This window comes from Lysinibacillus sp. CTST325, assembly GCF_054665055.1.
Window position 1 is genome coordinate 517,454 of record NZ_BAAFHO010000002.1, and the last position, 56,905, is coordinate 574,358.

The 56,905-nt window shown below is 34.6% G+C and carries 68 protein-coding genes and 3 pseudogenes (2 of these 71 cut by a window edge); 23 read left to right on the top strand and 48 right to left on the bottom strand.

Features of this window, described 5'->3' with window-relative positions; genetic code table 11:
* From ACYQ73_RS07995 to ACYQ73_RS08005, 3 genes are all read left to right on the top strand, one after another.
* A protein-coding gene (locus ACYQ73_RS07995) for an ATP-binding protein (protein WP_460011992.1) crosses the window boundary here: on the top strand, positions 1–1,911 show its 3' portion. 282 nt of this gene lie to the left of the window's left edge; only the last 1,911 of its 2,193 coding nucleotides appear in the window; the start codon falls outside the window, past its left edge; the stop codon is at positions 1,909–1,911.
* The gene (locus tag ACYQ73_RS08000; RefSeq protein ID WP_460011993.1) at positions 1,904–2,527 is read left to right on the top strand and encodes a response regulator; all 624 of its coding nucleotides are present in this window, start codon (positions 1,904–1,906) and stop codon (positions 2,525–2,527) included. Before ACYQ73_RS07995 ends, ACYQ73_RS08000 begins: the two co-directional genes overlap by 8 nt.
* 219 nt (positions 2,528–2,746) lie before the next feature.
* Entirely contained in the window at positions 2,747–2,947 is a 201-nt protein-coding gene (locus ACYQ73_RS08005) for a cold-shock protein (protein WP_053592785.1), read from the top strand.
* A 68-nt stretch (positions 2,948–3,015) separates the two neighbouring features.
* On the opposite strand, the gene ACYQ73_RS08010 is transcribed toward ACYQ73_RS08005, so the two are convergent.
* Positions 3,016–3,447 (bottom strand): hypothetical protein, encoded by a 432-nt coding sequence (locus tag ACYQ73_RS08010; RefSeq protein ID WP_460011994.1) that lies wholly within the window; start codon positions 3,445–3,447, stop codon positions 3,016–3,018.
* Positions 3,448–3,458: 11 nt separating this feature from the next.
* On the bottom strand, positions 3,459–4,628 hold the full coding sequence (ccsB, locus tag ACYQ73_RS08015) for a c-type cytochrome biogenesis protein CcsB (protein ID WP_460011995.1): 1,170 nt from the start codon (positions 4,626–4,628) through the stop codon (positions 3,459–3,461).
* Between the two features lie 335 nt (positions 4,629–4,963).
* Between ccsB and ACYQ73_RS08020 the strand changes: the two genes are divergently transcribed.
* Positions 4,964–5,701 (top strand): class I SAM-dependent methyltransferase, encoded by a 738-nt coding sequence (locus ACYQ73_RS08020; protein ID WP_460011996.1) that lies wholly within the window; start codon positions 4,964–4,966, stop codon positions 5,699–5,701.
* Between the two features lie 56 nt (positions 5,702–5,757).
* On the opposite strand, the gene ACYQ73_RS08025 is transcribed toward ACYQ73_RS08020, so the two are convergent.
* Positions 5,758–6,153, bottom strand: coding sequence for a GNAT family N-acetyltransferase (locus ACYQ73_RS08025; protein ID WP_460012316.1), 396 nt, complete (start codon positions 6,151–6,153; stop codon positions 5,758–5,760).
* 89 nt (positions 6,154–6,242) lie between these two features.
* Complete coding sequence (locus ACYQ73_RS08030) at positions 6,243–6,737, bottom strand: GNAT family N-acetyltransferase (protein WP_460011997.1); 495 nt, start codon at positions 6,735–6,737, stop codon at positions 6,243–6,245.
* 541 nt (positions 6,738–7,278) lie between these two features.
* Between ACYQ73_RS08030 and ACYQ73_RS08035 the strand changes: the two genes are divergently transcribed.
* A complete protein-coding gene (locus tag ACYQ73_RS08035; protein ID WP_460011998.1) occupies positions 7,279–7,833 on the top strand; it encodes a GNAT family N-acetyltransferase in 555 nt (184 codons plus the stop codon).
* 81 nt (positions 7,834–7,914) lie between these two features.
* On the opposite strand, the gene ACYQ73_RS08040 is transcribed toward ACYQ73_RS08035, so the two are convergent.
* Together ACYQ73_RS08040 and ACYQ73_RS08045 are read right to left on the bottom strand one after the other, a co-directional pair.
* A complete protein-coding gene (locus ACYQ73_RS08040; protein WP_460011999.1) occupies positions 7,915–8,469 on the bottom strand; it encodes a histidine phosphatase family protein in 555 nt (184 codons plus the stop codon).
* Positions 8,470–8,480: 11 nt separating this feature from the next.
* Entirely contained in the window at positions 8,481–9,107 is a 627-nt protein-coding gene (locus ACYQ73_RS08045) for a hypothetical protein (protein ID WP_460012000.1), read from the bottom strand.
* Between the two features lie 557 nt (positions 9,108–9,664).
* Between ACYQ73_RS08045 and ACYQ73_RS08050 the strand changes: the two genes are divergently transcribed.
* Positions 9,665–9,805, top strand: a complete 141-nt coding sequence (locus tag ACYQ73_RS08050; protein ID WP_198516187.1) for an aspartyl-phosphate phosphatase Spo0E family protein — start codon at positions 9,665–9,667, stop codon at positions 9,803–9,805.
* Between the two features lie 130 nt (positions 9,806–9,935).
* Positions 9,936–10,400 (top strand): hypothetical protein, encoded by a 465-nt coding sequence (locus tag ACYQ73_RS08055; protein WP_460012001.1) that lies wholly within the window; start codon positions 9,936–9,938, stop codon positions 10,398–10,400.
* A 181-nt stretch (positions 10,401–10,581) separates the two neighbouring features.
* Here ACYQ73_RS08055 and thrS read toward each other — a convergent pair whose 3' ends face one another.
* The 10 genes and pseudogenes from thrS to ACYQ73_RS08105 all read right to left on the bottom strand — a co-directional run bounded on the left by thrS (position 10,582) and on the right by ACYQ73_RS08105 (position 18,406).
* Positions 10,582–12,510, bottom strand: coding sequence for a threonine--tRNA ligase (gene thrS / locus ACYQ73_RS08060; protein WP_460012002.1), 1,929 nt, complete (start codon positions 12,508–12,510; stop codon positions 10,582–10,584).
* A gap of 442 nt (positions 12,511–12,952) precedes the next feature.
* Positions 12,953–13,312 carry a hypothetical protein gene (locus tag ACYQ73_RS08065; protein WP_460012003.1) on the bottom strand — a complete coding sequence of 120 codons (360 nt, stop codon included), beginning with the start codon at positions 13,310–13,312 and terminating at the stop codon, positions 12,953–12,955.
* 121 nt (positions 13,313–13,433) lie between these two features.
* Positions 13,434–14,218: pseudogene (locus ACYQ73_RS08070) on the bottom strand (lipid II flippase Amj family protein).
* Between the two features lie 61 nt (positions 14,219–14,279).
* Positions 14,280–14,900: a hypothetical protein gene (locus ACYQ73_RS08075; RefSeq protein ID WP_460012004.1), complete on the bottom strand. Its 621-nt coding sequence runs from the start codon at positions 14,898–14,900 to the stop codon at positions 14,280–14,282.
* A 122-nt stretch (positions 14,901–15,022) separates the two neighbouring features.
* A complete protein-coding gene (locus ACYQ73_RS08080; protein ID WP_460012005.1) occupies positions 15,023–15,532 on the bottom strand; it encodes a hypothetical protein in 510 nt (169 codons plus the stop codon).
* Between the two features lie 455 nt (positions 15,533–15,987).
* Entirely contained in the window at positions 15,988–16,452 is a 465-nt protein-coding gene (locus ACYQ73_RS08085) for a hypothetical protein (protein ID WP_460012006.1), read from the bottom strand.
* A 131-nt stretch (positions 16,453–16,583) separates the two neighbouring features.
* A complete protein-coding gene (locus ACYQ73_RS08090; protein WP_460012007.1) occupies positions 16,584–17,066 on the bottom strand; it encodes a GNAT family N-acetyltransferase in 483 nt (160 codons plus the stop codon).
* An 11-nt stretch (positions 17,067–17,077) separates the two neighbouring features.
* Positions 17,078–17,425: a DUF3147 family protein gene (locus ACYQ73_RS08095; protein WP_460012008.1), complete on the bottom strand. Its 348-nt coding sequence runs from the start codon at positions 17,423–17,425 to the stop codon at positions 17,078–17,080.
* Complete coding sequence (locus ACYQ73_RS08100; protein WP_460012009.1) at positions 17,425–17,823, bottom strand: MarR family winged helix-turn-helix transcriptional regulator; 399 nt, start codon at positions 17,821–17,823, stop codon at positions 17,425–17,427. The genes ACYQ73_RS08095 and ACYQ73_RS08100 overlap by 1 nt, the downstream gene beginning before the upstream one ends.
* A 334-nt stretch (positions 17,824–18,157) precedes the next feature.
* Positions 18,158–18,406 (bottom strand): hypothetical protein, encoded by a 249-nt coding sequence (locus ACYQ73_RS08105; protein WP_460012010.1) that lies wholly within the window; start codon positions 18,404–18,406, stop codon positions 18,158–18,160.
* A 172-nt stretch (positions 18,407–18,578) separates the two neighbouring features.
* On the opposite strand from ACYQ73_RS08105, the gene ACYQ73_RS08110 reads away from it, so the two are divergent.
* Positions 18,579–18,875 (top strand): hypothetical protein, encoded by a 297-nt coding sequence (locus ACYQ73_RS08110; protein ID WP_460012011.1) that lies wholly within the window; start codon positions 18,579–18,581, stop codon positions 18,873–18,875.
* A gap of 113 nt (positions 18,876–18,988) precedes the next feature.
* Here the strand turns inward: ACYQ73_RS08110 and ACYQ73_RS08115 are convergent, their stop codons facing one another.
* On the bottom strand, positions 18,989–19,624 hold the full coding sequence (locus tag ACYQ73_RS08115) for a class I SAM-dependent methyltransferase (RefSeq protein ID WP_460012012.1): 636 nt from the start codon (positions 19,622–19,624) through the stop codon (positions 18,989–18,991).
* A gap of 66 nt (positions 19,625–19,690) precedes the next feature.
* Positions 19,691–21,484: a S9 family peptidase gene (locus ACYQ73_RS08120; RefSeq protein ID WP_460012013.1), complete on the bottom strand. Its 1,794-nt coding sequence runs from the start codon at positions 21,482–21,484 to the stop codon at positions 19,691–19,693.
* A 451-nt stretch (positions 21,485–21,935) separates the two neighbouring features.
* Here ACYQ73_RS08120 and ACYQ73_RS08125 point away from each other — a divergent pair, with 451 nt between their 5' ends.
* Positions 21,936–22,586, top strand: a complete 651-nt coding sequence (locus ACYQ73_RS08125; protein ID WP_460012014.1) for a FusB/FusC family EF-G-binding protein — start codon at positions 21,936–21,938, stop codon at positions 22,584–22,586.
* Positions 22,587–22,710: 124 nt separating this feature from the next.
* Here the strand turns inward: ACYQ73_RS08125 and ACYQ73_RS08130 are convergent, their stop codons facing one another.
* Positions 22,711–23,982, bottom strand: a complete 1,272-nt coding sequence (locus ACYQ73_RS08130; RefSeq protein WP_460012015.1) for an oligosaccharide repeat unit polymerase — start codon at positions 23,980–23,982, stop codon at positions 22,711–22,713.
* A 299-nt stretch (positions 23,983–24,281) separates the two neighbouring features.
* Positions 24,282–24,782 (bottom strand): hypothetical protein, encoded by a 501-nt coding sequence (locus tag ACYQ73_RS08135; RefSeq protein ID WP_460012016.1) that lies wholly within the window; start codon positions 24,780–24,782, stop codon positions 24,282–24,284.
* 757 nt (positions 24,783–25,539) lie between these two features.
* Here ACYQ73_RS08135 and ACYQ73_RS08140 point away from each other — a divergent pair.
* Complete coding sequence (locus ACYQ73_RS08140) at positions 25,540–27,252, top strand: flagellin N-terminal helical domain-containing protein (RefSeq protein ID WP_460012017.1); 1,713 nt, start codon at positions 25,540–25,542, stop codon at positions 27,250–27,252.
* A gap of 934 nt (positions 27,253–28,186) precedes the next feature.
* Positions 28,187–29,038, top strand: coding sequence for an FRG domain-containing protein (locus ACYQ73_RS08145; protein ID WP_460012018.1), 852 nt, complete (start codon positions 28,187–28,189; stop codon positions 29,036–29,038).
* Between the two features lie 61 nt (positions 29,039–29,099).
* Here ACYQ73_RS08145 and ACYQ73_RS08150 read toward each other — a convergent pair whose 3' ends face one another.
* From ACYQ73_RS08150 to ACYQ73_RS08160, 3 genes are all read right to left on the bottom strand, one after another.
* Positions 29,100–29,246 carry a hypothetical protein gene (locus tag ACYQ73_RS08150; RefSeq protein ID WP_460012019.1) on the bottom strand — a complete coding sequence of 49 codons (147 nt, stop codon included), beginning with the start codon at positions 29,244–29,246 and terminating at the stop codon, positions 29,100–29,102.
* 164 nt (positions 29,247–29,410) lie between these two features.
* The gene (locus ACYQ73_RS08155) at positions 29,411–30,100 is read right to left on the bottom strand and encodes a hypothetical protein (protein WP_460012020.1); all 690 of its coding nucleotides are present in this window, start codon (positions 30,098–30,100) and stop codon (positions 29,411–29,413) included.
* A gap of 163 nt (positions 30,101–30,263) precedes the next feature.
* The gene (locus ACYQ73_RS08160) at positions 30,264–30,434 is read right to left on the bottom strand and encodes a hypothetical protein (protein ID WP_460012021.1); all 171 of its coding nucleotides are present in this window, start codon (positions 30,432–30,434) and stop codon (positions 30,264–30,266) included.
* 642 nt (positions 30,435–31,076) lie between these two features.
* On the opposite strand from ACYQ73_RS08160, the gene ACYQ73_RS08165 reads away from it, so the two are divergent.
* Positions 31,077–31,280, top strand: a complete 204-nt coding sequence (locus ACYQ73_RS08165; protein WP_054550329.1) for a helix-turn-helix transcriptional regulator — start codon at positions 31,077–31,079, stop codon at positions 31,278–31,280.
* Positions 31,280–31,579, top strand: coding sequence for a hypothetical protein (locus ACYQ73_RS08170; RefSeq protein WP_445477380.1), 300 nt, complete (start codon positions 31,280–31,282; stop codon positions 31,577–31,579). Before ACYQ73_RS08165 ends, ACYQ73_RS08170 begins: the two co-directional genes overlap by 1 nt.
* A 50-nt stretch (positions 31,580–31,629) precedes the next feature.
* On the opposite strand, the gene ACYQ73_RS08175 is transcribed toward ACYQ73_RS08170, so the two are convergent.
* Positions 31,630–32,049 (bottom strand): hypothetical protein, encoded by a 420-nt coding sequence (locus ACYQ73_RS08175; protein WP_460012022.1) that lies wholly within the window; start codon positions 32,047–32,049, stop codon positions 31,630–31,632.
* A 977-nt stretch (positions 32,050–33,026) separates the two neighbouring features.
* Here ACYQ73_RS08175 and ACYQ73_RS08180 point away from each other — a divergent pair.
* The 3 genes from ACYQ73_RS08180 (at position 33,027) to ACYQ73_RS08190 (ending at position 35,398) form a co-directional block, all read left to right on the top strand.
* Positions 33,027–33,149 carry a YjcZ family sporulation protein gene (locus ACYQ73_RS08180; RefSeq protein WP_460012023.1) on the top strand — a complete coding sequence of 41 codons (123 nt, stop codon included), beginning with the start codon at positions 33,027–33,029 and terminating at the stop codon, positions 33,147–33,149.
* A 1,647-nt stretch (positions 33,150–34,796) separates the two neighbouring features.
* Positions 34,797–35,000 carry a DUF4177 domain-containing protein gene (locus ACYQ73_RS08185; RefSeq protein ID WP_460012024.1) on the top strand — a complete coding sequence of 68 codons (204 nt, stop codon included), beginning with the start codon at positions 34,797–34,799 and terminating at the stop codon, positions 34,998–35,000.
* A 191-nt stretch (positions 35,001–35,191) separates the two neighbouring features.
* Entirely contained in the window at positions 35,192–35,398 is a 207-nt protein-coding gene (locus ACYQ73_RS08190) for a hypothetical protein (RefSeq protein WP_143999067.1), read from the top strand.
* A 229-nt stretch (positions 35,399–35,627) separates the two neighbouring features.
* On the opposite strand, the gene ACYQ73_RS08195 is transcribed toward ACYQ73_RS08190, so the two are convergent.
* Positions 35,628–35,810, bottom strand: a complete 183-nt coding sequence (locus ACYQ73_RS08195; RefSeq protein WP_460012025.1) for a RusA family crossover junction endodeoxyribonuclease — start codon at positions 35,808–35,810, stop codon at positions 35,628–35,630.
* On the opposite strand from ACYQ73_RS08195, the gene ACYQ73_RS08200 reads away from it, so the two are divergent.
* Together ACYQ73_RS08200 and ACYQ73_RS08205 are read left to right on the top strand one after the other, a co-directional pair.
* A complete protein-coding gene (locus tag ACYQ73_RS08200) occupies positions 35,802–36,116 on the top strand; it encodes a hypothetical protein (RefSeq protein WP_460012329.1) in 315 nt (104 codons plus the stop codon). The two genes, ACYQ73_RS08195 and ACYQ73_RS08200, sit on opposite strands and share 9 nt — an antisense overlap.
* 20 nt (positions 36,117–36,136) lie before the next feature.
* Positions 36,137–36,673: a site-specific integrase gene (locus ACYQ73_RS08205; RefSeq protein ID WP_460012026.1), complete on the top strand. Its 537-nt coding sequence runs from the start codon at positions 36,137–36,139 to the stop codon at positions 36,671–36,673.
* A 157-nt stretch (positions 36,674–36,830) separates the two neighbouring features.
* Here the strand turns inward: ACYQ73_RS08205 and ACYQ73_RS08210 are convergent, their stop codons facing one another.
* The 13 genes and pseudogenes from ACYQ73_RS08210 to ACYQ73_RS08270 all read right to left on the bottom strand — a co-directional run bounded on the left by ACYQ73_RS08210 (position 36,831) and on the right by ACYQ73_RS08270 (position 48,479).
* On the bottom strand, positions 36,831–37,427 hold the full coding sequence (locus ACYQ73_RS08210) for a YpjP family protein (RefSeq protein ID WP_460012027.1): 597 nt from the start codon (positions 37,425–37,427) through the stop codon (positions 36,831–36,833).
* 797 nt (positions 37,428–38,224) lie between these two features.
* A complete protein-coding gene (locus ACYQ73_RS08215; RefSeq protein ID WP_460012317.1) occupies positions 38,225–38,719 on the bottom strand; it encodes a DUF3267 domain-containing protein in 495 nt (164 codons plus the stop codon).
* A 314-nt stretch (positions 38,720–39,033) separates the two neighbouring features.
* Positions 39,034–39,693 carry an AroM family protein gene (locus ACYQ73_RS08220; protein ID WP_460012028.1) on the bottom strand — a complete coding sequence of 220 codons (660 nt, stop codon included), beginning with the start codon at positions 39,691–39,693 and terminating at the stop codon, positions 39,034–39,036.
* A 793-nt stretch (positions 39,694–40,486) separates the two neighbouring features.
* A pseudogene (locus tag ACYQ73_RS08225) lies at positions 40,487–41,248 on the bottom strand (ANT(4')-I family aminoglycoside nucleotidyltransferase).
* A gap of 127 nt (positions 41,249–41,375) precedes the next feature.
* Positions 41,376–41,891, bottom strand: coding sequence for a hypothetical protein (locus ACYQ73_RS08230; protein ID WP_460012029.1), 516 nt, complete (start codon positions 41,889–41,891; stop codon positions 41,376–41,378).
* Positions 41,892–42,130: 239 nt separating this feature from the next.
* Positions 42,131–42,922: a class I SAM-dependent methyltransferase gene (locus ACYQ73_RS08235; protein ID WP_460012030.1), complete on the bottom strand. Its 792-nt coding sequence runs from the start codon at positions 42,920–42,922 to the stop codon at positions 42,131–42,133.
* Entirely contained in the window at positions 42,910–43,341 is a 432-nt protein-coding gene (locus ACYQ73_RS08240; RefSeq protein ID WP_460012031.1) for a BrxA/BrxB family bacilliredoxin, read from the bottom strand. Before ACYQ73_RS08240 ends, ACYQ73_RS08235 begins: the two co-directional genes overlap by 13 nt.
* Positions 43,342–43,642: 301 nt before the next feature.
* A complete protein-coding gene (locus ACYQ73_RS08245; protein WP_460012032.1) occupies positions 43,643–44,512 on the bottom strand; it encodes a hypothetical protein in 870 nt (289 codons plus the stop codon).
* Between the two features lie 159 nt (positions 44,513–44,671).
* A complete protein-coding gene (locus tag ACYQ73_RS08250) occupies positions 44,672–45,142 on the bottom strand; it encodes a hypothetical protein (RefSeq protein WP_460012033.1) in 471 nt (156 codons plus the stop codon).
* Positions 45,143–45,718: 576 nt separating this feature from the next.
* Positions 45,719–46,210, bottom strand: coding sequence for a hypothetical protein (locus tag ACYQ73_RS08255; protein WP_460012034.1), 492 nt, complete (start codon positions 46,208–46,210; stop codon positions 45,719–45,721).
* Positions 46,211–46,847: 637 nt separating this feature from the next.
* The gene (locus tag ACYQ73_RS08260) at positions 46,848–47,390 is read right to left on the bottom strand and encodes a ribonuclease FAU-1 family protein (protein ID WP_460012035.1); all 543 of its coding nucleotides are present in this window, start codon (positions 47,388–47,390) and stop codon (positions 46,848–46,850) included.
* Between the two features lie 620 nt (positions 47,391–48,010).
* Entirely contained in the window at positions 48,011–48,235 is a 225-nt protein-coding gene (locus tag ACYQ73_RS08265; protein ID WP_460012036.1) for an Acb2/Tad1 domain-containing protein, read from the bottom strand.
* Positions 48,235–48,479: pseudogene (locus ACYQ73_RS08270) on the bottom strand (DUF2829 domain-containing protein). Before ACYQ73_RS08270 ends, ACYQ73_RS08265 begins: the two are co-directional and overlap by 1 nt.
* Before the next feature lie 827 nt (positions 48,480–49,306).
* Between ACYQ73_RS08270 and ACYQ73_RS08275 the strand changes: the two are divergent.
* Both ACYQ73_RS08275 and ACYQ73_RS08280 read left to right on the top strand, forming a co-directional pair.
* Entirely contained in the window at positions 49,307–49,510 is a 204-nt protein-coding gene (locus ACYQ73_RS08275; RefSeq protein ID WP_054550329.1) for a helix-turn-helix transcriptional regulator, read from the top strand.
* Positions 49,510–49,809 carry a hypothetical protein gene (locus ACYQ73_RS08280; RefSeq protein WP_107951329.1) on the top strand — a complete coding sequence of 100 codons (300 nt, stop codon included), beginning with the start codon at positions 49,510–49,512 and terminating at the stop codon, positions 49,807–49,809. Before ACYQ73_RS08275 ends, ACYQ73_RS08280 begins: the two co-directional genes overlap by 1 nt.
* Before the next feature lie 111 nt (positions 49,810–49,920).
* On the opposite strand, the gene ACYQ73_RS08285 is transcribed toward ACYQ73_RS08280, so the two are convergent.
* Positions 49,921–50,280 (bottom strand): hypothetical protein, encoded by a 360-nt coding sequence (locus tag ACYQ73_RS08285; RefSeq protein ID WP_460012037.1) that lies wholly within the window; start codon positions 50,278–50,280, stop codon positions 49,921–49,923.
* 360 nt (positions 50,281–50,640) lie between these two features.
* Entirely contained in the window at positions 50,641–50,838 is a 198-nt protein-coding gene (locus ACYQ73_RS08290; RefSeq protein ID WP_460012038.1) for a hypothetical protein, read from the bottom strand.
* A 145-nt stretch (positions 50,839–50,983) separates the two neighbouring features.
* On the opposite strand from ACYQ73_RS08290, the gene ACYQ73_RS08295 reads away from it, so the two are divergent.
* Positions 50,984–51,427, top strand: coding sequence for a carboxymuconolactone decarboxylase family protein (locus ACYQ73_RS08295; protein WP_460012039.1), 444 nt, complete (start codon positions 50,984–50,986; stop codon positions 51,425–51,427).
* Between the two features lie 563 nt (positions 51,428–51,990).
* Here ACYQ73_RS08295 and ACYQ73_RS08300 read toward each other — a convergent pair.
* Positions 51,991–52,167: a hypothetical protein gene (locus tag ACYQ73_RS08300; protein WP_460012040.1), complete on the bottom strand. Its 177-nt coding sequence runs from the start codon at positions 52,165–52,167 to the stop codon at positions 51,991–51,993.
* Positions 52,168–52,279: 112 nt separating this feature from the next.
* Here ACYQ73_RS08300 and ACYQ73_RS08305 point away from each other — a divergent pair, with 112 nt between their 5' ends.
* Positions 52,280–52,474 carry a DUF4177 domain-containing protein gene (locus ACYQ73_RS08305; RefSeq protein WP_460012041.1) on the top strand — a complete coding sequence of 65 codons (195 nt, stop codon included), beginning with the start codon at positions 52,280–52,282 and terminating at the stop codon, positions 52,472–52,474.
* 454 nt (positions 52,475–52,928) lie between these two features.
* The gene (locus ACYQ73_RS08310; protein ID WP_460012042.1) at positions 52,929–53,318 is read left to right on the top strand and encodes a spore coat protein; all 390 of its coding nucleotides are present in this window, start codon (positions 52,929–52,931) and stop codon (positions 53,316–53,318) included.
* Between the two features lie 88 nt (positions 53,319–53,406).
* On the opposite strand, the gene ACYQ73_RS08315 is transcribed toward ACYQ73_RS08310, so the two are convergent.
* The 7 genes in view from ACYQ73_RS08315 to ACYQ73_RS08345 are tightly spaced (at most 48 nt apart) and all read right to left on the bottom strand, a layout consistent with a single transcriptional unit that may run on beyond the window.
* On the bottom strand, positions 53,407–54,648 hold the full coding sequence (locus ACYQ73_RS08315) for a DNA cytosine methyltransferase (protein ID WP_460012043.1): 1,242 nt from the start codon (positions 54,646–54,648) through the stop codon (positions 53,407–53,409).
* Between the two features lie 48 nt (positions 54,649–54,696).
* A complete protein-coding gene (locus ACYQ73_RS08320) occupies positions 54,697–54,882 on the bottom strand; it encodes a hypothetical protein (RefSeq protein ID WP_460012044.1) in 186 nt (61 codons plus the stop codon).
* Entirely contained in the window at positions 54,883–55,341 is a 459-nt protein-coding gene (locus ACYQ73_RS08325) for an ASCH domain-containing protein (protein ID WP_460012045.1), read from the bottom strand. It abuts the gene before it with no gap.
* Positions 55,338–55,841, bottom strand: a complete 504-nt coding sequence (locus tag ACYQ73_RS08330; protein WP_460012046.1) for a hypothetical protein — start codon at positions 55,839–55,841, stop codon at positions 55,338–55,340. The genes ACYQ73_RS08325 and ACYQ73_RS08330 overlap by 4 nt, the downstream gene beginning before the upstream one ends.
* An 11-nt stretch (positions 55,842–55,852) precedes the next feature.
* Complete coding sequence (locus ACYQ73_RS08335) at positions 55,853–56,215, bottom strand: hypothetical protein (RefSeq protein WP_460012047.1); 363 nt, start codon at positions 56,213–56,215, stop codon at positions 55,853–55,855.
* Positions 56,216–56,228: 13 nt separating this feature from the next.
* Positions 56,229–56,585 (bottom strand): hypothetical protein, encoded by a 357-nt coding sequence (locus ACYQ73_RS08340; RefSeq protein WP_460012048.1) that lies wholly within the window; start codon positions 56,583–56,585, stop codon positions 56,229–56,231.
* 2 nt (positions 56,586–56,587) lie between these two features.
* Positions 56,588–56,905 carry the 3' portion of a Holliday junction resolvase RecU gene (locus ACYQ73_RS08345; RefSeq protein WP_460012049.1) on the bottom strand. The gene runs 78 nt beyond the window's last position, so the window shows 318 of its 396 coding nt (coding positions 79–396); its start codon lies beyond the right edge, outside the window; the stop codon is at positions 56,588–56,590.

The following is a 56,905-nucleotide window of genomic DNA, read 5'->3' on the forward strand; positions in this document are numbered from 1 at the left end:
GGTGATATTCACACTGTTTCAGTTAAGCACGAAGATATACCGGAAGAATTATATTTTCAAATTATTTTTCCACTTTTTTATTTTGTCTTATCTTTTGGCGTCGCCATCTATTTATGGCAAAGAAATAAAGATAATCAACTAACTAGTCTACTAACATTATTTTTATTAACTTGCTCATTGGCTTATATAAGTGTAGGAGCCTCATGTAGAGGAAATCTAATTGGATCATTCGTAATAACTATTGGTATCGTTTTATGCATCGTGCTTTTTATTCACTTTTTACAATTTTATTTCCATTATCTGCGTATAGAATGGCAGTACCTCAATACTAAGTGGTTTTATTTATTACTACTATTGATATCTTGCTGTGATTTCATACAAATAGTTAATTCTGACTTCAGGGCAATAGCTTCAATAATTAATTTAGGAATATTTGCTGTACTTGTTCTCTATGCCATCTATATTTTACTAACGAGTTATTTACGAACTAAACTGGCAAAAATCCGTCTGATTAGCATTGCATTTATTACGCCTTTTTTGCCGTTTTTACTGTTTTTCGTTTTACCCCAAATTTTAGGTCAGAAACCTGTTTTACATGGTGAGATAGTTGCATTATTTTTATTGTTTATTCCTTTTTCTTTTATTTTCATTCAAGTGAACGAACGATTATTCGATATTGAATATCAATTATCTCGTTTGCGCTATTATTCAACACTTGCTTTTTTTAGTGCATTAATATTAACTACAGCCATTACCATTATGTTAATTGATACATTATCGATTATTCAAATTACGAGTGTCTTTATACTTATATTCCTCGTTATCATTGCTAGTTTCTATATAAAAGAGCAGCTTGATTTTAAGTATCGAAAGATTATTTTTTCTTCTACTGGCAATTATGTACATAATTTATATGCTGCCGTTAATCGTATGGGTAAGGCAAAAGATCAGCAAGAATTATTGGATCAATTCAAATATGAGATAACGGAAAAGCTTGGTACTATAGCTTTTACGATTACAACAATAACGGAAGATACGCCATTCACTCGCGGTGAAGTCAACATAGGGAATCACGTGACTCACCTGTTATTACATGATACAGGTGAAGAAAAAATCATGTTAAACATTCGACAAGCATTACAAAAAGAAGAGCTTCTTTGGTTGGAGTTACTTGCCCTCTATGTTTCGATGTTTATTGATAATTTAAAGCTCATTGAAGATTTAGTATGTGAAATAAGTCTTATGAAAGATAACAATGATACACAGCTTCCTTGGCTCGATAAATTATTATGGAATATCATTGAAAAGGAAAAAAGTATTTTAGCGCAGGAATTACATGACACTATATTACAGGAACAACTTCATTTAGGGAGAGAGTTAGATGTAATTGCTAGCTCGCCTATTATCAAAAAGGAAAAGGTATTGGATATTCGAGAGCAATTGCTAAATGCATCGAAGGATTTACGTGAGTATTGTGAAAATCTAAGCCCCCCATTACTTGACACATTTGGGCTTCAAATCGCCTTAAAAAAACTGATTCAAAAGGTGAAAATACGGGCCGACTTTTTATTAAACGCCCAAATAGAACGTGTCCAATTTCAAGATGCAACCTTACATTTAGTCGTCTATCGGCTTGTGCAGGAGCTTTTAAATAATGCCATTAAGCATGCCGATGCCACTGAAGTTTCACTAAAACTACAAGTGATCAATTGCGGCTTTATTCTTGAATACGAAGATAATGGTATTGGCTGTGATATTGACGATTTAATGCAATCTTCAGCTTCAATGGGCATTAACGGTATTCGAGAACGAGTCCGTGCCTTTAATGGAGACATCACCATAACCTCCAGTCATAATGAAGGAATGCAAATATTTATTCAAATACAAGAGGACGTGGAATCATATGATTGATATTCTTATTGTAGATGACCATCCTGTCGTTTTAGATGGTACAAAAACATTATTACAGGATTTAACAAATGTTCGGATAGACACAGAGCAGGATAGTGCCGCCGTTTTGTCTAGAATGGATGTTCAAGCTTTTCAATTATTTTTAATCGATATAAATATGAAGCCAATCAATGGCATCCAACTTTCAGAAATGATTAAGAAAAAGCAACCAGAAGCACTGATATTACTCTACACAGGCTATGAGCTTTCCGATTATTACGAATTACTTATTGAAAAAAAGGTCGATGGACTTTTATCTAAGCTTGCCACGAAACAGCAAGTTATTCAAACCATTGAAGCCGCACTAAGAGGCGAGATCCTGTTAGCAGCTGATTTTTTAGATTTTGTACAGCAGCGCATCAATTTACCAAATATGCAAGAGATTTTACTTAGCGATAAGGAGCAAGAAATATTACAGCTTGTCGCACAAGGTTGTACGAATAAAGCAATTGCTTCAGCCATTGGGGTCACGCAGCGCACCGTTGAAAACTATTTATCCAAACTTTTTGTTAAGCTAAACGTAGAATCACGTGCAGAGGCCGTAATTGTCGCTAAAGAGAAGGCATGGATCAACTAATTATATTGAAAATAGACTAAATGTAAATTTTTTCTTACTAAAAGCGGAATATACTGGATAAATATCTGGTACTGTTATATAATAAAAACAATAATTACATTACTTCATCTTAGCCGTTAAAATCACGTATTCAAAAGTAATACGCGCTTTTGAATACGTGATTTTTTTGCAAGCGATCGAAGCAATATGATTGTTTAATTTTTTTGGGAGGTTGTTCACATGACACAAGGTACAGTAAAATGGTTTAACGCAGAAAAAGGTTTTGGCTTTATCGAAGTAGAAGGTGGAAATGATGTATTCGTACACTTCTCTGCCATTCAATCAGATGGCTTTAAAACTTTAGAAGAAGGCCAAAAAGTAGAGTTCGGCGTAGAAGAAGGTAACCGCGGACCACAAGCAACTAATGTTGTAAAGCTTTAATTTCAGCTTTAGAATAAACAGTGCAAAATACAAGAGACATCCAAATTATGGATGTCTCTTTTTTACGGTTATTTTATTTGTACAGCTTCAGATTTTGAAAGATAGCCTATCATATTCAACGTTCCAATATAAAATGGATAACACAAGAGCATTGCAAAAAGAATTAACCCTTGTGCGGGCGCAGGCATATCTCCCTGATAAGTGATTGGATATACACTAACAAACATAAAATTGAATAGCGCTGTATACGGTAGCCACAAAATTGTTGTCCAATAGACCAATCGACGATGCGCTATCCACTTAAATGTTAGCTTATATAGTACAATAGTTAATACAACAAAACCAACTCCATGTACAAGTAATGCTATCATATCGAAATATTGACCTTCCCACCCCGTGAGCCTCATAATGCGATAATAATTTACTTGCATTTCAAGAGAAATAAAGAACATTAACCCATATAACATGCTCACTACATTCAATTTAAGAAAATATTTCATTTACAACATCCTTACGCGTAAGAATGCAAACCTGCAATGACTAAATTTACAAATACTTGATTAAACACGATAATGCCGAAGCCAATAATCGCTAACCAAGCTGTCCTTTCCCCTTCCCAGCCTTTGGAAAGACGGAAATGAAGGAAAGCGGCATAAAATAAAAATGTAATAAGTGCCCATACTTCTTTAGGGTCCCAGCCCCAGTACCTACTCCAAGCAATCTGAGCCCAAATCATGGCAAACAAAAGTCCACCTAAAGCAAACAACGGAAAACCTATAACAACAGCTCGATATGTAATTTCATCCATTAATGCTGGTTGTACACGATTTGTTAATGGCTTTAATAAAACAATTAACGGTCTTCTCGTAATGAGGAAAATCACAGCATATAAAATCGTACCGACGATAAATGCCCATACGATAGAATTTAATTTCTTCGCATCTATCTTATTTGAAATCTGCAAAATGCCAGCCTGATCCCCACTAGATGTTACTGCATCTTTATTGACAATCAGCGGTGTCATCGTATAAACGGCTGTTTCTACCTTATCTAGCTTGTTTTCAAATTGAACCTCGACTTTATCTCCTGCTACGTTAAAATATGTGGCCACGCCGATAAAGCCAATTACGACAACTAAATAATACAGAACAATTTCCAAGAAGAGTGCACTAAGCGAGAATTTAGAAACATTTAATGTTCTTAATAAATATATAATACCCGTTGCGAACGAAATCGATAAAATAGCACTTGAAAATGCAACTGTCATAACATGAATCGTTAACCAATTGCTTTGCAGTGATGGAACAAGTGGTGAAACCGTTTTTGTAAAAACGCTTCCATACCCTAAAATAAGTAATGACACAGGGATGGTAAACAAACCTACTACAATTTGCTTATATAAAAAATGAATGATCAAATAGCTACCAGTAAGCATGATGCCAAAGAACGTCATAAACTCATACATATTACTTACAGGTGCATGATCAACGGCAATCCACCTTAATATGAAATAAACTAGCTGTAAAGCAAAAGCAATATATGTAAGTAGAAGCCCGACTTTTCCAAACATTTTTCCTTTTGATTTCACGGCAAGCCCAATCGGTATAATGGCGATTAATAGTAAAATAAATGCCACGAACAATGAATTACTACTTAAACTTAATAATGTATCTTTACTCAATGCAACATCCTCCAATGTATTTTTTGGGAAACCGCATAATTACCCCCAATAAAAATAACGTCATTCATTAAAATAAGTGCCATCATTCCCCTTTAAATATTTTTATTTTTCGTAATTGTTACAATTTTACGACATATAAAACGTCAGTAAAAGACATCCTCATGTTAAAAAACCATCTATACAACCCGATAGATGGCGAATTACAAAAGTTGGCATGTCTATACCTACATCTTACTAAAAATTGAAATAAAAGTCTATTTCTTTCGAGGTGGTTATGTGACAATAAATATGCGCAAATGTTACATAACGTTATGTAAGACAAGTGGAGGTTTACTATGAAACAAAATATTTATGACCATGCTGAATTTTTCCGTCAATATAAAAAGTTACGCCAAGCACCATACAACTTCAATAACTTGCTTGAACAGCCAGCGTTAAAATCTTTGCTTCCTAATTTAACCCATTTACAAATACTTGATATTGGCTGTGGAATGGGAGAATTCGCGCACTATTGTATAGAAAACAACGCAGACCATGTAACGGCTATTGATGTTTCAAAAAATATGCTGGCAATTGCTCAACGTGAACATGCGCATCAAAATATAGACTACTATTTGCAAGCAATAGAAGATTATCATGCAGAACCTAATAGTTTTGACTGTATAACAAGCTCTCTTTCCTTGCATTATATAAAGGATTTTAGTGCAGTGGTTGGTAAAATTGCGAGGATGCTTCGCCCGGATAGCGTTTTTGTTTTTTCTGTAGAGCATCCGATTGTTACAGCTCGTAATACATTGGAGGATAATTGGCTTTATGACGACAGCGGTAATAGGAGCCATTACGCAATTGACCATTACCATGATGAGGGCTTGCGTGAGCGAACATGGCTTGTGGACGGTGTTGTTAAGTATCATCGTAGCATGTCGACAATCATCAATACATTAATCGCAAATGGCTTAACGATAGAAAAAATGCTAGAGCCGCTTCCTGATTCAGAAGCCAGTCAAAAACTGCCTTCCTTAGAAAATGAGCATCGTCGCCCTTCCTTTTTATTAATACGCGCAAGAAAATAAGCTTTCATAGTTGCAAGTCTCGTAGCAGTACCCTACTGCCCGAGACTTGCCTTTTACTACTTTAATTTCACATAAATAATTTCTGGATCGCCTTCGTCTAAGTTTTCAATAAATCCACTTTTTATAAATCCCGCCGTTTCAAATACTTTATGCATACTAGCATTTGATTGGTTAGTAGAAGAAAAGATTTTTGGAGTGGTAGACTTCTCTACATAAAAATCTAATAATGCTGTGGCAATGCCCTTTCTTCTCTCAGATGGCTTAACAATAACTAATGAAATGAAACTATTGTCAAAAAAGTCATTCGTAAAAATAAGAAAGCCTGCAATCCCTTTTCCACTTTGTTGAATGATACAACGCTTCTCATTAATTGCAGTATGCAAATATGCCCTTCTCGAAAAATCTCCAATTACTTCTTGATCAATCCTACATATTTCATCGAAATGGTCCATTCGTGCTTCCAGCAATTCTGTTCACCTCATTCTTTTATAGCTAAATTCATGGTTGTACGACAAAAAGATTTTTCTAAAGCACACCATTTCTAATCAAGTTTTTCTCTATCAATATTACCCATGTAATAATTCATCACTTTAATCTTCTCCCTGAACCCTTTTGCCAACCTTCCTTCATCGATAAATCCGCATTTTTTATAAAGTGACTGTGCGGCAACATTCGGTAGATTAACCCCTAATACAAGCTCATTGATATTTGGGAAATGCTGCAAAACGAAGTCCGGCAAAAGCCGTAATGCCCCTTTCGCATATCCTTTCCCTTGTTGATAAAAGTCTGTCGAAAAGGCACGGATTAAAATTGCGTGTTCATTTGAGGAATATGGCTGAACACCCTCTTTTTCATGTAACACAAAGAAGGTCACGAGCTTGTCTTGATCTATTACAAGAATGGCATGACGATTCTTGTCCAGCTTCACTAGTTCAATGCTCTCTTGCGGAGACATCGTATAGCGGAGCTGCTCCTCTGTGATCGTGTATCGTTCAATTAAGTGAGCATCATTTTCTTCATAAAATTTTAATCTCATAGAAGCTCTCCTTTTCATCTTTAGTCCTCGTAATCTACCTAATTAACCTCCCCTTCTTTCTTCTTTAGATTGGTCTAGGCACAGTTGATTCTCTTCATAATATATTGAACAAATGACAAATATAATGTATTCTAACATGATTTAGAAATTTATTGTGGAGTAGGTGTAAATTTTGGAATTATTAGAGAGAGCTTCAAAGCGAAAAGAAACTGCCATGCTCATTCTAGAAGAATTGGAACTACTAGAAAAATGGAATACAATTGGTCAATCTTATGTTGGCGGTACCAGGAAGCTTTGCTTTGCGCGAAAGCGAAGCGTCAGCAATAAAGCGCTCAGTCGGAACGGAATTCACCCCCACGTTTTGGAGATGAGCATCTGAAATATTTGTTTCTACTAATTACCAAAAATGCTACTATAATGATATCTAAACTAAAGGAGTTGGGCATATGAGTGCAGAAATTGCAGTAGATGTTTGTTTATACAACAAATAATCCAAGGGATGTAAACTCTAACTGCAGCCCTTGAACAAGGGAGAAAACAAATGGAAAATTATTTTAAAGAATTTCTTACAGGACAATCTATTACTTTACAGCAAATGACTTCCTCCGACTTGGAAGCATTTGTGAAAGTCGAAAGTGAAAAGAATACGTTGTTACTTGCCAATGACGATATTCCCTTTCCAAACACCTTTGAGGATCATGCTTCATTCTTTCAAAGTATAAGTGGAAAAAAAGAGGAGTTTATCTTCGGTATATTCGAAAAGTCGTCAAATGAGCTTATCGGCTCCTGCGGTGTCTATGGAATCAACTGGAAAAACAGTACTTGCTTTGTAGGTATCTCAATTGGCGAACAATGGCACGGCAAAGGGCTTGGAACGGATGCCATGAAAACTCTTATTCATTTTATTTTTAATTATATTTCCATTAATAAAATTAAGCTTCAGGTTTTCAGTTTTAATAAAGGAGCTATTCGTTCCTATGAAAAATGTGGCTTTACAAAAGAAGGTTCTCTACGAAATGAGATTTTCCGCTTCGGTCAATTTCATGATGTAGTTTTATTTGGTCTATTACGAGAAGACTGGATTAAAATAGGATAAGCAATTTCCCGCAGGTGGTGGAAATACTTCGGCTTTCTCGATAAAATGAAGCAAGGGGCTGTCAATAGACAGTCCCTTCTTCTATTCTTCCCAAATTCTTTGAACATTACTTAATGCTAAATCTTGAAATGTTAGTTGATACACATCAGGCATTGAGAGTTTCTTCCAAAATGTGTGATCATAATGCACATCAAAGTAATGCATCATTAAGACCATAATATTGCCATGTGTACCAATCACTATATTGTCATTTGGATGTGTAAGTATAATTTTTTGCAAGGTGGTAATAGCTCGTTCCTTTGCGGTTTCATTGGATTCTCCACCTTCAAATGCGAAATTCGGATGACGCCATACTTGATGAATGGCAGCGTCAAAATCAAGCAAATTTCCATTAGATAGTATTCTTTCTTTAAAAGAATCAATCGTTTTTATTTGTAGTTTATGTTCCTGTGCTATGCTCTCCACCGTCTGAACGGCTCTTTTATATGGACTTGAATATATCGTATGGATATCTTTATTTTCAAATAATCTAGTAACACGATCCCTATCCTCAAATCCTTTACTAGAAAGCGGCCGATTGTACTCATCAGCGTTATAGTGAGAATGCGCGTGTCTTACAAAATATATTACAGTCATTATAGTTCCCCTTATTTTTCTTCAGATTTTGCCTTCTTTTCTTTTATATAATTGTATAGATCAACCTTCCACATACCATCCTCTTTTAATAAGGCATATGTCTTGAGGTAGTGCGAGCTTCCGAAAATTATCTCTAATTGAACAATTGCTATACTTTCAGTGCTAGATTCTTTATTCAAAGAAATACTATCGTAGTATCTGTACATTAAATAATTCTGTATATCCTCATCTAATAAATAATCTATATACTCTGCTTTAAAGGTTTCTTTATCTGGAAGTTCATTGTTATTGTAGGTAATTGCATAGAGTTTATCGAAATTATGCTCAAATATTGAATTCATCATAATTAACACCATTTCCTCTGGTGTAAAAGTCTTTAGACTATTAATATTCCCTTTTTTTAAGAAATCTTCATATAAAGCTCTTTTTTCCTCTAACAATTTCTCTAAATATGTAAAATCATAATGCTTATCAATAGTTGGAGGCGTTTGTTTTGATTCTTCCACGTGTTGAACGGAATGGGTAGTAACCACCGTTGATTCTGAAGATTCTCCTGCTTTTGTTTTCTCTTCTGAACATGCTAATAACATTAAACTAGAAACGATCATAATGCTTAATAATGACAACCTTAACTTCAACACCATAACCTCCCCCTATCATATCAATTATGCAAACTCTATTTACCCATCTTTCAATTTATTTCGAAAATTCTCAACATTATCAACCGACATGAAATCTCCTCAATAACAAACAACAAAGAAGTTTATTTGATAAATTGTGACAAGATACGAAGTCCATTAAAATTCCAGTAGATTTCGACATAGTTTTTCATAGTAAAAAAGGAACAAATCTATTAAATATCACCCTTTGCCTATTCTTAAATACGGCCAAAAAAAAACACTAATATTCTAATATGAAGGGTAATAAAATACATAATTAATACAATAAAAGGAAATTATAATAGGTTAAAATACCCGATGTTAAAATTTCTTATTTTTCCACTATATAATTATGAATAGATTTTTCTGTGACTAAATTACGAATTTCTCAACCTATACACAATGTGACATATTTTTTATTTTAGGTGAGATACAATGAAAAAGTTGAATCGAGGTCAATGTATTTCAAGAATATGAAGAAAAAATTTTAGGGGGAAAAGATTTTGGTTAAGATATCGTTTAAACAATTCTTGAAGATGGAGATTGAAAATAAAAGGAAAGATATGTATAAAAAGGCTATGGATTTAGGTTTCACCCATCCTAGCGTGGTAGATTGTAGTCAAGAATTAGATGTCCTACTAAATAAATATTCAAAAGCCATCAATAAAGCTAGCTAAAACTATTTTCGATGATCTGTATAGTAGGTTCCGGTAAAACACACCCATTCCTAATACTGTTGTAAAGATACGTATAAATAACATAAAAATGGGAAATATCTTCTTTATGACAGGAAAAGGAGGCCGAAAAATGCAGATGTTTTTTTTATCATTGGTCGTATCAAGCTTTTTACTACAGCAGCCTCAAGATTCAGTAGAAAATACAGCACCTATTCTTTGCAAACCTTCTGGAACTACATCTTATAAATATCCTAATAATCAATATCAGACATTTCGTACTGAGAATGATTTTTACCAACAATTAGACAGGACAATCTATGAGGAATATAACGATGCTACCTTAGACATTCGTCAAAAAATAGCCTTTAAGGACGTACCGAAGGCTGAGGAAACATTTCATCTAAAAACAAATTTTATACGTAAAAGATTAGACCTCTCTCAACATACTTTTATTCATCCCAATCGACAAGTATATTTTTTAGCATCCTTTAAGCAAAATAATCAGGAGACTTATCATAAATACCTGGTCATTGACGCTGAGACACAAACTATCCTTTTAGGAGAAAGTAATTATCAAAAGAACAGCGACGATTAAATCTATTTCGTGTGTTGTTTAATTTATTGTATGCTTGAAAATTGATTAATAGTAGCAAATCCGAAGAAAAAACCTACATTTTTAAGTAAATTTTACAAAAACATATATCACAACATTTATTTCATCTTTTTAGCTCGCCTTTAGAGGGTTATGACTTCCCTCTGAAGGCGAGCTAAATTGTTTAATTCCCTTTATAAGATAAGGCTTTTTGCTGTATTTCTAGCTTTATTTCCTCTATAAACTGTTGTAATGGTTTTTCAATTAATGCTTGCTGACCATATTTACGAACAGTGACATGTTGATGATCCATTTCTTTATCGCCAAGCACTAAAATATACGGTATTTTTTTCATTTGAGCTTCACGAATTTTTTTACCGAGCTTTTCTTGTCGATCGTCAATACTTACACGGATTTGTTCCTTTTGTAAAGCATCCACTACTTGTTGTACATAATCTTGATGTGTATCTGCTACCCCAATTACTTTTACTTGTTGAGGTGCAAGCCACGTTGGGAACGCCCCTCCAAAATGTTCAATTAATATGCCTAAGAAGCGATCAATAGAACCGAATACCGCTCGATGAATAACGACAGGTCTTACTTTTTCATTCTGTTCATTGATATATGTTAAATCGAATTTCTCAGGTAGTTGGAAATCGAGCTGCACCGTTGCACATTGATGACTGCGATGTATGGCATCTTTAATATGAATATCAATTTTTGGTCCATAAAACGCTCCATCACCTTCATTAATTGTAAAAGGAAAACCTAGATTAGTTAGTACGTTTTCTAACGCCGCTTCCGCTTCATTCCAAAGATCAATATCGCCCATATAATCAGCTGGACGTGTTGATAATTCAATATCGTATTGGAAGCCAAAAACCTTGTATACCTCATCAATTATTTTCAGTGCAAGTGCAATTTCATCTTCAATTTGCTGTGGCGTAACAAAAATATGTGCATCATCCTGACAAAAAGTCCTTACTCGTAAAAGTCCATTTAATGCGCCACTAAATTCATGTCGATGAACTTGACCAAATTCAGCCATACGAATCGGTAACTCTCTATACGAATGTAAATCATTTTTAAAAATTAGCATATGTCCAGGGCAATTCATCGGCTTTAATGCGAAGCTTTGGTCGTCTACTTGTGTAAAGTACATATTGTCTTTATAGTGATCCCAATGTCCGGACTGCTCCCATAGTCGTTGGTTCATCATCAATGGTGTCCGTACTTCTTGATAATTAAATTTTGCTTGTACATGACGTAAATAAGATTCCAATTCGTTGCGAATAATTTGACCATTTGCTAAATAAAATGGCATCCCTGGCGCTTCTTCCGAAAACATAAATAACTCTAGTTCTTTTCCTAGCTTTCGGTGATTCCGCTTCTCCGCTTCTTCTAAGAAAACAAAGTGTTCCTCAAGCTCTTTTTTTGAGGCAAATGCTACACCGTATATACGCTGAAGCATTTGATTATTGCTATCTCCACGCCAGTAAGCTCCGGACACATTCATTAATTTAAAATGTTGTAGTTTACCTGTAGAAGGTACATGGGGCCCCCGACATAGATCGTAAAAATCTCCTTGTTCATAAACCGTCACAACTTCATGTTCTGGAATATCTTTTAACAACTCTAGCTTTAGCGCGTCATGAGCAAATAGCTGTTGTGCCTCTGCTCTTGTTACTTTTTTACGCTGAATTTGTATATTTTCTTGAACAATTTGCTTCATCATTTTTTCAATTTGTAGCAAATCACTTGGCGTAAAGGAATGCTCAATGTCGATATCATAATAAAATCCATTCTCTATTACTGGGCCAATCCCAAATTGAGCATCAGGGTATAAACGCTTAATGGCTTGGGCTAGTAAATGGGCTGTTGAATGCCGAATTACCTGAATTCCTTCTTTTGAGCTAGCATCATAAAGGGAAATTTGTGTATCTTCCAAAATCGGGCGCGTCAAATCAATGATGGTTCCGTTGACACTCCCTACGATTGCTTTTTTACGTAAAGCGGGACTAATCGCTTGTGCAATGTCGGTTAGTGTAACACCTTTTGAAAATGCTTGTTGTTTCCCATCTGGAAATTGAATGTTAATAATTTGATTTGACATGTTTTCTACTCCTTTTTTTAAAAAATAAGATAAAAAAACACATATTCGCCCCAAAAAGGGACGAGTATGTGTTATTTACCCGTGGTTCCACCCAAATTCCCACTAGATGCACTAGTGGCTCTTTGCTATGCAGTAACGTTGCATAAACGGTGCAAGTTTCCAAGCACTGCTCAAAGGTAGTAAGTTTTAATAGCTGCATTAGGAAGCTTTCAGCCATGGCCGCCCTCTCTGTAAATCGTTTATCAAAACTCGTGTCCTTGTCATCGCCAATTTCATTGCTTTGTGAAATTGTTATTTACTGTAACAAATGCTCCAATACTTGTCAATGTTCGAAAAATTTTTTTATGAAACAATTTCGACTCTTCGCCTGAATATGTCCTTCCGGGAATATTCAATTTTTTGCAGGAAAGTTGCGTTATACTCGCAATCCCTAAGCTAGTTTTCATCCACTTCGTACTTCTAAAGTCTCATTGTAAGACTGCCACTTAATGTGAATGGTTGGTGCAGCATCCTTTTTAAATATTTTCGCACTTTCTTTTTTCTTTAAGATAAACTGTTTATCCGTATTCACTCGAACGTCATGGAGAGAATTTAATTCTTTAGACCCTTCTATCGTTATTTGTAAATCACCTAAGTCTTTCTCTTCCCCAAGGTAGAAAAGTCGGAAGCCCTCATCGGTATTACTATGATATACGGCTTTCCAGTGCTCACTTTTCGCTATGTAATGGACATCCTCATGTTGATTCGTACTACATCCAACTAACACAAACATCATTAAAATTAGGAAGCATAATTTTTTCATTAGATATCGATTTTCCTTTCTTTGAAAGTTATCATATTAATATCAACTTCGATCTATCCTTCTTAATTCAAAGAGAAAGCTATTATTCGGCTTGAATAGTTATTATCAATGTGTATCTCCCTTACATAAATTGTGTAAACCAAGCAATATATTTTGCTCCAGGTATAAATAATAGCTGTGCCAAAAATGTGCCTAGTAGTCTTGATCCCATCATCATGACAGAAGCTCGTTTAAGACTTAAGTAGCTGCCTCTTTGATTGATAACATCATCTGCTAGAATAGAAATTTTAGGGTCAATAAATATAATTAGTAACATCGTCGCTACACCATTAATAAGTCCGGATGACATCACAGCAGTATTCGATCTTTCAGGAACTAATAAAGAGGCGTAAAGTGCAGACAAGACACCAATTGTATAGATGGCCGTTATAACGACATTGACGATAAATAATTTAAGGGGAATATCACGCCAGCTAATTCCCTTTAAGTATGAAAAGCTTGGCAAATGAATATGTTTTATTCCCCGTTTAATATACTCAATACTAAATCTTTTTTAAATAATGCTGGAATGGAGCCTCTTTCCTCAGACAAATGAATAATAGCCCTTGAAAATATCGCTACAAATGTTGGCAATAGTAGAATGCCTACCAATGTACCTAGTGAAGCGGCGCCAATAAGTATGCGGAATTGCTGCTCCACAAATGCCAATGTGTTTTCCTTTGGTGCAGTGTCAGTCAGACTTCCGGTAAAAGGCTGCTGCATCATGTTTGCTAGCCTTGAAAACATGACCATGACATTAAACAATGATAGTGCAGAGGCTAATAATTTTACACGTGCACCCGATAATCGAACTGCATACGCAAGTGTTTCGATCGAATGAATGATGAGAATAAACAAACCAATCATTATTAATTTATCTGTCAAAATATCCAAAACCTATTACCTTCTTTTCGGTTGATGATTGGTCTTACTCTTGTATGATTTTTAGTAATCGTTTGATCCAATCTCGTACATATACTTCCCATTCTTCACGAGGAATTGTCGCTGATAGAGAAAGCGATTGCAATTTTCCTGGCATCATATGCATTTTACTTCTTAACAGCACATTATCTTCTGACTCCTCGTCGATAAAAAGTAAATATCCCCCTTCTACAGGCTCTCTGTAAACCTTCAAGCACTCTTTAGTTCGATATACTTTTGTGGAATATCGTTTACCCTCAATTTCAACTTCATAATGTCCTCTACTCCTATGTTGAATTCGGACATGCGTACCATCTAAGCGTTGGATAGTCGCTTCAAACTCTAAAAGCTGCTCATCATCCAGCTGAATTCCAAAAATCCAATGATTCCTATGGGGACTTTTCACATCTGCATCATATGTATCATACCTTATATTATATTTATTTGAGTCATCGCAGCTATCCTCTGTTAGATAGGTTGCAATAAGTTTATCTAAGGCTTGTTCATCTAACTGATTGCCATAGGTTAAGATGGCGATGTGCTTTTGAACCCCAGCAGCATATTTGTATAATTCCTCTTCATTGTCTATCTCCCAAGGTTTTTCCTTATAGTATTGTAACGAATACAACAAAGACACTCCTTCCTTTTAATATTCTACGAAATTCACTTGAATAAGTTCCGTTATTTCCCTACCTAACAGAAAAGCTATTCATTAGGTACTTTCCTCCTAACAAATAGCTTTTTTATTATTTATTGATGAATGGCAAAGTCATTATTCCAGCTAGTTGAATCAGATAGCTGATAGGTCACCATATTGGCGGTTACAGCAAGAATCACACCTGCTCTGGATTTATCTGTAGAAATAGAGTCCTCTAATACTAATACAACATACCCCTCACCCCGTCCCAGAGGATCTATAGCATTTGTAGCGTTGATTTCGAAGGTTGTATACGTTTTCTCATTTGTAGCTGGGAGTAATCTTTCGTTCTGATAGACTCCATATTCCTGTAAATTATAGCAAACAGGCATCCATCCTTTAGACCAATCAATACTACCCATTATTTCTTTTTTACGATGTGCCAGTTTGCCAATGGAAAATGTAAAATATATCTTCATAATAGCTTGATCTAATTCATTTTTCCCTTCACATACAGCTGTTACTTCCAGCTTAATATCCTCGTTTGAATGCTCCCTGATAACCACTAAAGTCACAGTGAAAATACAGATAACAAGTACTATGCCGATGACGACAAACCCCATTTAGTCCCTCCTAACACTTCAATGAACGTTACTATTAGATTACCATGTTTTAGGAGAAATAGTATTTTTTCACCAAACAATCTTATGAAATGACACAGGCATAAATGATAAGACATAAAACGAGTATATAGCTTATTAGCCATTCAAAGCTTTAGAGGGCAGGCATAATCCCTGTTATAGAAAAAATACCTTCCTCTATCGTATTCCTTGGACTGTTATATCCGTTATATGGTTTTTATGAGCGATTTAACGGACTTGTTATGTTTAATAAGGGCAATTTGCAAATAAAAAAAAGAAAGTGATAAGTTCTAGCCAAAACGTTAAAAAGCGCGGGAAATCAATTTTAGCATCGTTGATTTCTCGCGCTTTTCTGATGTGAGATGCCTTTAAACCTCACTTGGTGGAATTTAATTATTAGTAGAGAAAGAAAAACCCCCACTAATTATAGTTTCACTTTATTTAGTAGCTTGTAACTCAGCTGTTAAAGTAAATGGCATTTTTAAATACTCATACTTAATCGTTATTTTTTTAATATTAGGTGCCTCAACCTTCACTGCATAATGCTGAGGCTGTTTTCCGATGGCCTTGCGATCTATGTATTGACTTGGAAAAATGTTTGCTTGTCTTAATTTATGATACGTAATATTCGGATTACCTACTAGCTTCGTTTCTGCTTCAAAAGGTTCCGACTTACTCACGACGAGTTGAACATTTTCAGGCACTTTATCATTGATGAGTACTTGCTGAATCTTTATGTCACGTAGTCCTTTATTCTCTATTTCTACGATTTTTATAGTTGAATCATCTGTAGGATTCGTATAGCTGTTCATAGCAAGTGGTGGATTACTTTTTAAATAAATGATAAAGGCCGCTCCCACTACTAGAACACTAAATAATAAAACAAATAGTATTTTTTTCATTTCATTCCTCACTTTCTTACTCCCCATAAGTATAGCGAGAAATCTCAGGTGATGAAACCTCGAAAATAAACAGTGAGGATTTTTCTTCGCCAATCAACTTCCTAACGTACACAAAAAAACAACCTGACTCATTATAAGCCAGAATGCTTTGCTAATCTTATTTCATCACGTATCGGAATCCCATCATTGCCGATTAAAGGAATTTCAGGTTTATATGCTCTTGCATGCTCGACCGCGTTTTGTATGATTGCGACTAAACAATAGCCTCGCTTTTGATAAAATTTTAACGCATGTAAATTATCATTTGTCGTAATGAGGGTAATCATTGTACAGCCTTGTTCGAATGCATGTTGTTCAACAGCTTGTACAAGCAATGAACCAATCCCCTTTCCCTCCACAATACTATCAAGGGAAATAATTTCACATTCTTTATCACGAATGATATACGTTACGAGACCTAACAGCATGTTTTGTTCATCGACATAGGCGAAGCCATCTAATTTACTACAGTCATATATCCCGCTGGAAATGACCATTTCTGTACTTCCCCAATGCTCTTTAAAAAATTGTAACACATCATTTTGTTGTAATTGCTGAATTGGAATTACTGTCATCTACTATTCTCCTAAATCGATAAATTAAATACACTAGCAATGGCTTTTTGAACACCTAGAAAAACTGCCCATGAAGCAATTCCTAATCCAATGGCAAACACGATATGGATCGATGATTTCATCGCCATGTAAATAACAAACAGCATAAACATTGCAGCTGGTAGTCCAACGATTACACCAACCGTAAAGCGTTGAATATGTTCACTCGACTCACTTTGCACAGTAAGCCAAATGATACTTAAAATACTGACAAGTGGTAGTGCTGCAATAATGCCGCCATAGGAAGGAAATCTTCTAGCAACCTCTGTAACAATACCGATAACAGCTGCCGAGCAAAGAATTTTTACTAATGTGTACATTATTTAGACACCTCGCTTAATAGACGAAATGCCTGTAAAATTGTTTGTTGTTGTTCTTCTGAAAGCTGGCTTAGTGCATGTTGCAGTTTTTCATCATCTAATTCAGTGTTTTTCTTTAAGACGTGAAACCCTTCTGCTGTAAGATGTAGATGTACTTTGCGTTGATCTTCGATAGATCGCTCCTTTTTCACCCAGCCATTACGCTCTAGCTTTTTTATATGCTCAGACGCTGTGTTTTGAGAAATATTCAATAACTCAGCAATATCACGTACAGTTACTTCCTCTTCCTTTTGAATCATCTGTAAAATTCGCACGCTTTGATGCGAAATTGACTCTTCATGCGTAGTATGTAGATGGTAATAAATTGTTGTAAAATAGTTATTTAATTTTTTAATCATAATTTTGCTCCTTTAAATATATCGTCAAAATCGATTATATCGTAGTTTGCGATATATTTAAAGAGATGTCTAAAATTTAATATTTTCAGTTTTTTTCAATGTACAAAAAATTTGGTAACCATCCGAAGGTAATCCAGCATAAGGCTTTAACCATTTTGGATAGATAATCGGAATAGCTGTAAAAAGTAAAAGGAATCGATTCAAATAAAAAAATCCATTAAGAAAATTTCGAAGTGCTTCGTTAGTGAACGTATTCATAGCAATATAAGATAGGACAGCTAGACAAAGAGATATAACGGGACCCCCGACGAAAAAAATATTGTCTGAACTCGTGTTAAAGAGCTCTCCTTTTCCGGATAACAAAAGCCATAATATCCCCACGAATATGAAAATGCATTCTTCCAATGCGAAAGTTTTCTTTATTCGAAGGATCACTAGTTCCTAAATAAACATAGGCTTTTTCTTTAGAAAATAAAATAACACCTAAGGCATGCCCAATTTCATGTATAAATACTGAAAGTGGTATACCGACTACATAAAAAAGAATAAAAGAAATAAAAAACACAGGCATCATCTCTTTCAACTAGGCAGAAATATTCTAGTTATTTTTGATAAAAATCTATCTTTCTCAGCTTCTTGCTAAATATTCAAATAAGGGGCTTGTAAGGAATTATTCCGAAAAGTATTATTACACTATTCTGAATTAAAAATCGAGGGTTACATATGTTATATATTTTATAGTCGGTGGCACCATTATGGTATTAGCATTACTGTTAAGCCAATCAAAATACCTGTTTTTATCCGGCATCATTACCGCATTACCTATTCTGACGCTCATTAATATGGGCATGCAAATGAAAAATATGAAGGAAGATACTTTCCATAGCGTTTTACAAAATACAGTGTTTGGGGCTGTAGGTATGTTACTTTTTACAGTTCTCGCATTTTTATTAACAATCTGGTTTAAACCTAGCATTTCCGTAATTAGCTCTCTCGTAGTTTATGCAGTTTTTATGTTATCAGGTAAATATATTATGTCGATGTTTACATAAAGCGAAGAGGCTGTCAGTAGACAGCCCCTTCCTCATTTTGTCGAAAAATCCCCAGAGACTTAAAGAATTTTCACAAACACACCCTGTTGAAAAATAATCATGTAAGCATCTTCCTAAGCAAGATTCGAAAGTACAAAAACCCCACCACAATGCGAAATTGGATAAAATTCTATTTGGCATACCCCTTTTAATAAGGCGCTAATTTCCTCATGGACAAAGTAAAATTCATCATCATCCCAATAATCAATACTGTCTTGACGACATTTTTCAAGCTGCGCTCTTGTTTCAAACGCAATATCGCCGATCAAAATTTTGCCTGCAGACGTTAGTTGCTGCAATAATGCTTTAATGTATTGCACTTTCATTTCATCGGTAAAATGATGCAGCGCATAGGTGCTAATAATGGCGTCATATTTTTGATGAAGGAGCTCTGCTGGAAGCCCTTTTGACAAATCCCACTCCATTAAGTTTGCATCAGGCATTTTTTCTTTGGCGATTTCGATCATTTTCGAGGAGAAATCGAGTCCATTGATAAAATGGCCATTGTCATAAAGCTTTGCCGTTAACACCCCTGTGCCAAATCCAATGTCTAATACAGTTGATTTTGGAATGGACATGACCTCGTTGAAAATCGTATTTAATACTGCTTTATAGCCCGCAAATGGATACTGATTGCTTTCTTCACTTAGCTGAACCGTTTTATCGTAACCATCAGCCCATAAATTAAACCCTTGCTGATTTAGTAGCATAATAGTCCTCCAATATTTTCAATCAATGACAAGTTTGATAGTTGAATAATTAAAATAAGCCCTCATTTATAAATTGATACGGGTATTAAAGAATTCGAGTATGTTCTCATACACGTAAATTTCATTCGCCTTTTTAGTGAACCCATGTCCCTCATCCTCTAGCACAATATATTCCACTTCTCGCCCCTTGTCCTTCAAAGCAGCAACGATTTGGTCAGATTCCTTTTGCACAACACGTGGATCGTTCGCCCCTTGAATGACTAACATAGGTTTCGTCATACCATCCAAATACGTAATTGGTGAATCGGCCGTTAATCTTTCTTTATCCTTGTCTGGATCTCCTATCCATTGCTTCATATATGGCACCCAAAAATCCGGAACAGACTCAATAAATGAAAACAAATTACTTGGACCAAAAATATCGACAACCGCTTTAAAGTAATCTGCATGGCGACCATGTAATAACAGTGACATATAGCCACCATAGCTGCCACCTAAAAGCAGCATTTTATCACGATCCGCATAGCCCTTCTCAATAAGCCAATCAACCCCAGTAATATTATCAAGACGTGGACCATGACCCCAATCGCCCTCAACCTTTTTCTTAAAGTCTAGACCGTAGTTCGATGAGCCTCTAAAGTTTGGTGCAAAAATAGAGTATCCCTGGGAAACAAGGAATTGGAACATCGGTCGAAATGATTTGCGTTCAATTGATTGTGGACCACCATGTGGCCATAAAATAACATGACCATTCGAATTTTCTTCCTTCGCCTTGAACAAGAGTGCCTCAATTTCTAAACCATCAAACGATGGATAACGTAGCACTTCGGGTTCCACCAAATCCTCTTCTCGAACACCTGGTACTCTATAGTGAGTTAACTCCAACCATGAACTTCCCATTTCCTTCGAAACAAAAATATTATTTGGCTTCGTAGCCGATTTTCCAAGCAAATATAAATGTCCACTTGGCATAATAACCATTTTCTCAATAATATCAACAGGTGTTTCGAGTTTTTCATTTTTCCCATCTGCGACTGTATAACGATAAAGCCGATCCTCTACTCCATAGGAACCAACAATATATAGTGCATGCTCTTCTTTCGAATAATAAATACTAGTAAAGTTTTCTTTTTCTAATTGAAGCAACTTTGTAAATTGTTTCGACTGAATATCAAATTTTGCTAAGTAACTAAAATCTTCATCATAGTCTGTTAAAAAATAAATTTCCATTTCAGAAATATACACAACATCGGAAACTGTATGCTGCTTATCCGTTAATGGCGTAAGCAATACTTCCTCACCATCAATTTGTACATATGCTAAGGAATGCGTATTCCCAAACTGTTTAATATAAACAAATGATTTTTCCTCTGGGCTAACCATAGCGATAAAAGTAGGTGCATCACTACCCTCAACAAGTAACTTTTCCTCTCCACTCTCAATGTCATAAACTAAACTATTTAAATACGTCGAATTTCCAGCTGTAGTTGAGTAATAAAGATGTCTACCATCCTCAGTCAAATGTGCGTAGAAATGACGCTCTCCCTCTTTATAGCGAATTGGTACTAGGCTTCCTCCCTCAGGTGAAATTGCATAAATTTGACTATTTTCATCACCATCTTTATCAAATCCCGCTAATAGGAATTCACCTGTTTTCGAATATTTAATAAAATCCGAAGTTTGATTATTAAAAGTCATTTGATATGGAAATTTTTTCTCCAAATCCATTCCCCATAGATTAAAATATCCATTAAAATTCGTACTTAATACCATCTGCTTTTCATCAGGACTAATCGCAAAATCACTTACCGTTAAATTTTGCAAAGAATGCTTTGTGTTCATCTTTTCAAACTGAAACATAGACGTTCCTCTTTTCTTAAAAATTTTCTGTAGTAACAGTACTCTTTAAAAAGGTTTCCACCCCTTTTCCTGTGATAATGTCCTCGTGGCCAACATTCTTGTGGGCAAGTAGGCTTATCGGACGCTCTCAGGATAGAGCCCAACCGGAATGGAATTCACCCCCACACTAGGGCGAATAACCTAATCAAATACAATTATACCATTTATTTTAATATTAATATCTGAATATTTTAATTTTAACTTTAATTTTTTCCTAAAAAATGTTATAATACAAATAGTTTTCTTTTCAAGGAGGAATCGAAATGGACGCATTCTTTTGTAATGCTTGCTCTAGACCAGACACTTCACAGGTCAAAGAGGTCTAGAAAAGTTAACGCAAATAACATAATTGAATGATCTCTTTAGGCCATAAACCTTTATGAAAAAGCCTACAATACAGGAGTGAATTCAAATGGAAAAACCAACAATTCAGCCGTTTTTAACGGTCGCAAACTATCATTTACTTGAGCAGCAAATGAATAAAATCATACTAACACTTTCAACGACGAAAGATAAGGACGTCATCCTTGCCGTACATGGTATCGTTGAAAGCGAGATCACAGCAAAATTAGCGTTGTCCGTTGAGGAAACTGAGCTGATTGAACAGCTTTTTGAAGTGACAAATCGTGCACAGGGTGATGAGTATATAGAACAATTAAAACCATATGTCATCCCATTCAAAGCAGTTACTGCCAGTACACTGAAGAGCCTTTTTAAAAAGGAAAAAAAGCTAAAACTACCGAAGCTTGAAGAAATGGATTTTCAGGAGATTTGTTATTTAGCTTGGGATGATCCTGGAACACATCGAAAATACGTCTTGCTGGAACAAGATGAAAAGCTAAAATCGATTAAAGGCACATTCTCTAATGATACAGTTCGTGGAATATGTGCAATATGTAACCGTCATTCCGATGTTGGCCTATTTACTACATCTGTTAAAGGGCACATCGTTGGAACGTTCACGAATTATAGCAATTACATTTGCGCAGATAGCCAAACATGCAATCGACATGTTACGGATATAGAGAAAACAAAAGCATTTTTCGAGCGCATTACTCAATAAAGTGAAACAACTCAGTGGGGTTTTCATGAATCCCACTGAGTTTTATTTTTCGTCAACCACACTTTATATACAATTGTTGAGGAATATCCATTGCGGGGAAGGCTTTTTAGAACGTTTTTATCAATTAATATCGAAGCTGATTTTGATTTACTTTTATAATCGACGATGCAATGATAACAAAACCGAGCATTAAAACAAAGATTAAATCGAGTAAACCTGTATGCATAGACACCGTAAATACCGTAATAGTAAATGCATAGGCGACAGAATGGAAACTACGAATGCCCTCCTGCTTCACTTTATTATAAAGAAGCGAAATTAAAGCACCGTATAAAAAGAAGCCAATTGCTACTAATAAATAGCCCCCATCCAAAAATAATTGACCGATAAAGGTTGGTGTAGTTGTACGATTTCCACGGGTAATCACCTTACCCTTCTCCACACTTATGGAATTGACAACTTCCGTTACCACCATACGAGGTGAAATTTGCTTACCAGGTAATATCGTACTAAAGATACCTTTATGGATTTCTCCGTTTAAATAACCGTTCTCCTGCGTATACTCAATAATTGTACTTAACACAATATGTCCTGTTACACTTTCTTCATTTAATGCACGCACCCATAACGGCGTTTGGTTTACTTTTTGTTCAGCCGTTAACAGCTGGTCTCTCGCCTCTTCCGTTAGCTCCACATCAGGCTGATCTCGGTTATTAAATTCTAATGACCGGTCCTCCGTTAACACACGAATAAAACTAAACATCGAGAAAGCTACACCAATAACTAACAGCGTTGTTAAAAACCACGTTAATTTCACTCGTTTTACCACATAATGGATAATGATAATCCCTGTAAATAGGATAATAATTAATGGCGTTCGATAAGCAACTAACACAAATAAAAAAATGATAAAGACATAGATAGAACCGTAGATAAACCCTTTCTTCCACGTCATATGCTTTTCTAAAATCATTTTATAGGATAGTAGCAATAAAACTCCAAACCATAGTAATTGACTAAAGAAGTTCAGCTTTGGATTTAGATTTCGGCGATTTGACTCATCCGAAATACCAAGTCCGCCTCCAAAAACCATCAATAAGTACGAACATAAACCAAGTAACGTAAGAAACACGATAAAATGAATCACGTATTTGCCTAAAAACGACAGACCAAATGAAGGAATTGTCCATTTCATCTTGTCTATAACGTAAACACCTATGTAATAACAAATAACTGCTAAAATAACTACTGGCCAAATGGAAACATGTATATTGAACATTTCAAACCTATGCCAATCAAACATGCTCGTAAAGAAATATAGTAGTAAAATAAATGGTAAAAAGAAATACGGCGAAAACGTATCGATTTTATTTAATTTTCTAAAAAATCCTTTCATGTCCTTCCACACCCCAAAATGCTTTCTCCCCCATACTTTATATTAATTTCCAATTATGTAAAACAAGAATAGTATATCATACCAATGGATTTTTTTGCATACATACCTACTATTTTTGTTAGAAATTTGAAAACAATCAAGAAACTTATCGAATTATTTAAAGCCTAGTAAGTGTTTTCGTGGTTCGGGATACACATACCGAGCGAACGAAAAAATCTATAGCTTAATATCCAAAAATGAAAACGAGTATGGTGCTTTTTGGCAACCCATACTCGTATTAAAGTTTTATCATGTAATTTCTAACTTCCGAAAAGGATAGCCTTCATATCACCATAATGGAATACCATGGAGGGATCTGCAACAGAAAGACCGGGATTTGTAGGACTAGTAAGGCCTGATCCACCAACCACTTCGATTTCAAGTTTTCCACGTAAAGGGCGTTCTCCTACTAAATAATCGCCTGTAGATTTAACATGAAGGATTCCATTTACAAGAGAACTAATATCAAGCTCCAATCGCGTACAACTCCTTGGAGGTATAACAGTTGACGGAAGACCTTCTAGAAAAGGTTTTTCATTCTCATTCGTAATAAAAGGAAGTGAAATTCCTTCCATTGAAAGCTGCAAAGAAGGACAATATTCAATCACAACATCAGCCTCAAGTGGTTTGCTTGTAGGGTTTTTAATAAGAATCACAAGTCGATTATTAGGCTGTCCAACTGCAGCATCCAATGGAACAAGAAATGGTCCTGTAGTAATTGTATACTTTCTATTTTGACATGTTGATGTTTGATTTGACAAAGATTCACCTCCTAATAAAAAGATATTACTTTATATCTTATTAAAATAAAAAAACAATTGTATAGACGGTTGTACAAAGAATTCCACTTTATTTTTGATTGTAAATGTAGTGGCTGGGAGATAGCTTCTCAAATTTAATTACTACTGAAAACAATACAAATCATAGAAACAAAACTATTGAAAAGATGAAGTACACTCATTTTATTTAATGGACGAAATCGAAAAATGATGAATTTTGAGGTACGTGTTTTTCTCTGCCCTCCCCCATTAGAATGGAATCCAAATACAACAACTTAGCAATCTACTATCAAAGTTTTCCAACAAAAAAACACTCGCATTTTAAACGAGTGTTTCGTGACTATCAGGATAACCATTTCGGAGGTGTGTTTTTCTCCCAGAGTTCAAATGGCTTTATATTGTTCTCTTAATAGATTGTTAAAATATCAAATATTCTTCGTATATCACTTTTTAAATTTTAATCTTATTGTATATTTTCGTATGCAATTCTGGGGTAAACAAAAAAAGAAATTTATATGACACCTGGCAGGTGCAAAATATTTACCTCCAAAAAGTCACTCATAAAAATGAGTGGTTTTTCAAATGTCCAATTGTTATGTGTGTCTAACAATTGGAGGTGCAGTTCAATCGAGTGCTCTTCTATTTTATGAAAGGATTTTATTTTAAAGGTTACAAAGATAATCACGGAATGGTAATATTATCTTGAAATAGAAATTTAATCTTAAGAGGAGCTAATATTTTGATAATTAGGAATAACGTTTCATCTCTAAATACAAATAATAGATTAACCCAAAATAAGAAAAAGGCTGATAGTATATTAGAAAAGTTATCTTCTGGATATAAAATAAATCGCGCTGGTGATGATGCTGCCGGTTTAGCAATTTCCGAAAAAATGCGTGGGCAAATTCGTGGTTTAAATATGGCAGAAAAAAACATTCAGGATGGTATTTCATTAATACAAACAGCTGAAAGTGGATTAGGTAGTATTCAAGATCCTAACTTACTTAGATTAAGAGAATTAGCCATCCAAGCAGCTAATGATACTTTGACTGATGGAGATAGGTCTCTTATTCAATATGAAGTTAAAGAAATAAAAAATGGAATTAACGAAATCGCAAATAATACTGAATTTAACAATATTAAGTTACTAAATAATAAAATGGAAAACTACCAAATATCCAAAGAGGCAGGGTACGAATGGGAGATTATTGATACAGGAAATCCTTCATTTATTTCATCAGTCAATAAAATTTCTGATAAATACATAGGCGTAGGTCAATATGGTACTATTATTTCATCTGAAGATGGAATTAATTGGGATATCAATACAATAGATCCTTCATTTGATTTTTCAGAAGTAATTTCAAATGGTAATCAACTAGTTGCAATAGGTAATCGTGGTAATATTTATCTTACTAACGATGGAATTAATTGGACTAAACAAACTGTATCTAATGATGATTTAGGCATAATTAAACATGCTCAATTACTTGGAGGTATTTGGGATGGAGAAAAATATTTAGTCGGAACTGACATGGGGTTAATTTTATCTTCAAAAGATGGTTTAAATTGGATTACCTCTCCTTTACCTGGTGCAACAGGTAGTGGCATTGCTTACAATGGGAATATTTATGTTTCGGTTGGTTCTTCCGGTAGTATCGCTACTTCAAATGACGGCATCAATTGGTCGTCTCAAAATTCTCTACCAACTGGAAAATTAGAAAATGTTGAATGGATAAATGGAAAATTTATATCCGTTGGTGAATATGGTAGCATCGTTTCTTCTACAGATGGAATCAATTGGGTAGTAGAAACACCTTTAGATTCTTTACGATTTGATGCAATTGCTTCTAATGGAAATACTATCATAATAAGTGGAGTTGGAAATGAAAATTTTTTAATTTCTAAAGAGGGCATAAAATGGGATAAATTAGATATAGGTAGTAGGCTGGGAATATTAGATGTTAAATATAATAAAGAAGATAATGAATATATCGCATCGACATATCAAGGGCATTTTCTGCGTTCAAGAACTATTTTTAATTCTGATAAAGAGTCCAAAAAGATTAATTTGCAGATTGGTGCTAATTCAAATCAAAGTATAAAAATTGAGCTTTCTGATGTTCGAACTTCCGCTTTAGGTCTTGATAATATTAATTTATCAACTCAAAAAGGTGCCAATGATGCAATTTCAATAATAGATAAAGCTATCGCCCTAATTTCAAAAGAGCGAAGTAAATATGGTACATATCAAAATCGTCTCGAACATGCCCATCATTCTGTTATGAACACATCTGAAAATCTTCAGTCTGCTGAATCACGTATCCGTGATACTGATATGGCTAATGGTATGATGATATTCACAAAAAATAATATTTTATTACAAGCTACCCAATCCATCCTTGCTCAATCGAATAAACAGCCTGAAGGGATTTTACAACTTCTTAAATAAAAAGCTTGAATTTTTAAAAGTAAAACTTGAAAGCTTAAGAAATTAAAATTATCACTCCTATTTAATAGTGGTATCTACTTGCAATAGAATAAACCTTATTATAAATATTAAAACGGAAAGCTCACGCAGCCTTCCGTTTTTGTTTACGCCTATTCCGAAACAGTCACCCTTCGAGTTAAAAAACGTTATATAAATTGTATAAACGTCGGAAAAGCGAAATCACACATCACCGCTTGTAGGTAATGGTTTTATCCCCTTTTTCGATAAGTATGATGGATTAATTACTCCCATATAAAAAGAACATACGTCTGAGGAAATCGAAAAATGATGAATTTCGGCACTTGCTTTTCTTCTCCCTCCCCTACCTAGATAATCTGTAAATATACTAGCTTAGCAAATCTGTATAAACGTTGATATACCAGTGTTTATAAACCCCAAAAAACACTCGTATTTTAAACGAGTGTTTCGTGACTATCAGGATAACCATTTCGGAGGTGTGTTTTTCTCCCAGAGTTCAAATGTTTTTATATTGTGTATTTTTATATAGATAAATTGCATTGTTATCAACGATTCATAGTGTATGACACTTTTTGGGTTTTATATTATTGTATATTTTCGTATGCTCTTCTGGGGTACCAAACAATTTTATTTACTTTCTAAATAGCAATATCCATGCCCAGTGCGTTTACTTTCCTTTTTAGTATTTGTAGATTTCATAATTGCTAATCTTTATGTACCAAAAAAACTGACAAACATTACCACAACTGATACAATTTAAAGAACTTATACAATAAAGGAGGCAACTATAAAAGAAAAAACTAATTTTTGGCGTAGCACTTGCTCTATGAATTGGACTAGCTGGATGTGGCGCAGATTAATTATCAATATAACTTATAAATAGTTAACTAAAATAAAAATAAACTAGGTGAATTTTATGACTAAGCATAACGATAACATATTTTGTGAATATACTATTAAATCATGGGATGATTGTAGAATATTATTTAATTCTATTAACAATTGGGTTTTTAGAGGACAATCAAATAGTTCGTGGCCTTTACAAACTTCCTTAGAGAGAGGAGCAATATTTAACAACTCAGATCCTAGAGAAATACCAGAGATAGAAAGAAAAATTATTGATAAATTTAAACGCAGAGCTTTTCATTACATGGAAAAACTCCCCCAAAAAGAAGATACTTTAGAGTGGTTGTCATTAATACAACATCATGGAGGTCCAACAAGATTATTAGATTTCTCGTATTCATATTATGTAGCTATGTATTTCTCTATTGAACAAGCATCACAAGAATCTGCTGTGTATTGCCTAAATAAAGATTTAATTTATAAAAAAGGACTTGAAACAGAGCAATGGAGAGGCTTAAAAGATGACTTTGTCTATGGAAGTAGGGATTATTGCAACCATGTACTTAATGAACAAACTTTAAGTCCACTAGTTATGCTAATAGAACCTTTTAATATGCATGAGAGACTATCAAGACAACAGGGGCTATTCGCTATTCCTTTTGAAGGACGGCAAGCATTTGAATATAATCTTTCTTTAACAGTAAATAATTTTCAAAAACAATTACCAACAAGTAAGGAAATTGGTGAATATAATAACTTAATGAGTTTATTAAATCAAGAATGTGTCCTACTTAAAGTGAAGATTCCAAAAATTTATCATAATGAAATAAGAAAAGACTTGAAATTAATGAATATAACAAGTGAAACTTTATTTCCTGGAATAGATGGCTTCACAAAATCGTTATATAATGAATTTTCTTAGTAGATTCTGTTGTGAAGCTAAATCGAAAAATAAACAATTAAATTTTAACCCCGTCCTAAATTTAGAACGGGGTTATTTCAATCAATTGGTCAACGCATTCTTTAGTGATTTTTTTACTACTCATGGCTTTGTTGTTAGGTTTATCATGCTCATTATGCGGTGCTTTGTTCACATGATTTTTAATATTCTTTGTAATATATTCCGCCATAAAATCACCTCATTAACAAAATAGCACAAAAATAGCTGTTTATCACTATTACATTTAGGTATTATTTCACTTTCAAAAGCAAGTACAGTTGCCCTAGCAGTCAAAGGGGAGGAAACTGCTCGATACTCACTTTTCAGGGCAAAATAAAAACACCCCGAAGGATGTTATTCTGATAAGCTTTGATATTCCGATATATTTTTAATTCTTTGTTTATTTGAAAAATCTCGATAATAAAGTATATCCTCAATTAAACTTTTACAGTGTTTATATATTTCTTTTTCTAATTCCTCATATTTTATATTTTTTTCTGTTATTAAGTTAAACATTTTAACATCTTTATTAAAGGTATCTATATAATTCTTCATAGAACTATAGAAACCATAATTCACCTTTTTGGCCTCATTTAATATTTTATTATTATCATGTGTAAATAAGTCATGCAAAGCCTTTACCATTTTTTCATGTACAAATAACAATGCTTCTTTTTCATCATCTTTATTTAAGTATTCTCCATTATCTCTATAAAATTTAAACCATCGAAACTCAGAGTTTATCTCAAGGTAAAGATTATGGAATGATTCAGTTATAAAATCTGTTGCATGAATAATTTCAGGTAAAATAATACCATTATCTTTTTTTCTTTCCTCAGAAATAGTGTACTTTACACCTAAAAAGGTAAGTGCCCCAGAAATAGCTCCTCCTAAAATAGCACCAATTAAACCTATAGCTGCCATAATTAAATCTTTCGTTTCTATTTCATCTCCATATGCCCATTGAGCTAATTTAAGCCAAAACAAAGGTAAAAACATAATAGCTAAAATAATTATTAAGCTAGGTATAACATATTTTTTCATTCTTTGACCTCCCACTCAATCATAATCATCAAGTGAAAAAAATGGAACAATTTTCTGCAACTTTGCTCTCAAAACCACACCAAACTCTGCCCTCTCATCTCGTAAGGTTTTGGCTGTTTGATGCAGTTTTCAAAGCAAAAGAAAAAGCCCTTCAACGAAGGACTTAATTGATTTTAGTAATAGCAACTACCTTAGCAATAGGAGCAATATACAATATATTTTGTTCATTATCATACATTATATAACTATGTTCATTTGAATCTACTACACTTACATTGTCAACTTTATCTTCATACGTTTTCCCTTGATCGGATAAAAATATTGAATATTTCATTGTTTTCTCCCCTTCTCTTGTATGTATTCTTAATTTTACCATAAATTTTAAATATATCATTGACTCTTAAATACAAAAAGCCTTACCGTGCTAGGTGTAAGGCTCGTCTACTGCGGTAAAATATTTAATTGTCAAGATAGCTCATTTCTCACACACGTTGAGCCGGACGTGTTTGTAAGGCAGAAAAGTGTTTTAGTTTTATAGTGCATTTCCGTGCACTTGTTGCTCAGTAAGTTTAACTGAATCATGGAAAGTGGACGAAGTTCACATAAAAACCACTCCTTCAGCAATTTTTAGCCTTTTATATTAATTAAGATACCTAATCTCTTAAAAAATATGGGCCGGCCGTGTTTGTCTTGCCTCGAACAAATTTATGAGGCGCAGGTCGGTCGTCGGTCTGTCTTTCCCTAATATTTAGTTTTTCATAAATACCAAGGGAAGAAACATTTACCTGTCCGACCTCCCCTTTAGTTTACATCGTAACTCACCAAAATTGATACGTTTGGAACATTTGGAACATCTGTAACACTTAGGACATCTGTAACACTTAGGACATCTTGAACATATGTAACTTTATTTAATGTAAAAAATAGTTTACAATTTGTAAGAAATAAATTACAATCCATATAAGAGGTGGTGCTATTGTTAAATAACAAATTAGTAATTTGTAGGGCGGAAAAAGGATGGACGCAACAACAATTAGCAGATGTGGTTGGTGTCAGTCGACAAACTATAGCAGCTTTAGAGAAAAATAAATATAATCCGTCTTTGATTCTAGCCTTTAAAATTGCTAATTCATTTGAGAAAGAAATAACGGATGTATTTAATTATGTGGAGGATGAATAATGGTCAACTTAGCTACGATTAGTATATGTGTTTTAGCAGTGTTAGTAATTATTGCAGAATTTTACAAATCTACATTTGAACGTAGGATAGAGTCGCGAGATGAGAGAGGTCAAATGCTCATCTTTAAAATCAAGTCATTTTCTTATTCTGTTCTAACTGTCGGTATATTAATTGGAGTAGCACTAGTAGCAATGTTTAAATTAATAGATAAAGAATATTTTATTTATTATGTAATGCTTGTGTTTTTCATTCAAAGTATATCATCATCTATTTATTTGGCCGTTGTTCGGAGAGTGTAAAACATTTTGTAAATAACCCTGTCTTAAAATGAGGACAGGGTTATTTTTGTTTACTTCATCATCATATCAATAATACGTTCACGCACTCGCTGTACACTTGTGTGGCTCATATTAAGCTTTGCTCCAATCCAACGGAAAGGCATACCTTCTAACAACCAATAAAGCACTTCTTGCTCGATGTCGCCAGTTACCTTGTCTGTTAGATTTTGAACCATTAATAATTCATCTTTGATTTTGTTAATACGAACCTCACGTGAAGCTCTAATTTGAACATGTGCATGTACTGGATCGCTTGTACTTCCAACTGCTTTTGGCATTGTTGCTTCAATTCCATATTGTGCTGTAGATGCAGCAACTGTTAATGAATCAAGCTCATCCTTCATTCTCATGTACTTGCACATGTTGTCGTGATACTTCTTAATTGCCTTGTCCAACTGATAACGATTTAATTGTATTTGCCCTTGTTTCATAGGTTTGCCCTCCTACGGTGTGATATAATAATGTTGTAAGCACCGTCAAAGGGCATAAACCAATTCGAGCTGTAGCGTCTGAACACGCTGCAGCTTTTTTATTCACCTATAGGCCATTCAACCAATGCCAAATTTAAACTGCGCATAGCATATCTATATGAGCATAAAAGAGGCAGGATGATTTTCCTCCTTGAGGGATCACTGAATGACCAGCAGTGATCCTTTTTTTATTTTAATAAGTCAATAAACTATACAAGCATAGTGATCGAATCATATAAATAGTATTGTTAAGCTAAATTAGTTTAACAAACCCACAATGCGTTCACTCCATATAACTCGACATTTTAGCCGTTTCCTACTAAGGTGATGGCTCTTTTTTCATCCTTTTCTCACAATTTTATAGTGCTATATATGCTTTCAAATCCCATTACATATATTAGTTTTGGGAAAGCAACTGTTGCATGACATCGCCCCATGTTGTTAATTGCACTACCCTATCCCGCCAATACATAATTGACTACGCCGCAACTTATTAATGTATAGGTAACATCAATTTTCACAGATTAATATTGAGTGTATTGCTCGCACTTACTAGATTGTAGCGCTAGTTGACCGTCACATCATCCCTCTACAGGATCACTTCCATCTTGAGTGACCCTTTCTTAGTTTCTTTACTAATATTGTTCATTAGTTTCCTGTAGCATGTAGCGACGCTACGGATTTTTTTATTTTTTAATCTATTTCAAAGGCAATTCACTATACAAACATAGCTATCACATCATAATAATAGTAAGGTAAAGCTAATTTAGCCTTACACATCCTATCCTTTCTACTAAGGGTCACTCCATCCCAAGTGGCCCTTTTTTTATGGTGTATCTCAAAAAAATATATTTTTTAATGCCCATAGCTGAATGGTTTAACAACCCTACTCCTTCTCCGCAGCCAACATAATATATAGTAAAAAGGAGGTGTTTTTTATGGGATACAGCTGCGGCGGCGGTGGCGGATATGGTAATGGTTCTGCATTTGCCTTAATTGTTGTTCTATTTATTCTTTTAATTATTGTCGGCGCTACATTCATGATGAATACAGGGTATTAACATTTCCGATTTAAGGGTCGCCCTTTCTTCCTGGTGACCCTTTATTAGCTCTTTACTCATATTGTTTAATATGGTCATAATAAATATTGTCATGGGATTTTCTTACACACTACCTTAAAACTGTAACGACTTCGCTGTTATGGTTTTTTTATTTTAATTCAATTTCCAAGGCAATCCACTATTCAAATCGTTCTATCTCAACATAATTATAGTAGTGTTAAGCATATTTGCTTAGCGATCCTTCAATATGTTCACCTACTTTTAGCCATTTCCTTTTAAGGAGATGGCTCTTTTTTCCTTTTCTCACAATTTTATTGTGTAATAAATATTTTCAAATCCCATTACATACATTAGTTTCGGGATAGCAACCTGTTGCTTTGCATTGCCCCACATTGTTATTACACTGCCCTATCCCGCCAATACATAATTTAACCTTCCTACACATTTTTTCGATGTAGCGTGTGACGACGCTACGGCTTTTTTTATGTTACAATTTACATAAATTACATAACGAGGTGATTCAACGGATATGTTTTTGGACATATTTCCAGGTATATACCTTATCGGAAGACTCCTTTGTTTTATTCCGTCTATATTATTACTACCTGCTATAATGGTGGTTTGTGTAGTAATTTATAAAACCTTACTCGGAAAAATATTACCTATTAAGATTTATAATTTATTACTTGGACCGATTGCCCTACTTGGATTCTTTATTTGGGCTATTCCTATGGACATGGGATTTTATGAATTCTTTAGAGCGATATTATAATCGCTCTTTTTTCATTTCCAAAGTCAATAAACTATATAGGCATAGTATCGAATCATATAAATAGTATTGTTAAACTAAATTAGTTTAACCTTACATCTTCCTTATAAACCACAAATTCCTTATTAGTTCGTCATACGCTTTTCCTTCTTCAATTCAATTATTGGTGGAAGGAGGGGACAACAAACAATGATAAATATTAATTTATTGTCATTTCTTCTGTCTATATGCTGGTTTATATTATTCTTTATCACAATTATCACTTCTAAATTTTCAATGTTTTTTGTGTCTTACTTTCACTTCAATCCCTTGATTTTTTTATTAGTTTCAACAATAATAACTCTTTTCCTTGCCAACTTTGGATTAAAGAATGTAAAAAATATAACTACTCTTGTTAGAGGTTTTCTGACTATAATTTTATCTTTAATCCTTTTGATTATAATTTGTTTCACATTATTAATTAGGGGCATTTTTAGTTAAAAATTAGATGACCCGTTATGGTATATTATTTTTCATTCGATTTTCTAGGTAATCTACTATACAAACCTGCAATTACAACATTTAATAGTAGTGTTAAGCTTATTCGCTTGGCGAACCCTCAATGTGTTCATCTCTGTAAGATTACTTTTAGCCATTTCTTTTTAAGGAGATGGCTCTTTTTTCATCCTTCTCACACATTTTTATAGTGTTATAAATGTTTTTAAATCCCATCACATACATTAGTTTCGGGAGAGCAACCTGTTGCTTTGCATTACCCCACATTGTTATTACACTGCGCTATCCGCTAATACATAATTTAACCTTCCTACACAGTTTTTCGATGAAAGCGTGTGACGACGCTGCGGCTTTTTTTATGTTATAATCTGGTTAAAAAGGAGTTGTTTCTAACGTACGAATACAAGTTTGTTAAAATGCAGTTTAAAAAATTAACAGGAAAACCTACTGAAGATTATCAAGAAGTAATTAACAATCACGCAAAAGAAGGTTGGAGATTTATTCAAATCTTAACTCCTGATTTTACTAGTGCACCTGGGATGGGTACTTACTATGAACTAATTTTCGAGAGACCACAAAATACATAAAATCTATTTTTGAAGCTATAAACTAAGAACCTTCGAATTTAGTTACTAAGGGTCACTCCAACTCAGTGACCCTTTTTATAGTTTCTTTGCTCATATTATGCAGTAATTGAATCAATCTATATTTTCAAACATTACCTAATTATGTTATCCTTATATAAGTTATTAACCTATATATTAGGAGTTGTTATGCAATGAAAACAGACGGTACACATTCTAAAATTGGATATATAATATTTATTTTAGGTATCTTCTTGCTTGTAAGCGGAACAGGCAGATTATCAGGTCCCCTCGAATACAATTCATTTATTCCAAATAAATCTATTGCAATAATATTCATTTTTATTGGGCTTTCTGTTGTATTCAGTTCATTCTTTATAAAACCCCGAAAAGATCAATAATTTTACTGAACACTATGTTTCAAAAATTACTTAGCCCACCTGCGCAAGTTACTAATCGACTCAAGCTCTTTCCCTATGCACCGTAATTGCCTATAAGTCTTGCATCTTCTGCATTTCTTACTTGGATCATAAGCTCTACGTTTCGGACACCCTTTACACTCCAGAAAAGCTATGTGGTCCTGTTGATTTATTAGCCTTGCTCTACGCTGTTTAACTTCCTTACGTACCGTTAAGTACCCCACTCAATTGTCACCTCGGCTCTCGGATTATCCGAATACCAATTACGAGCAACTAACTCCGTTACTTGGCTATCATCATGCCATACGACCTTGGAAAGTCCATCCTTTATACCTTTAGCCAAGTTGTCGATATCTGGCTTCGTCGTAGGTCGTAACTCACTAGCGTGGATCAATATGTTATAAATTCAATTGGACATATCAAAATAAAAAACGTGAATAATATTGTTGTTCAAAAAGATTTAATAGATCCATTGATAATGAAAGGTTTTAAGGAAGGAACAATCATGTCTATTTTTAGACGCATGAACGCCGTTTTCACATTCGCTATCAAAAATGAAATTTTAGACAGAAAAAAGTTTTCTTCCCCTAATTTAAGTAGAGCTACTGAAAGTATTAAAAGAAATGCACTTTCCATAGATGAAATAACAAAAGTCTTAGAAATTGCACGCACTAAATACAAAATAACTCATTATGCTTAAGCCTACTATTTTTAACAGGAATGCGTGTAGGTGAATTGAGGGCTTTACAGTGGGAAACTGATATCGATTTCAAAAATAATATAATTCATATAAATAAAACTAAGGATCGTTATGGATCCAGAACACCAAAGACCAAAAACAGTTATCGAAAATTTCCAATGAACGAAAACATCAAAAGTATTTTACTGGATTATAAAAATTGGTATGACGAAATAATGGAAACATATAAATTCAGGAATCCAGACGGACATGTATTTATAACATATGCTGGTGAACCGATTGGTGAACGCTATTTGAAACGAATCATTGATTTAATATGTGAGCGAGAAAAGATAACTCACTTCACTCCTCACTATTTACGTCACACATTTGTAACTATCCAATTATCTAATAAAATTCCTGTATCTACAGTTACAGCTTTAGTTGGTGATACTCCTGAAACAATTTATAAAGTTTATGCACATTCATTTGAAAAAGATGAAGTACACGCATCTAATCTAATGGATGAAATAATCAATTTGAGTTCATTCGAAGAATCTAATGAAATCGAAAAATGATGAATTTAGGGTACATTTTGGGGTACATGCTTTTTTTCACTCTCCCCTATTATAACGGCATCCAAACTCAATAACTTAGAAACGCACTACAAACGTTGATATATCAATGTTTTCCAACAAAAAAACACTCGTATTTTAACGAGTGTTTCGTGATTTTTTAGGATAACCATTTCGGAGGTGTGTTTTTCTCCCAGTAAATATCCCCTAAATTATTGTGTGCCATAAAGTCGTCCTCGGCACTGTGGTAGTGGAAGTTGTAATAATAGCCATCCTGTGGTCTTTTTTCTGTGCGGACATGGAAGCGAATTAAATCCATCCCTGTTTCATTACTACTAATATTGAAAATTTTTTCGCCATAGTTGCCACTTGGCTTTTCAGAAATTGTTAACGATGCTAATGATGAATCGTCTAAGCTTGCCACTGTCATCGCAATGGCTTCCTCCATTTTCGGGAAGATAATGGAGTCAAATTCATTGCTAATTTTTGGGCCGATTTTTGTGCCGAATTTTTTATAAGATTGCTCTTTCGCAGCGTCAACGAGCAATGCACTATAATCGACCGGGTCTTCTTGTATTTCTGTTTCTATCGGAAGAGCAGCCGCTTCTGCAGTGCTTGTCCCTGGGGATGGTCCGATAGAAGCACGATTTGATGGATTTTGATCAAATGCTTCCCATATCTCATGTGTTGGCGTAATTAATCCAAAAGTTAAAAACGCAACCATAATGACGATACTTTTTTGAACCCATTTCTTCATTAATTAACACCTTCTCTTTATGTACAAATTGGTAATTCTATTACTTATATATACGCATAAGCCTATAAAAGGTTTCATATTTCTATAATTCATTGTACAATATTTATGTATAAAGTAAAAACTTCACATCTTGTGAAAACGTTTGTATGACCATCATCCTGTTGCCCCAAACTAATCGGGCATTTATTGACAGTATGCGGGTTAAATGTGTCGTTTTTTTAAAAGGAGGTACAAAACATGGAAATCGCTATGGGTATTGGTCTTTTATTAATGTTAGGTTACTTATCATCTTTATGCTTCACGGACTAATTTAGTCATAACTCAAACATATGTTTAATGCCGTGTTAATCAAGGTTTAGCTATTATTTCAGTATTTTTTAAAATGCAACATCATGTAAAATAATGCTTCAAATTAGGGCTTGTGGGGCTCTGTTATAGGGCCACATTTGGGCTATTTGAGGCTAATAAAATACGGCGAAGCGTGTGTACAAGAATTCGTAAGCAAGAAAGATTGAGGCTAATTCGCTTCAATCTTTTTTGTTTTCCCTTCCACAAAAACACCTGAAGTAGCAAGTGTTTTTAACCCAGTTATTTTCCTGAATGAAAATAGGTGCAATTGCCAAGTAAATTGAATACTGTAACGGTGTAACGGAAATTACTGCTCAACTTTCAGGAATTACATATAAAAGATATCAATACCAACTATCTGATGTAAGAATGAGAAAAGACCATTGCTTAATCTGCCATTCCATTTCCTACTATTGTGAGTATAAACTTGTTGAGTAACCCTTTAAATACTATTTCACTCGATAATAACCTCTGCAAAAAATTGAATTCTTCGGTTTAATTGCAATTAAAAATGCATTAACGATATCTGAGGAGGAAATCAATGCGTTTATCCAACTTACAAATAATATGATTGATTTGACATTTCCTGATACAAAGAACGACATAATGCCAGGAACTATCGATAATACAATAAAAGGCAAGCTCATAAAGACCCAAAATCTCGTTTTGGATAGGATTGCATTTGTATTTAGCCAAAAAAATATTCCGCTAAATGTAAAGCTAATATCACCTTTTTTGTTTATGACCAAAATGTGTAGACATTCGTGAACGATGAAGACAAAGATACCTATTATAATGAGAGGAAATATATTAATATGAGTGAACCTTATTCCAAAGAAATAGGGTATCAGAAAAATAATAATCTGAAGTAGATATACAAACTTCATATAATGTTTTCGATACCAATTATTTTGTATGAAATGGGTCCATTTTGACAAATCCATACTTTTCTGTGGTAAGTGCTGAAACCAAATTATCATAAGTGTTCCTCTCCCCCATCATTTCATCCACTAGCATTGATGTAAAATCCCACAAATTTACTATGTTTATTTTAACATAAAATTCCACTAGAACATCCAAAAAATACTCTGCTCAAATTTGCTCTCGGCAAGGTACTCTGAACTTCTGACTCACTTTTCTATTTTGTTTTGGCTAAGTCCCTATCTTTATGACAAACGAATAGACAAAATAAAAAAGACTGTAAACTATATTTATCTATAGAAATTACAGTCTGGGAACACTTTTCATATTCTTTGATTTATAAGTATTCAAGTACCATTCTAGCTACTAAAGTACGTGGCAAAATTGTTAAAATACCACTCTCTTTTCTAACAAGCTGCTTATGCTCTTCATTGTATCCCATACAATCTAAAATAATTAGATCTACTCGGTAATCTTTTAGATAACGAGCTGCTTCTTCAAAGTTGCCATAATCATATGGTGAGGCAACAGCAACTGTGATATCATCCGAAACCCCTTGCCACTTTTTAAACGTACTTTTCCTTTGTTCTTCTAATGGGATAATTAAACCTATCTTCGGTTGATTAGCCATCGCACTAATAGCTTGTGTTACAATTCTGTTTGGATAAAAAATGGGCTTTCCACATGTTAAAGTCGTCAAATCATCTGTGCTTAATACGACGATCCTATCAACCTCTTGTTCCAACTTTGATAATTCATTTTGTAATAGTGGTAGCAGTTTACTTCTGCTCATTATTATCGATCTACCATCACGTAATCGCGAAAAACATATATTCTTTTCTTTTCTCGCTATAACTGTTAGTAATTGTGCTTCGCTTAAGGAATCCAATGCTCCTCTTTCAACAATTTCTATATCTTTATGAAATATATCTTTAAATGTTGGTGTAATGTCTGAACGAGGCGATTGTCCGATAGTCAAAAAACCGACTTTATTCATTCATAGTCACCCCTACTTTCGCATGATCTAATACATTTAAAATTAACAATGTCTGCTTTACCGCCATATCTATTCCTCCACAATTTTTCTCTATATTTTTGGCCCAACAGCTTTTAGGTAGTAACATTTCTGTTTAAAAGTGTAAATATTCAGAAAACTAAGGATTCAACAAGGCTTTTTTCACTTTGACAGTCGGTAGCGATTTCATTTTCGACATATTGTAAATGGTTTACAAATCAATATAGGTATTTTTAAGTTAAAACATTAATAAACATTGTTACATAAGTTCAAATATATTGAAATATTCATTCGGTAAAATAGTTAAAAAGAACTATTCAAGATGTGACTGCTGGGAATTCATTACATAAAAAAAGAGTAGACAAAGTCGGTCTACTGTCAGATGGCTTTTCAATATGTATTATCCGTCGCTACGGCTCTTCTTCCCATAAATTGGACAAGGGGCAGCCTCGCTCTCTTGCGAAGCCACCCCTTTAGTATTTAATAGGTAACATTTTCGTAAATTGTAAAGTCTCAACCCAATCATCTGGGGAATAAAATTATATTGAAACGTTATGTTTCATCACCGCGGTAAAATTCCACTGTGTGCTTTCTAACTTAAGCAACGCAAACCCAACCTTCTTTTGCGTCCTTGCAGCCCTATAGCATGCGCCAGTGTGAATAAGTATCTTCAAAAACAAAAAGCAGAATTCCAGATTACGTAAATATGCCACCTAAAATAGCACGTTTTATATTATACTACAGAGTTTTTAAAAAGTAAACATTTTATTTTAAGTTACCAAGGTATAACACTTGAACATTCAATTTGATACCCATGTTGAGCAGACCAATTTAATAAAGCATCCCAATAGTTCTCGCAGATCGCAATAATTTGTTGTGGGTCAGAGAGATTACCGGACATCACCAACTCACAAAGGACGTCAAATCCCTCGGGCTTATCTGTAAACGACAATGCTTCTGTTAATACTTGTGCAGAAGTTGTAAAAAATTGTTTATTATGCAATCCCAAAATCATTGCACCTGCAGTAGCAATTTCCATCGCCAAAATCGGTAAAAATGTATGAGGACCTTGCATTTCAATATTTCTCAATTAACCAATATACTCGTACATTTCTTCTATTAAAGTTCGACAGATAGCTTCTTTAAATATTGAACTATCTACTGAGGTAGCTTTTGTTTTTAATTCAGGGAAAAAATCATTCGGGTCATAAACAGGTTGAATGTTGAAAAATTGTCCATGTGTCAATGGCCATTCTTCGTCAACTGCAGTCGCCTCTTCAATAATATCTTCTGCACTTTCAAAGTTTACTTCTGCCTTCCAAGCCCCCGCTGTCCATTCATAGTTAAAACTCTCATCTAAAGAGTTTAAAATACATTTAATTTCTATATCCGAAAATAGACCATCACTTTTTCGAGCTAAAGAACCGTAAATACCGATAGCATGAACCTGTGAACCATATCTTTCTAAAACTTGGTTAGCAATTGAATAAGCAATTTCCATTCTTTCATCTCTCGTTACTTTTTTCGGACCAATCATATTTATCTCCTCCATGTTAATTATTTAAATGAGATTATAATTGATCGCGGAGGACCACGAGCTTAACGAGGAATTTTGTCTGCCATCATGTGCAAAATCTCCTTTCCTTCATAGACATTCTCCTTTACTACAACTGTTTCCTTTTTTCCAACAAAACAGAAATTTCATCAATATCCATTTCAAACATCACAGAGTCATGTGATAGAGGTGCAAAATAATATGTAACTTTTTCTTCCCCATATTCTTTCTCAAACTGCAACCACTTTTCAGTAGGGAGCACACAAAATGCCAAAGTATCTCCGCCAAGTGAATCCATGTACCAACGGATTTGATATTTTGGAGCAATAAAATCCTGAATAGCCTTTAAGGTTGTGTCCCTATCCGTCCTTTCGTCATCATACGGGATTGCTTTCCTTACCTCATCTTTTATTAAAAAAATATCAACGCACCTTGGTTTATCATTTTCAATGAGTTCAAATTCCATTTTGTCCTCTTCAAGTAAATAGTCGTTAAAATATTCAACAATAGAGTCGTCAAAATCTTTCCAATCAACCCAAACCAATACTTCGCTATCCCAAAAACTTTCTTCTTCCGCAAATGGATTTTTCAAGAATAGCTCGATTCTTTCAATTATTTGGTTCATACACATCCCCCTCAAAATTTTTTTCATTGCTTAAATAACATTTCTAAGCCATCTTTCTTTTACTAATTTTATTATTCGACTATAGTAGAAATCGGATGAATAAAATTTTGAAAAGTATAACAAAAATCCAATTAAGTAATAATTACACACTATTTCACATTACCATATTTTCAATTTTAAAGAAAAAATAGAGGCCAGTTCAACAAGAACAAGCCCCCTGAAAACACTCAATATTTACTTCAGTCAACATCCAGAACACCATAATGAAACTTCGCTGTTGTTCTTGTTAATCGTCTAAATTGATATTTGGCAAACCATTCTGAACGAAAATGAGCTTTTAACACTACCCGTTTTCTCGCCACTCGCTTCGCCTCATTTACCCATTCATCCGTTAATGTCACATGTTCCCCAGCCAAGCGTAATGCTTCAAAATTATTGGCCTCTTCAATAATCTCTTCAAACATCGGATCCACATATACGACATCAAAAGTATTGTCCGGCAAAGTTTTCAAATAGTTAACTGCTTCAGCCTGCACCACTTCAATTTGACGCATACATGCAGTTAACGGTAGCTCCGTCGTATCGTAAGATTGCATTCCTTGCTCAACAATAAAGGCCACATTAGGATTCGCTTCTAGTCCAACGACTCGCCCCGCTTCGCCAACTGTATAAGCCGCCAGCATTGCATCTGCAGCAAGTCCCAATGTACAATCAAGCACCGAATCTCCTTTTTCAAGCTGTGCCGCTTCCAAAAACGGCTCCGCTTCCCCACGAGCTACACGCTTTAAGCGAAACGCTGCTGAATTCGGATGAAAGAAAAACGGCTCATTGGCACCAAAAGCATAATACTCAAAACGATTCTTCCCAGCAACGATCACATGCGCATGGAATTCCTGTGAAATCTTCCGGACAGAACGTTTTTTTCTCGGCTCAAACGATGCATCTAATTGTTTACACGCAAAAGCAGCGAGCCCCAACGATAAATCGTCTGGTCTGCCCGCTGTCGTCACAATAGTTTTTACTTCTCGCATGTTTGCTCTAAAACACCTGTTAAATGTGTAACGATTTGCTCCACTGGGAATCCTTCAATTTGTTCACGTGGAATAAAGTATGCCAATTGCCCATCCTTTAAAATCGCCATCGAAGGTGAACTTGGTGGCACATCCTCAAAAAAGCTACGCATCACTGCAGTCGCTTCAGGATCCTGACCCGCAAAAACAGTCACAAGATTATCAGGCTTTACCGCCTCCACTGCCTCACGAGCAGCCGGACGCGCCAATCCAGCTGCACAACCACAAACCGAGTTAATGACAACCAACGAAGTCCCCTTCGCCTCCGCCATAAACTCATTCACTGCATCAGCCGTCGTAAGCTCCGTAAATCCAGCCCCCACTAACTCCTCACGCATCGGTTTCACTACCTGTTTCATATATTCATCGTAAGCGTTCATGCTTTTACCCTCTTTCATATGTATTCGCAAAGGTTATTATAGCAAGGTTTTACGACATTGTATAATAATTCGATTTCATCGTTATTCACTTACTTTCGGAATTTTGGTTGCTTTTTTGTTGCTTTGGTTGCTTTTATTTTTAGTAAATAACCTAAAAAAATTGTAGCTCACATCGGAAGGTCGGAATATGTCATAATATTGTGACTTTAATACTGACAACAACTAGTATAATTGATACAATATTAGTACTAATACATAGAGGAGAGAACTATCATTGAAGAAACTCATTTTAGAGAAACCGTTAGACAGGCTGTGCGAGATGTAGAAGCGTACGGTGTTGATGGAGAAGCCTCACTCGAAGAAGTTCGTAGGCAATGGGCTTTAAATCACTAGCGCTTTCTAATGCTGTTGAAACTGCTGTGCTTACTCCAATAGCCGCAGTCGCTGCACCTGTCATAGACTTTAAGCTATCCGCAAGACCATTCACTTCTTGTTCAGCTTCATTTGCTTCTTGTCCCAATCTAGCTAAATCTTGTCTGACTTGTTCAACAGAAGAACCGCTGTCTAACGACCGAATGGATGCTCGCAACTCTGTTATATCACGACCTGCATTTAATGATGAGCGTGCGATTTTATCGAATGCAGTATCTAATTGTTTTGCACTGGCAGAACCGTTTTGGATAGCTCTTGTTAAATCTCGCCCCAATAAATCAGAAAAATCTCCAACCGATTGGCCAGTGACTGAAAATAAATTTTGTAATTGTCGTAAAGACTCCGTTTGATCAGCCTGAGCTTGCTTAGCACGTTGTAATGCTTGTTCTGTTCCTGTTATGGCATTGGCTGCTTGTTGTTCAGCAATTTGATTACGTTTAAGCTGTTCCTCTAGTTTTTTTGCTTCCTCTGAATTTTCACCCCATAGATTTTTTGCACGTGCTAAAGTTGCTGTGGTTTCTTCTGTTTTACGCTTTGCCACTTCATAAATTTGTCGTAAACCACTCATTTTCGCCTCTAACTTTTCAGACTCAGAAGCATTGTGTTTCATCTGTTCTTGCTGAAGCTTCATCTCTAGACGTAATGATGTTGTTTCTTTGTTCATTTCCGTCATTGATTTATTAAATTCTTGGTTAAATGCCTTGAAGGTTATTTTGACTTCGTTGTTATTGTTAGCCATATGCTCACTCTCCTATCAGGCTATTACTCCACCCATCAAACGCCAGTTTATTCGCATAAATACGCTCTACTGTTGCTATTGGACCATGCCAAAAGGTTTCGGGGTCGATGCCTGCTATTAATACGTAGAGAGTGTAGAGATCCTCCACATGCTTGATGACTAGCTTTGGTGGTGTTGTTTTTTTTTGGACTTTTTCGTTTGTTTGTGTAAAGCTTTAGCAAATTCATTGGATTCATTCAATAACCCAACAATCAAATTAGCATAAAGTTGGATTGTATCTGTTAATGGATAATGGTACTTTTCTAAAAATTCATCAAAGGACAATCCAAGATTTTTATTGGCACCAGTTACAGCTAGATAAATAACAGCAATTAATTTTTGCTCATCAAAAGCATTCAATAACTCAAGGGAAGCTTCTTCATCGGAATGAGTAATAAGTGTTTCAAGTCCCTTTATTTTCAGTAAATCCTCAAATAAACTCGATTCTAATAGGCCTGTATCATAACCTTTTTTTACGGCAGCGTTTGTTAAAAAGGCTGGGTGTACCTTCGTGTTAATAAATCGCTTTTCAAATTCACCGTCAACTTCTACAACTTCTACTTCTTTTAACTCGACCTTTTGAATTTTCATGTGATTCTCCTCCATCTATTCAAAAATAAAACACCTCCAATTTGGAGGTGTTAGTTTGAAATAAAGTTTGATTAAAAGTAATGCTAAATATCATTTTTTAGTAAATGAAAAGAAAGCACATTGAATAAAGATTGACCAACATGCTTTCTTTTTTGGTAATTTAGTATTAAGTTTTATAAAAAAAGTTTGAAGAGTTTTTAGTAGCTCTTTTTCAACTAAAGCACCCTACAGTTTAAGTATATTTTTTCACAATGGTATTCTTTTCCCACTTCATTTAATACAAGAATGCTGCCCCTTTAGCTACATAACAAAAGGACTCCCCTTTTTCAAGGAAAGCCCCTAAGTACAATACGGCTTTAATTAATTAGTAAATTATCAAATGTTTTAATTATTCATTAGTGATCTCATAATACGTATCATAAAGGTTTTTATAGTTACCTTTTAGCTTATTAATATTAGTGGAATCATTTGAAATAATATCAATAACATCACTACTTACATATAATAAATATTCATTGGAATAGAATGAAATAGATACTCACTTTTCAGGGCAAAAGAAAAACACCCAAATGGGTGCTACCAATCAACTAATTCATTTTTATCAATACCGAAACATTCAAGAAATAACTCAAATAGATAACTGCACTCATCTTCTCCACCACAATATTCTGGCGAAAGTGCAATTGTTATAACATCCCAATCAGTTAGATTTTTGAGATACATTAAATTTCTAACGGTTTGATCTTTCGTTTTTAACTTTGAATCTGAATTATATTTATCTGAATCGTTAAAGTAATCTAAATCGAGATCTAAGATTGTGTATTTATCATTAACACTTTCCAAAAACTGATCTTTCTCATATTCATGTTCTTCTAATGATTGATACCGAACTATCTTTTTTTTACTTTTCGTCAAATTCAATAATAGTCTTTTAAAAAGAACATTATCTACATCATATCTAAAGCATTTTTGAGATGAATTATTAACTATATTCCGCAAACTCTCTTCGTTTAATTCATCTAAAGAATCATCACTGATATAAATAACATCTCCTATTGTGTTTCTCATAATAGCTGGCCAAATGAAATTATCTATCCTCATATACGGACGATTTGGTGTTTTATCACCAGAATAATCGAATTCCTCTGCTATTAGAATTGCTTCTTCCGGAGAACTAATCTCTTCCAGTATCCCGGTATATTGACAGATTCAGAGACATCGTCTAAATGCGAATCAACATGCACTAAGGTAGCATATTTTGGTACACCACCTTTTAGTCTTTCAATCTCCCATGCAGAGAAAAGCAAAATTATGATTTCTCATTATGTATACATTATTTACTTTCTTTCTCCATTTTTCATTACTCATCCATTCATTCATTTTTCTTCCCCCTAACCAATCAATCATAAACTAAGAGAAGAAATATATGTAATAACTTTTTGCTCTCAAAACCCCACCAAACTCTACCATCTATTTGCATTTCACACATTCTCAATGGCTGTTTGGTATGGTTTTCAAAACAAAAGAAAAACATCCCTAAGGATAACGGGTTCTGTTTTGAAGTACAAAAAGCAAAGTCGCAAGTTAAAATGACAATTAATTAGCATATTAAAAGGTACTGCGATTCGCAGTACCTTTTTTGTACAACTTGGTTTAATATTTCGCGAATCAAAATTTAACTAAGCACCCCGTTAGCTTAATAAAGTTATTTTAATTCATTCACTAATAATTCCTTATGATAATGGGATAAATCAAGTAATTCAAAATCTCTATTTCGTATTAACTTAGTAAGGGTGTTTACTTCATCCCAAGCTAAATCATAAAGAGATTTATCAATGATTCCATTTAAAAAGGCTTCTTCAAGTTCATCGGCATCTTTTAAGATAACTTCTCCAGAAGGTAACAAAATAATATCTAAATATAAATCATCCAAATAGGGAATATCATTATCTACTCCATTTACAAGACAAACATCAATATACCATTGCACGATATCCCCATTATTATCAAACATTGTTGTTACTGAATGCCGTTTTTCTAAGGGGAATTGTTGAAGCCAAATGTAACCATCATCTACAATGCATATATTCTTTTCCTCATACCGAACGAATAGTGGTTCAGCAACTTTAATTGTATGTAATAAAGTTATATGGCCTTTAAATTCTTTAGTATCAAGAAATGCTTGTGCATATTTTCTATCCAAGACACGTTTCCATTCCGAACGGTTTCCATATTTTCTCTTCACCATTTTCATCCTCCAACTGAAAAGTATTTACCTATTTATAATAGCCGATTTTTAATTGCTATAAAATGGGTGGTTCCTTTTTTTACTTACCTGTCCCATTAGTTGAATATAGTTCCTTGCCATTTAAATTAACACGTAAACTAATTCGAGAGAAAAAAAGATTATGTATTCGCATCGTTATAGAACTTTCTATAATGTAACTTTATTAATGCGATTTGATATACCAATTCGTATGAAAATTATTAAAAAGTCGCTTTATATCAATAAAAAAAGGACATCCAAATCATTTCGATTTGATACCCTTTTTATAGTGTTTTTTTAAGTTTTGTACTCGAAAACAGAACCCGTTACCCGAAGGATGTTTCATTCTTTACCATTATCATTAACTTTTCTATTATGTTTACATGAAATATAAATCGCTACCCATAAACATAATGTTGAAATTACAACGACACCAAACATCGTGCTTCACCCTTCCTAATTACATTATAAACCAAACTGGAAGGTAATTCCGCAATACCTTTCTGCTGCTCTCAAAACCACACCAAACTCTGCCCTCTCAACACATAACGTTTTGGCTGTGTGATGCAGTTTTCAAAGCAAAAGCCCTCGTTTGAAGGCTCTTAATTACGTGCAATAGAAGCATTAGCCCACATAACAGCAGTTTCAAGGTTAGTCATGGCAACAGACTTCTCACGGTTGTTAGGACATTCTTCATCGATTAGATAAGCAAGTTCTTTTGCCTTTTCACGAATAGCCTCATACTTTTCTGGCTGCCCTTCTTTTGGGCTGTGGTACTTAAAGTTATTTTCAATTACATCATTTAGATGTTCTTCTACTTTTGGCATTATTCAACTACCTCCCAATCCTCTGACAACATATCCGTTTGTGAAGCTAACCAAGGACGCGACTTTTAGGAGCGTTCTCATTGTCCGTTTGAAGTCCTGTCGTATCAATGTAGATGTAAGGATGCGTCATTTTAGAATGTGCATCAGGGATTTGTAACTTAATAAAAATACCTTTACCATTCCAACCTTTTCGGGCTACTTTCTTGCCTTCCTTTAAAGCTTCAATTGCTTGACCAAAAATCAATTTGATTGCCTCCTTCGTTTCTAGAAATAAGAAAAAGCACTGCAACAATATGGTTACAATGCTTTTTTTATAGTTCCTGTTATTGTCAGGAATATTAATTAGTGAAGTAGATGAGGATTTGCACCTAATATGGTTAACATCTCATTCGGTTGCGCCTCTCCTGCGCTTTGTATAAAGGTTTGTAAGCCTTTAAAGTCGCGTGAGATATTTGAATGGGCAAAAGCAAAGTTAACCTTACCGAACTGTCGAGAGTACTATGTTATCTCTCTAAGCGTCTACCTATTCCGCCACTACTCCTAATTGTATTTGTCGAGTTAGCTCACTTGTGAAACCGTGGTAGAGCTGCACCACGTTATATCGTAAAGCGAATTGTGTTTTTATTTATAGTGCATTTCCGTGCACTTGTTGCTCATAGTAAGTTTAACTGAATCATGGAAAGTGGACGAAGTTCACATAAAAATCACTCCTTCAGCAATTTTTAGCCTTTTATATTAATTAAGATACCTTATCTCTTAAAAAATATAGGCCGGCCGTGTATGTCTTGCCTCGAACAAGTTTATGAGGCGCAGGTCGGTCGTCGGTCTGTCTTTCCCTAATATTTAGGATTTTATAAATACCAAGGGAAGAAACATTTACCTGTCCAACCTCCCCTTTAGTTTACATCGTAACTCACCAAAATTGATACGATTGGAACATTTGGAACATCTGTAACACTAGGCACATTTGTAACACTTATAACATCTTGAACATCTGTAACTTTATTTAATGTAAAAAATAGTTTACAATTTGTAAGAAATAAATTACAATCAGTGTAAGAGGTGGTGCTATTGTTAAATAACAAATTAGTAATTTGTAGGGCGGAAAAAGGTTGGACACAACAACAATTAGCTGATGTGGTTGGTGTCAGTCGACAAACTATAGCAGCTTTAGAGAAAAATAAATATAATCCGTCTTTGATTCTAGCTTTTAAAATTGCTAATTCATTTGAGAAAGAAATAACGGATGTATTTAATTATGTGGAGGATGAATAATGGTTAACGTAGCTACGATTAGTATTTGTGTTTTAGCAGTGTTAGTAATTATTGCAGAATTTTACAAATCTACATTTGAACGTAGGATGGAGTCGCAAGATGAGAGAGGTCAAATGCTCATCTTTAAAATCAAGTCATTTTCTTATTCTGTTCTAACTGTTGGTATATTAATTGGAGTAGCACTAGTAGCAATGTTTAAATTAATAGATAAAGAATATTTTATTTATTATGTAATGCTAGTGTTTTTCATTCAAAGTATATCATCATCTATTTATTTGGCCGTTGTTCGGAGAGTGTAAAATATTTTGTAAAAAACCCTGTCTTAAAATGAGGACAGGGTTATTATTGTTTACTTCATCATCATATCAATAACACGTTCTCGTACTCGCTGTACGCTTGTATGACTCATATTAAGCTTTTGCACCTATCCAGCGGAAAGGCATGCCTTCTAACAACCAATAAAGTACTTCTTGCTCTATATCGCCATTAACCTTGCTTGTTAAATTTTGAACCATAAGTAATTCACCTTTAATTTTGTTAATGCGTACTTCACGCGCTGCTCTGATTTGAACATGTGCATGCACTGGGTCACTTGTTCCACCAACAGCCTTTGGCATTGTTGCTTCAATTCCATATTGTGCTGTGGATGCAGTAACAGTTAAAGAATCAAGCTCATCCTTCATTCTCATGTACTTGCACATGTTGTCGTGATACTTCTTAATTGCCTTGTCCAACTGATAACGATTTAATTGTATTTGCCCTTGTTTCATAGGTTTGCCCTCCTACGGTGTGATATAATAATGTTGTAAGCACCGTCAAAGGGCATAAACCAATTCGAGCTGTAGCGTGTGACGACGCTGCGGCTTTTTCTTTTCCAAATCTAGTAATATGTTATAATTTGGTTAAAAAGAAAGCAGGTTAATTATGTCGTTTTTTCTTGATCTTATAGTTCACATTGTTTATGTTTTTTTGAATTTAATTGTCTTACCCTATAAAATCATTTGGATAGGTCTTGCCATAATTGTCCTTGCTTTATTAATTTTAAAAAGATCTCGATCTAACTAATTCAAGTTTGGTAGGTTTATCTCCCCCCAAACTTTTTTTCGTTATATCCTCAAATTGTTCATGAGTTACTCTTTCAAATATCCTTGTATTTTCCACACAGTTAAATATTTAGAAAATCCCACTTTTTGAAAAGTAACTAACTCAACGATAGGATTTTCATAATCCTTCGCTACTTCTCTTGCAGATTTTTCAGCATCATATATGGTTTTTCCTAAATGCTTGAAAATACATGAAAAAGTAATATATGAGTATCTAAACGACATCTGATTAATTTTCCTCACTCTCCTTTACTTCACATTTCCTTTCTTAAATTCCATTTAATCGAAATGTTATAGTGCTAAAAATTGGCACAAACGTTCGTACATAGTTATAATTATCTTATCTTAAAAACAAAAGGAGTCTTGCCTTATGAGTCAAAGAGTTGCCTACTATGATGTTGCACCTGATGGTATGAAAATTATGATGGATATGGAAAAATACACCAAGAAGTCTACGATTAATCGAGCAACTAGGGAACTTATCAAAATTAGAGTCTCTCAAATTAATGGGTGTGCGTTCTGCATAGACATGCATACATCCGATGCTCGTAAGATGGGTGAAACCGAACAGCGTATTTATTGTTTAAATGCTTGGAATGAATGTACTTTTTATACACCTGAAGAGAAAGTTGCTCTAGTATTATCTGAGCATATAACTTTAATTCCTACTAAAAGAGTTCCAGATGACCTATATAAGCGAGTACGTGAATACTATGACGAGAAACAGTATGTTGACCTTGTTCTAATCATCAATCAAATCAACAGTTGGAATAGAATTTCTATTGCAATGGGGAATACAGCAACTGAAAAATAATAACTCTTTAACGAACATCTCTCGGTGTTCGTTTTTTTCTTCCTTTGTTTCGCAATTTCTTTCCTATGGACAGTTCACTTTGTGCAAAATGTAAACTACACATATCATATCTAGAAGAGTATAAAAGAGGCATATTGTTTCCCTCCTCGAAGGATCGCTGAAGGACCAGCAGTGATCCTTTTTTATTTTATAGGTCAATTAACTATACAAACTTAGTTATCGAATCATATAAATAGTAGTGTTAAGCAAATACGCTTAGCGATCACACCATAATTACTATTTAGTCATTTCTTTTTAAGGAGATGGTTTTTTTTCATCCTTTTCACACATTTTTATAGATTTATAAATTTTTTAAAATCCTGTTACATACATTAGTTTCGGGATAGCAACCTGTTGCATGGCATCGCCTTGCATGGCATCGCCCCAAGTTGTTATTGCATTAAGCTATCCCCTCTTCCCCCTATGGTATAATAATGTTGTTAAGCACCATCAAAGGGCATAAACAAATTCGAGGCTGTAGTGTGTGACGACACTACAGCTTTTTATTTCCCTCAAATGTTTGATTAATTTTCACTATCTATCTTTTCCCAAGCATCTATAATACTTTGAACCTTATCTTTCACAGATGGGTAGTCATAACCTACATCTTTTGAAATATATACAGCTAATTCCATTATCAAAACTTCTTTAGGAAGAGTATTTAATAACTCTCTGATTTCTGTATTTTGTTTATAATCCAAAATTAATTCATCCTTTCTTCTAATCTTCAAATTGTTCATTAGTTTGATGTAGCGTCTGCAAACGCTGCGGCTTTTTTTATGTTATAATCTGGTTAAAAAGGAGTTGTTTATAATGTACGAATACAAGTTTGTTAAAATGCCGTTTAAAAAATTAACAGGCAAACCAACTGAAGATTATCAAGAAGTAATTAAAAATCACGCAAAAGAAGGTTGGAGATTTATTCAAATCTTAACTCCTGACTTTACTTCTGCACCTGGGATGGGTACTTACTATGAACTAATTTTCGAGAGACCACAAAATACATAAAATCTATTTTTGAAGCTATAAACTAAGAACCTTCGAATTTAGTTACTAAGGGTCACCCTAACCAAAGTGACCCTTTTATAGTTTCTTTCCTCATATAGTTCATTAGTTTACTGTAGCGAGTTACGATGCTACGACTTTTTTATTTTTAAATTTATTTCACAGGCAATTCACTATATATATATAGCTATCACGACATATTAATAGTAATGTAAAGCTAATTTAGCCTTACACCTCCAAGTCTTGTTACTAAGGGTCACTCTATCCCAAGTGACCCTTTTATAGTTTCTTTACTCAAAAGTACCCTATAGGATTGATTTCGGTCTAGAAACAACATGGCTAATTATAAGTTTTGAAGAAATAATATTTACTATATCTTCACTCCACCTTCCTAATTGTCCAAACAACTGTATTAGATATGAATAAAATATTAAATAGAATAGGAAGTGAATATAAAATGGCATCATTTGAAATTGGAGCGAGAAGTCTTTTCAATTTTCGAAACGAACGCTTTTTTCTATTAGTTGAAGATGAAATTACAATTCCAGATGAAGGTGTGGAGATTGATCCAGTTAATATCTATGAGATTGACCAACAAACTTTCAATTTCATCAGAGATGAAGGAGATACACCTGTGATTCGACCAGTTATTACTCTTCCACCTGTACCACCTGGTTTTAAATTAGAACGAAAATGTATTTTTACAGTTGATAATGCATACTACGTAATTTATGATTTAGAAAATGGAACAGATAACAATGTTTTATTAAGAATCGGTGCAGCTTTATTTAACTCCATGAGAAATTCAGGTGTTCGTGAATGTGTTCCTCAAGATTTCATTAATTAATAAAAAATCTAACCTTCCGTAAAATTATTATCATCATATTTAAAGTAATGTTCAGCGAGATTTCTCCTTCCTTGCTGAACATTTTCTTTCAAATGTTTACTGCATATCGACTGCTACTTGCACACATTTCAGGTAAATTCGCTCTCACTAATGCATCAGCAAACGGTGGAGGTACGCTATTTCCCACTCTCTTAATCTGGTCCACTTTCTTCCCTGGGTGCTGATATTTGCTTGGGAAACCTTGTCCGGCAAATAACTCATGCGGTTGTAACATACGTAATCCGATGTCCGTCACATGATAACCCTTGGTGCGAACTGCGGTTAATGCGAAACGATCTTTAGTAGTGATAGTGTGTAAAGGTTCACTTAGTCCTTGCGCTGTACTCTGTCCGTAATATTTGGTTAAGAATGCTGTCACAAGTCCAAATCTATTGCCTCCAGCTGTGATTGTATGAAGTGGTGTGTTTAATGATAATCCTCTAACCTCTTTTTCTGATTGCTCTGTATAATAACTAATTAAAAAGGCTGCTTTATGCTCATCTGGAACCATAAAAGGTTCATCGGCATCGATTACAAAACGCTGTAATCCTTTTTCAATACGTTTTAATGTATTTGGTACAAGTGGTTTTTTACGTTCAAAAATCGAAGGTGCTCCAATACTCCAATCAATAATCTCACTAGCTGCCCGCCATGGTTTAAGTCGCCCTAACTGTACAGCTGGTAATTGTGGATCTCCATGCGTTAGCTTTGGCCACTTGATTTCCTTTCCATCACATCTAGCGATCATAAAGAACCGTTTGCGAATAGTTGGAGCACCATAATCACAGGCATGTAACTCCCTAAAATCTACCTCGTAGCCTAGTGATTCAAGTGCTTTAACGAAGCTCTGAAACGTTTTTCCTTTTAATTCCTTGATAGGTTTGCCGTTTTCGATTGGTCCCCAGTCTTTAAATTCCTCTACGTTTTCCAACATAATTACCCTAGGTTTTACAGCTAATGCCCACTTAACCGCAACCCATGCAAGACCTCGTATTTCTTGTTTGACTGGTTTACCGCCTTTTGCTTTTGAATGATGTGTGCAGTCTGGGCTAAACCAAGCGAGCCCAACTTTACGACCTCTACATGCTTCCTTGGGGTCAACATCCCAAACTGATTCACAATAATGCTCTGTATCAGGATGATTTGACTTGTGCATTTCTATAGCAGCAGGATCGTGATTAATAGCAATATCTACGCTCATTCCAGTTGCCATTTCAATACCTGTACTTGCTCCGCCTCCACCAGCGAAGTTGTCTATTATGATTTCACGCCATAAGTCTAATTGTTTCATTGTGGATACCTCCAATGCTGAACAAAATCTTTCGATTGTTCCTCATGATTAATCTTCCATAGCTTCAATTACAAATTCACGTAAACTTAAATAATCGTTTTCTAAATCCGATACTAACGCATCCATTTCATCATCACTTAAATCCTCTGAGGCATTTTCTGCTACAAAAGAGTATAATTCTACACTATTGTTTTGTAATTCAGTTACAAGATCATTGATTTCCTTTTCACTCATTTAAGTAATTCCTTTCTGCACATTTTCTTTCAACAATGACTCATTCCATTCCCATAAGCTTAACTTACCTTTTGCTGGCACTGGATTAGATAGAACTTTTACTGTATTCAGCTCCCATGCATAACGACCATCCATAAAATCACCAAAGTAAAGTTCATCACCCTTTAATTTTTTTCCGAATTCAATGCCAGCATCACTTAACTCATTCGGTACCAAATGACATTCAACTAATTCTGCGGTAGCAATAACAACACCCACTGGTAAATCTTCATTTTTAATTCCATGCTTTTGAAGTGCTCTCTTAATCGGTGGATATTCACAATATTCTATATCCATTGTTTTACCAGCGTGAATAGCAATTGGACCTCTGTATTTCGTCTGCCAGCTACGTGTCTCTAACCGCTTCTCACCCAAAGCAATAAGTGTAGCCCAAGGTTGTCTAATTGTGATTGCTTTCATTTGGCACTCTCCTCAACATCTTCTTTGTAAATTAATAGCCGTGCAGGTCGGTAACCTTCAAAGTGGCTCGTCAGCATATCCACTTTCCGATTTGGTGCATATCCACCTTTAGAAAGTTTCTCTGTTAACTCACACGATTGTGGTCCAATTACAACAAGTAACCCTTCATCTATAACTTGTAGTGTCGCATTTGAAATAATTCGAACATGCTCCCACATTTTTGGATATTTACGTGTCAATTCTTCCTCTGTAAAATCAACTACTTTCATAGATACTAAATCTAAGTAATTGACAAATGAGCTTTTACTACGAGACCAGACATGAGTATCATATTCTCCTGATCTACTGCCATTAACAAAGCATAATGTTCCTTTTGGTAGATTTCGCTCTGACAGATTTCCTTCAAATCGGACGACTGGTGCAGAACTTGATTGTAAAAACCATGGTCTTTCTAGTTCTTGTTTTCGCAATTCATCAAGAAAACTTAATTGTTCATTCATTTCTATCTCTCCTAAAATAAGCTCAACTGCTCATATTTTTGGTTTTTGACAGGTTCGTTCGCATTTTCCACCTTTTTTCGTACCATTTTTGACATATCGTTCGCCATAGCCGCTTCTTTTAGTACAGATTCTGATACAACTTTTTTAATCGACTGCAGATCATCACCTACTAAAAGCACACTACTTATGACCTTCTTATCTACTCGCTCATTCAGTTGAATTGATATACAGCCATAAAAATTTTCTATCACCGTTGCCTGTTTACCATTTTCATAATGTTTACGTCTTATAAGCGATTCATCCATAATTTCTACAGTGTCGCCAACATCAAATGCATTCTGAGAAATCTGCTCTGTAACCGATTTATCTTTCACCTAGCAGCTTCAGTTACTTCATAAGGCTCAATAATTTCAAAATAATTCGATCTATACGAACCAACTTCAAAAAAACACTGTAATAGCCGTTTACTTTCGGATCTGTGATAATGTATTCTTCGCCAATTCTATAAAAATGTGAGGGTGGCTTAACGACACGAGCTAGGTATTTTCTTGTTATTTGTATTGGCACTTCAATAGTGTCATCTATTAATTCAAATCTGCTCTTTTGATAGGTACCGAAATGAGCACCTGAGTGTGGAAATCTGCTTACGTTATAAGCCAATCCACCATGTGGGAAAAGGTAATATTCCTCTCCCACTTTTAAATTGGTACATGGATCCGCATCAATGCATTTTCCTTGCAGCATTCTTACCACCTACTCTCGATAAATGGCAATAAATAATGCAATGTATACCCATCCATTGATGTGACTTCATTTGCATTTTCTTCAAACGTTGCAAGTGGAATGGATTTACGTTCCCCTCTTTTTGCACCTACCCAGGCTGCTTGAAGCGTTGGAAATGGTAAGCGATAATATTTGTCCAGCTCGTTGAAATAAACGAGTAAGAAGGATATAGCTCCCTTCTCGTACCAGGAGTGGAGTAGCTCATATTGATGTTCATGTAAATTTTTAAGCGGAAAACTTTTGCCTGCCGTTTCTTTTGCATCAAACACAACCGCTCGTCC

Coding starts and splice junctions, on each gene's coding strand:
- ACYQ73_RS08210 (WP_460012027.1), bottom strand. CDS start 37,427: ATGAAGAAATGGGTTCAAAAAAGTATCGTCATTATGGTTGCGTTTTTA.
- ACYQ73_RS08260 (WP_460012035.1), bottom strand. CDS start 47,390: ATGGTGAAGAGAAAATATGGAAACCGTTCGGAATGGAAACGTGTCTTG.
- ACYQ73_RS08040 (WP_460011999.1), bottom strand. CDS start 8,469: ATGACTGTAATATATTTTGTAAGACACGCGCATTCTCACTATAACGCT.
- ACYQ73_RS08150 (WP_460012019.1), bottom strand. CDS start 29,246: ATGGCGGAATATATTACAAAGAATATTAAAAATCATGTGAACAAAGCA.
- ACYQ73_RS08020 (WP_460011996.1), top strand. CDS start 4,964: ATGAAACAAAATATTTATGACCATGCTGAATTTTTCCGTCAATATAAA.
- ACYQ73_RS08160 (WP_460012021.1), bottom strand. CDS start 30,434: ATGAAATATTCAATATTTTTATCCGATCAAGGGAAAACGTATGAAGAT.
- thrS (WP_460012002.1), bottom strand. CDS start 12,510: ATGTCAAATCAAATTATTAACATTCAATTTCCAGATGGGAAACAACAA.
- ACYQ73_RS08295 (WP_460012039.1), top strand. CDS start 50,984: ATGAGTCAAAGAGTTGCCTACTATGATGTTGCACCTGATGGTATGAAA.
- ACYQ73_RS08120 (WP_460012013.1), bottom strand. CDS start 21,484: ATGTTTCAGTTTGAAAAGATGAACACAAAGCATTCTTTGCAAAATTTA.
- ACYQ73_RS08115 (WP_460012012.1), bottom strand. CDS start 19,624: ATGCTACTAAATCAGCAAGGGTTTAATTTATGGGCTGATGGTTACGAT.
- ACYQ73_RS08125 (WP_460012014.1), top strand. CDS start 21,936: ATGGAAAAACCAACAATTCAGCCGTTTTTAACGGTCGCAAACTATCAT.
- ACYQ73_RS08025 (WP_460012316.1), bottom strand. CDS start 6,153: ATGGACCATTTCGATGAAATATGTAGGATTGATCAAGAAGTAATTGGA.
- ACYQ73_RS08315 (WP_460012043.1), bottom strand. CDS start 54,648: ATGAAACAATTAGACTTATGGCGTGAAATCATAATAGACAACTTCGCT.
- ACYQ73_RS08240 (WP_460012031.1), bottom strand. CDS start 43,341: ATGAACGCTTACGATGAATATATGAAACAGGTAGTGAAACCGATGCGT.
- ACYQ73_RS08215 (WP_460012317.1), bottom strand. CDS start 38,719: ATGGATTTGTCAAAATGGACCCATTTCATACAAAATAATTGGTATCGA.
- ACYQ73_RS08035 (WP_460011998.1), top strand. CDS start 7,279: ATGGAAAATTATTTTAAAGAATTTCTTACAGGACAATCTATTACTTTA.
- ACYQ73_RS08170 (WP_445477380.1), top strand. CDS start 31,280: ATGGTCAACTTAGCTACGATTAGTATATGTGTTTTAGCAGTGTTAGTA.
- ACYQ73_RS08340 (WP_460012048.1), bottom strand. CDS start 56,585: ATGCTGCAAGGAAAATGCATTGATGCGGATCCATGTACCAATTTAAAA.
- ACYQ73_RS08330 (WP_460012046.1), bottom strand. CDS start 55,841: ATGAATGAACAATTAAGTTTTCTTGATGAATTGCGAAAACAAGAACTA.
- ACYQ73_RS08090 (WP_460012007.1), bottom strand. CDS start 17,066: ATGACAGTAATTCCAATTCAGCAATTACAACAAAATGATGTGTTACAA.
- ACYQ73_RS08265 (WP_460012036.1), bottom strand. CDS start 48,235: ATGCCAAAAGTAGAAGAACATCTAAATGATGTAATTGAAAATAACTTT.
- ACYQ73_RS08080 (WP_460012005.1), bottom strand. CDS start 15,532: ATGGGGTTTGTCGTCATCGGCATAGTACTTGTTATCTGTATTTTCACT.
- ACYQ73_RS08005 (WP_053592785.1), top strand. CDS start 2,747: ATGACACAAGGTACAGTAAAATGGTTTAACGCAGAAAAAGGTTTTGGC.
- ACYQ73_RS08175 (WP_460012022.1), bottom strand. CDS start 32,049: ATGAAACAAGGGCAAATACAATTAAATCGTTATCAGTTGGACAAGGCA.
- ACYQ73_RS08230 (WP_460012029.1), bottom strand. CDS start 41,891: ATGAACCAAATAATTGAAAGAATCGAGCTATTCTTGAAAAATCCATTT.
- ACYQ73_RS08250 (WP_460012033.1), bottom strand. CDS start 45,142: ATGAAAATTCAAAAGGTCGAGTTAAAAGAAGTAGAAGTTGTAGAAGTT.
- ACYQ73_RS08155 (WP_460012020.1), bottom strand. CDS start 30,100: ATGAAAAAATATGTTATACCTAGCTTAATAATTATTTTAGCTATTATG.
- ACYQ73_RS08065 (WP_460012003.1), bottom strand. CDS start 13,312: ATGAAAAAATTATGCTTCCTAATTTTAATGATGTTTGTGTTAGTTGGA.
- ACYQ73_RS08030 (WP_460011997.1), bottom strand. CDS start 6,737: ATGAGATTAAAATTTTATGAAGAAAATGATGCTCACTTAATTGAACGA.
- ACYQ73_RS08010 (WP_460011994.1), bottom strand. CDS start 3,447: ATGAAATATTTTCTTAAATTGAATGTAGTGAGCATGTTATATGGGTTA.
- ACYQ73_RS08000 (WP_460011993.1), top strand. CDS start 1,904: ATGATTGATATTCTTATTGTAGATGACCATCCTGTCGTTTTAGATGGT.
- ACYQ73_RS08220 (WP_460012028.1), bottom strand. CDS start 39,693: ATGAATAAAGTCGGTTTTTTGACTATCGGACAATCGCCTCGTTCAGAC.
- ACYQ73_RS08320 (WP_460012044.1), bottom strand. CDS start 54,882: ATGAGTGAAAAGGAAATCAATGATCTTGTAACTGAATTACAAAACAAT.
- ACYQ73_RS08180 (WP_460012023.1), top strand. CDS start 33,027: ATGGGATACAGCTGCGGCGGCGGTGGCGGATATGGTAATGGTTCTGCA.
- ACYQ73_RS08145 (WP_460012018.1), top strand. CDS start 28,187: ATGACTAAGCATAACGATAACATATTTTGTGAATATACTATTAAATCA.
- ACYQ73_RS08050 (WP_198516187.1), top strand. CDS start 9,665: ATGGAGATTGAAAATAAAAGGAAAGATATGTATAAAAAGGCTATGGAT.
- ACYQ73_RS08255 (WP_460012034.1), bottom strand. CDS start 46,210: ATGAGAAACACAATAGGAGATGTTATTTATATCAGTGATGATTCTTTA.
- ACYQ73_RS08280 (WP_107951329.1), top strand. CDS start 49,510: ATGGTTAACGTAGCTACGATTAGTATTTGTGTTTTAGCAGTGTTAGTA.
- ACYQ73_RS08285 (WP_460012037.1), bottom strand. CDS start 50,280: ATGAAACAAGGGCAAATACAATTAAATCGTTATCAGTTGGACAAGGCA.
- ACYQ73_RS08305 (WP_460012041.1), top strand. CDS start 52,280: ATGTACGAATACAAGTTTGTTAAAATGCCGTTTAAAAAATTAACAGGC.
- ACYQ73_RS08085 (WP_460012006.1), bottom strand. CDS start 16,452: ATGAAAAAAATACTATTTGTTTTATTATTTAGTGTTCTAGTAGTGGGA.
- ACYQ73_RS08325 (WP_460012045.1), bottom strand. CDS start 55,341: ATGAAAGCAATCACAATTAGACAACCTTGGGCTACACTTATTGCTTTG.
- ACYQ73_RS08095 (WP_460012008.1), bottom strand. CDS start 17,425: ATGTACACATTAGTAAAAATTCTTTGCTCGGCAGCTGTTATCGGTATT.
- ACYQ73_RS08235 (WP_460012030.1), bottom strand. CDS start 42,922: ATGCGAGAAGTAAAAACTATTGTGACGACAGCGGGCAGACCAGACGAT.
- ACYQ73_RS08205 (WP_460012026.1), top strand. CDS start 36,137: ATGCGTGTAGGTGAATTGAGGGCTTTACAGTGGGAAACTGATATCGAT.
- ACYQ73_RS08290 (WP_460012038.1), bottom strand. CDS start 50,838: ATGTCGTTTAGATACTCATATATTACTTTTTCATGTATTTTCAAGCAT.
- ACYQ73_RS08310 (WP_460012042.1), top strand. CDS start 52,929: ATGGCATCATTTGAAATTGGAGCGAGAAGTCTTTTCAATTTTCGAAAC.
- ACYQ73_RS08130 (WP_460012015.1), bottom strand. CDS start 23,982: ATGAAAGGATTTTTTAGAAAATTAAATAAAATCGATACGTTTTCGCCG.
- ACYQ73_RS08055 (WP_460012001.1), top strand. CDS start 9,936: ATGCAGATGTTTTTTTTATCATTGGTCGTATCAAGCTTTTTACTACAG.
- ACYQ73_RS08190 (WP_143999067.1), top strand. CDS start 35,192: ATGAAAACAGACGGTACACATTCTAAAATTGGATATATAATATTTATT.
- ACYQ73_RS08245 (WP_460012032.1), bottom strand. CDS start 44,512: ATGGCTAACAATAACAACGAAGTCAAAATAACCTTCAAGGCATTTAAC.
- ACYQ73_RS08110 (WP_460012011.1), top strand. CDS start 18,579: ATGGTATTAGCATTACTGTTAAGCCAATCAAAATACCTGTTTTTATCC.
- ACYQ73_RS08100 (WP_460012009.1), bottom strand. CDS start 17,823: ATGATTAAAAAATTAAATAACTATTTTACAACAATTTATTACCATCTA.